49 protein-coding genes, 1 tRNA gene and 1 pseudogene are annotated in these 57,671 nt (G+C 40.4%); 18 read left to right on the forward strand and 33 right to left on the reverse strand.

What is annotated here, in order from left to right:
- Positions 1-374 precede the first annotated feature (374 nt).
- From LV92_RS11025 to LV92_RS11040, 4 genes are all read right to left on the reverse strand, one after another.
- The gene (locus LV92_RS11025; RefSeq protein WP_111623717.1) at positions 375-1,346 is read right to left on the reverse strand and encodes an NAD(P)-dependent alcohol dehydrogenase; all 972 of its coding nucleotides are present in this window, start codon (positions 1,344-1,346) and stop codon (positions 375-377) included.
- A 141-nt stretch (positions 1,347-1,487) separates the two neighbouring features.
- Entirely contained in the window at positions 1,488-1,931 is a 444-nt protein-coding gene (locus tag LV92_RS11030; RefSeq protein WP_111623718.1) for a GNAT family N-acetyltransferase, read from the reverse strand.
- A gap of 133 nt (positions 1,932-2,064) precedes the next feature.
- The gene (locus LV92_RS11035) at positions 2,065-2,973 is read right to left on the reverse strand and encodes a leucine-rich repeat domain-containing protein (protein ID WP_111623719.1); all 909 of its coding nucleotides are present in this window, start codon (positions 2,971-2,973) and stop codon (positions 2,065-2,067) included.
- A gap of 65 nt (positions 2,974-3,038) precedes the next feature.
- A complete protein-coding gene (locus LV92_RS11040) occupies positions 3,039-5,390 on the reverse strand; it encodes a helix-turn-helix domain-containing protein (RefSeq protein WP_111623720.1) in 2,352 nt (783 codons plus the stop codon).
- Positions 5,391-5,529: 139 nt separating this feature from the next.
- On the opposite strand from LV92_RS11040, the gene LV92_RS11045 reads away from it, so the two are divergent.
- Entirely contained in the window at positions 5,530-6,627 is a 1,098-nt protein-coding gene (locus tag LV92_RS11045) for an adenylate/guanylate cyclase domain-containing protein (protein ID WP_111623721.1), read from the forward strand.
- 52 nt (positions 6,628-6,679) lie between these two features.
- Here LV92_RS11045 and LV92_RS11050 read toward each other — a convergent pair whose 3' ends face one another.
- Positions 6,680-7,426 carry a hypothetical protein gene (locus LV92_RS11050; protein WP_111623722.1) on the reverse strand — a complete coding sequence of 249 codons (747 nt, stop codon included), beginning with the start codon at positions 7,424-7,426 and terminating at the stop codon, positions 6,680-6,682.
- 230 nt (positions 7,427-7,656) lie between these two features.
- Between LV92_RS11050 and LV92_RS11055 the strand changes: the two genes are divergently transcribed.
- The 8 genes from LV92_RS11055 (at position 7,657) to LV92_RS11090 (ending at position 18,166) form a co-directional block, all read left to right on the forward strand.
- A complete protein-coding gene (locus tag LV92_RS11055) occupies positions 7,657-9,450 on the forward strand; it encodes a helix-turn-helix domain-containing protein (RefSeq protein ID WP_111623723.1) in 1,794 nt (597 codons plus the stop codon).
- A 188-nt stretch (positions 9,451-9,638) separates the two neighbouring features.
- The gene (locus LV92_RS11060; RefSeq protein WP_111623724.1) at positions 9,639-10,358 is read left to right on the forward strand and encodes a porin family protein; all 720 of its coding nucleotides are present in this window, start codon (positions 9,639-9,641) and stop codon (positions 10,356-10,358) included.
- A 57-nt stretch (positions 10,359-10,415) separates the two neighbouring features.
- Complete coding sequence (locus LV92_RS11065) at positions 10,416-11,120, forward strand: DUF4386 domain-containing protein (RefSeq protein ID WP_111623725.1); 705 nt, start codon at positions 10,416-10,418, stop codon at positions 11,118-11,120.
- A gap of 84 nt (positions 11,121-11,204) precedes the next feature.
- Positions 11,205-12,464, forward strand: a complete 1,260-nt coding sequence (locus tag LV92_RS11070; protein WP_111623726.1) for a serine hydrolase domain-containing protein — start codon at positions 11,205-11,207, stop codon at positions 12,462-12,464.
- A gap of 58 nt (positions 12,465-12,522) precedes the next feature.
- A complete protein-coding gene (locus LV92_RS11075) occupies positions 12,523-13,950 on the forward strand; it encodes an amidohydrolase family protein (RefSeq protein ID WP_111623727.1) in 1,428 nt (475 codons plus the stop codon).
- Positions 13,951-14,072: 122 nt separating this feature from the next.
- Complete coding sequence (locus LV92_RS11080) at positions 14,073-14,957, forward strand: SDR family oxidoreductase (RefSeq protein ID WP_111623728.1); 885 nt, start codon at positions 14,073-14,075, stop codon at positions 14,955-14,957.
- 360 nt (positions 14,958-15,317) lie between these two features.
- The gene (locus LV92_RS11085; RefSeq protein ID WP_111623729.1) at positions 15,318-15,938 is read left to right on the forward strand and encodes a CatB-related O-acetyltransferase; all 621 of its coding nucleotides are present in this window, start codon (positions 15,318-15,320) and stop codon (positions 15,936-15,938) included.
- Between the two features lie 176 nt (positions 15,939-16,114).
- On the forward strand, positions 16,115-18,166 hold the full coding sequence (locus LV92_RS11090) for an alpha/beta hydrolase family protein (RefSeq protein ID WP_111623730.1): 2,052 nt from the start codon (positions 16,115-16,117) through the stop codon (positions 18,164-18,166).
- A gap of 170 nt (positions 18,167-18,336) precedes the next feature.
- Here LV92_RS11090 and LV92_RS11095 read toward each other — a convergent pair whose 3' ends face one another.
- From LV92_RS11095 to LV92_RS11110, 4 genes are read right to left on the reverse strand one after another with little or no spacing between them, the layout of a single operon-like run.
- Positions 18,337-19,644 (reverse strand): Gfo/Idh/MocA family protein, encoded by a 1,308-nt coding sequence (locus LV92_RS11095; protein ID WP_111623731.1) that lies wholly within the window; start codon positions 19,642-19,644, stop codon positions 18,337-18,339.
- Between the two features lie 60 nt (positions 19,645-19,704).
- A complete protein-coding gene (locus LV92_RS11100; RefSeq protein WP_111623732.1) occupies positions 19,705-20,769 on the reverse strand; it encodes a dihydrodipicolinate synthase family protein in 1,065 nt (354 codons plus the stop codon).
- Positions 20,770-20,799: 30 nt separating this feature from the next.
- Complete coding sequence (locus LV92_RS11105; protein WP_111623733.1) at positions 20,800-21,816, reverse strand: NAD-dependent epimerase/dehydratase family protein; 1,017 nt, start codon at positions 21,814-21,816, stop codon at positions 20,800-20,802.
- A gap of 3 nt (positions 21,817-21,819) precedes the next feature.
- Entirely contained in the window at positions 21,820-23,013 is a 1,194-nt protein-coding gene (locus LV92_RS11110; protein WP_111623734.1) for an Nramp family divalent metal transporter, read from the reverse strand.
- A 575-nt stretch (positions 23,014-23,588) separates the two neighbouring features.
- Here LV92_RS11110 and LV92_RS11115 point away from each other — a divergent pair.
- Complete coding sequence (locus LV92_RS11115; RefSeq protein ID WP_111623735.1) at positions 23,589-24,878, forward strand: mandelate racemase/muconate lactonizing enzyme family protein; 1,290 nt, start codon at positions 23,589-23,591, stop codon at positions 24,876-24,878.
- Between the two features lie 502 nt (positions 24,879-25,380).
- Here the strand turns inward: LV92_RS11115 and LV92_RS11120 are convergent.
- The 4 genes from LV92_RS11120 to LV92_RS11135 are packed head-to-tail and all read right to left on the reverse strand — an operon-like array spanning position 25,381 to position 30,486.
- Positions 25,381-26,787 (reverse strand): TolC family protein, encoded by a 1,407-nt coding sequence (locus LV92_RS11120; protein WP_317046765.1) that lies wholly within the window; start codon positions 26,785-26,787, stop codon positions 25,381-25,383.
- On the reverse strand, positions 26,784-28,133 hold the full coding sequence (locus tag LV92_RS11125) for an HlyD family secretion protein (protein WP_111623736.1): 1,350 nt from the start codon (positions 28,131-28,133) through the stop codon (positions 26,784-26,786). Before LV92_RS11125 ends, LV92_RS11120 begins: the two co-directional genes overlap by 4 nt.
- A gap of 6 nt (positions 28,134-28,139) precedes the next feature.
- A complete protein-coding gene (locus LV92_RS11130; protein ID WP_111623737.1) occupies positions 28,140-29,807 on the reverse strand; it encodes a peptidase domain-containing ABC transporter in 1,668 nt (555 codons plus the stop codon).
- Entirely contained in the window at positions 29,800-30,486 is a 687-nt protein-coding gene (locus tag LV92_RS11135) for a TetR/AcrR family transcriptional regulator (protein WP_111623738.1), read from the reverse strand. Before LV92_RS11135 ends, LV92_RS11130 begins: the two co-directional genes overlap by 8 nt.
- Positions 30,487-30,754: 268 nt before the next feature.
- On the opposite strand from LV92_RS11135, the gene LV92_RS11140 reads away from it, so the two are divergent.
- Entirely contained in the window at positions 30,755-30,985 is a 231-nt protein-coding gene (locus LV92_RS11140; protein WP_111623739.1) for an LbetaH domain-containing protein, read from the forward strand.
- Positions 30,986-31,020: 35 nt separating this feature from the next.
- On the opposite strand, the gene LV92_RS11145 is transcribed toward LV92_RS11140, so the two are convergent.
- Both LV92_RS11145 and LV92_RS11150 read right to left on the reverse strand, forming a co-directional pair.
- Positions 31,021-32,610 (reverse strand): FMN-binding glutamate synthase family protein, encoded by a 1,590-nt coding sequence (locus LV92_RS11145; protein ID WP_111623740.1) that lies wholly within the window; start codon positions 32,608-32,610, stop codon positions 31,021-31,023.
- Positions 32,611-32,878: 268 nt separating this feature from the next.
- Positions 32,879-32,960, reverse strand: a tRNA-Leu gene (locus tag LV92_RS11150).
- Positions 32,961-33,071: 111 nt separating this feature from the next.
- On the opposite strand from LV92_RS11150, the gene LV92_RS11155 reads away from it, so the two are divergent.
- From LV92_RS11155 to LV92_RS11165, 3 genes are all read left to right on the forward strand, one after another.
- Positions 33,072-34,460: a dipeptidase gene (locus LV92_RS11155; RefSeq protein WP_111623741.1), complete on the forward strand. Its 1,389-nt coding sequence runs from the start codon at positions 33,072-33,074 to the stop codon at positions 34,458-34,460.
- Between the two features lie 430 nt (positions 34,461-34,890).
- Positions 34,891-35,256, forward strand: coding sequence for a BlaI/MecI/CopY family transcriptional regulator (locus LV92_RS11160; protein WP_111624111.1), 366 nt, complete (start codon positions 34,891-34,893; stop codon positions 35,254-35,256).
- Between the two features lie 2 nt (positions 35,257-35,258).
- Positions 35,259-37,460, forward strand: a complete 2,202-nt coding sequence (locus LV92_RS11165; protein WP_111623742.1) for a M56 family metallopeptidase — start codon at positions 35,259-35,261, stop codon at positions 37,458-37,460.
- Positions 37,461-38,202: 742 nt separating this feature from the next.
- Here LV92_RS11165 and LV92_RS11175 read toward each other — a convergent pair.
- Positions 38,203-38,622, reverse strand: coding sequence for a CBS domain-containing protein (locus LV92_RS11175; RefSeq protein ID WP_111623744.1), 420 nt, complete (start codon positions 38,620-38,622; stop codon positions 38,203-38,205).
- A 342-nt stretch (positions 38,623-38,964) separates the two neighbouring features.
- Here LV92_RS11175 and LV92_RS11180 point away from each other — a divergent pair, with 342 nt between their 5' ends.
- A complete protein-coding gene (locus tag LV92_RS11180) occupies positions 38,965-39,147 on the forward strand; it encodes a hypothetical protein (RefSeq protein WP_111623745.1) in 183 nt (60 codons plus the stop codon).
- 317 nt (positions 39,148-39,464) lie between these two features.
- On the opposite strand, the gene LV92_RS11190 is transcribed toward LV92_RS11180, so the two are convergent.
- The gene (locus LV92_RS11190) at positions 39,465-40,439 is read right to left on the reverse strand and encodes a hypothetical protein (RefSeq protein WP_111623747.1); all 975 of its coding nucleotides are present in this window, start codon (positions 40,437-40,439) and stop codon (positions 39,465-39,467) included.
- Between the two features lie 250 nt (positions 40,440-40,689).
- Between LV92_RS11190 and LV92_RS11195 the strand changes: the two genes are divergently transcribed.
- The 3 genes from LV92_RS11195 to LV92_RS11205 all read left to right on the forward strand — a co-directional run bounded on the left by LV92_RS11195 (position 40,690) and on the right by LV92_RS11205 (position 44,516).
- Positions 40,690-42,663 (forward strand): tetratricopeptide repeat-containing sensor histidine kinase, encoded by a 1,974-nt coding sequence (locus LV92_RS11195; RefSeq protein ID WP_111623748.1) that lies wholly within the window; start codon positions 40,690-40,692, stop codon positions 42,661-42,663.
- Entirely contained in the window at positions 42,664-43,281 is a 618-nt protein-coding gene (locus tag LV92_RS11200; RefSeq protein WP_111623749.1) for a response regulator, read from the forward strand. It abuts the gene before it with no gap.
- Between the two features lie 134 nt (positions 43,282-43,415).
- Positions 43,416-44,516 carry a DUF4407 domain-containing protein gene (locus LV92_RS11205; protein ID WP_111623750.1) on the forward strand — a complete coding sequence of 367 codons (1,101 nt, stop codon included), beginning with the start codon at positions 43,416-43,418 and terminating at the stop codon, positions 44,514-44,516.
- A gap of 121 nt (positions 44,517-44,637) precedes the next feature.
- Here the strand turns inward: LV92_RS11205 and LV92_RS11210 are convergent.
- The 16 genes and pseudogenes from LV92_RS11210 to LV92_RS11290 all read right to left on the reverse strand — a co-directional run bounded on the left by LV92_RS11210 (position 44,638) and on the right by LV92_RS11290 (position 57,650).
- A pseudogene (locus LV92_RS11210) lies at positions 44,638-45,638 on the reverse strand (metal-dependent hydrolase).
- 86 nt (positions 45,639-45,724) lie between these two features.
- Entirely contained in the window at positions 45,725-47,497 is a 1,773-nt protein-coding gene (locus tag LV92_RS11215; RefSeq protein WP_111623751.1) for a MutS-related protein, read from the reverse strand.
- 34 nt (positions 47,498-47,531) lie between these two features.
- On the reverse strand, positions 47,532-47,891 hold the full coding sequence (locus LV92_RS11220; RefSeq protein ID WP_111623752.1) for an MmcQ/YjbR family DNA-binding protein: 360 nt from the start codon (positions 47,889-47,891) through the stop codon (positions 47,532-47,534).
- A gap of 18 nt (positions 47,892-47,909) precedes the next feature.
- On the reverse strand, positions 47,910-48,437 hold the full coding sequence (locus tag LV92_RS11225; protein ID WP_111623753.1) for a GNAT family N-acetyltransferase: 528 nt from the start codon (positions 48,435-48,437) through the stop codon (positions 47,910-47,912).
- Between the two features lie 9 nt (positions 48,438-48,446).
- Positions 48,447-48,842, reverse strand: coding sequence for a Dabb family protein (locus LV92_RS11230; RefSeq protein WP_111624112.1), 396 nt, complete (start codon positions 48,840-48,842; stop codon positions 48,447-48,449).
- 112 nt (positions 48,843-48,954) lie between these two features.
- Complete coding sequence (locus LV92_RS11235; protein ID WP_111623754.1) at positions 48,955-49,575, reverse strand: DUF4230 domain-containing protein; 621 nt, start codon at positions 49,573-49,575, stop codon at positions 48,955-48,957.
- The gene (locus LV92_RS11240; protein WP_111623755.1) at positions 49,568-49,927 is read right to left on the reverse strand and encodes a DUF4260 domain-containing protein; all 360 of its coding nucleotides are present in this window, start codon (positions 49,925-49,927) and stop codon (positions 49,568-49,570) included. Before LV92_RS11240 ends, LV92_RS11235 begins: the two co-directional genes overlap by 8 nt.
- Before the next feature lie 8 nt (positions 49,928-49,935).
- On the reverse strand, positions 49,936-50,688 hold the full coding sequence (locus LV92_RS11245; protein WP_111623756.1) for a cyclase family protein: 753 nt from the start codon (positions 50,686-50,688) through the stop codon (positions 49,936-49,938).
- A gap of 22 nt (positions 50,689-50,710) precedes the next feature.
- Positions 50,711-51,016 (reverse strand): GIY-YIG nuclease family protein, encoded by a 306-nt coding sequence (locus LV92_RS11250; RefSeq protein WP_111623757.1) that lies wholly within the window; start codon positions 51,014-51,016, stop codon positions 50,711-50,713.
- 27 nt (positions 51,017-51,043) lie between these two features.
- Positions 51,044-52,177, reverse strand: a complete 1,134-nt coding sequence (gene hemW / locus LV92_RS11255) for a radical SAM family heme chaperone HemW (RefSeq protein ID WP_111623758.1) — start codon at positions 52,175-52,177, stop codon at positions 51,044-51,046.
- Positions 52,178-52,226: 49 nt separating this feature from the next.
- Positions 52,227-52,643 carry a four helix bundle protein gene (locus LV92_RS11260; protein WP_317046766.1) on the reverse strand — a complete coding sequence of 139 codons (417 nt, stop codon included), beginning with the start codon at positions 52,641-52,643 and terminating at the stop codon, positions 52,227-52,229.
- Entirely contained in the window at positions 52,621-53,178 is a 558-nt protein-coding gene (gene ruvC / locus LV92_RS11265; RefSeq protein WP_111623759.1) for a crossover junction endodeoxyribonuclease RuvC, read from the reverse strand. Before ruvC ends, LV92_RS11260 begins: the two co-directional genes overlap by 23 nt.
- Before the next feature lie 32 nt (positions 53,179-53,210).
- Positions 53,211-53,687, reverse strand: a complete 477-nt coding sequence (locus LV92_RS11270; protein WP_111623760.1) for a hypothetical protein — start codon at positions 53,685-53,687, stop codon at positions 53,211-53,213.
- 158 nt (positions 53,688-53,845) lie between these two features.
- Positions 53,846-56,392: a M56 family metallopeptidase gene (locus LV92_RS21990; protein WP_245946354.1), complete on the reverse strand. Its 2,547-nt coding sequence runs from the start codon at positions 56,390-56,392 to the stop codon at positions 53,846-53,848.
- On the reverse strand, positions 56,389-56,751 hold the full coding sequence (locus LV92_RS11285; protein WP_031442279.1) for a BlaI/MecI/CopY family transcriptional regulator: 363 nt from the start codon (positions 56,749-56,751) through the stop codon (positions 56,389-56,391). The genes LV92_RS21990 and LV92_RS11285 overlap by 4 nt, the downstream gene beginning before the upstream one ends.
- 572 nt (positions 56,752-57,323) lie before the next feature.
- A complete protein-coding gene (locus tag LV92_RS11290) occupies positions 57,324-57,650 on the reverse strand; it encodes a GIY-YIG nuclease family protein (RefSeq protein ID WP_245946356.1) in 327 nt (108 codons plus the stop codon).
- Between the last annotated feature and the right edge of the window lie 21 nt (positions 57,651-57,671).

The following is a 57,671-nucleotide window of genomic DNA, read 5'->3' on the forward strand; positions in this document are numbered from 1 at the left end:
AATACCAGGTCTATAAAATTGAATTTCTTTTTCATTCCTTATTTTTATTGTTTTCCATAGTCATCACCATTCCACAGGAGGGGTAATTATATTTGATTGGGTTATATTCCTAGGTTTAAATTTCAACTGTGCATTTAAGCTACAATTCCATTTCTAAAGTTAGCATGGAAGGCCGAGGTTTCAAAATATCAACGTTCAACGCTAATAAACCATGGATAAAATGTAGATTTCCCTAAAAAATGCACCAAAAACAAGGTGGTCGATTTTTATAAGCTAAAGAAAAACTATTAGTGAAAGCCTCAAATTTGGTCCTCAAATTCTGGACACCTTTATTTATTTAAAGATCAAAAAACACAGTTACCAAACTAGAGTCACTACAAGTTTATAACCACATTGCCTCTTTTGCGGCCAGTGTCCACATAGCTATGGGCCTTATCAACTTCATGAAGGGTATAGCGTTTATCTATGACCAATTTTAATTTCCCAGCATTCAAAAGATTTGTGAGCTCATGCAACATGTTCCTAAGCTTTGGAACAGCTACAAGTCCGGTCGCCGCAAACTTTGCTTTTTTGCTGCCAAATTTAGAGGTCCACAGCATTTGAAATAATAGTGGCATACTTAATACTGGTGAGAGGTAGGTGCCATTTTTCGTAAGTATTTCTTTGCATGCAGGGAATGAGCTCTTACCCACTGTATCAAAAATAACATCATAACTGTTAGCTGTTTTAGTAAAATCTACCTTTGTATAATCTATGGCATGATCCGCTCCAAGCGATCTTACCATGGCAAAATTGGAAGAACTGCAAACCGCGGTTACATCCGCGCCAAGATAATTGGCCAATTGCACCGCTGCAGAACCTAAACTACCCGAAGCGCCATTTATAAGCACTCTTTGTCCACTTTTCACATTGGCCATTTCCTTTAAATAATTCCAAGAGGTCAAAGGCCCGTCACACACACCTGCAAGTTCTTCATGAGCTACATTTTTAGGCCTAACCGCCACTAAACCTTCTTCTGAAACACATAAATATTCCGCATTAGAGCCTGCACCAAATATCGACTCCCCAAAGACTTCATCCCCTACTTGGAAACGTTGCACACTGCCGCCAACAGCCTCAACTATTCCAGAAAAACCCGTACCGGCTATAGGATACTTGGGCTTTGTTAAACCAATAAAAAGTCTACCGTACCATGGATTCCCGCTTCGCATCATGGTGTCTGCCCTAGTTACACTGGCAGCTTTTACCTTTATCAAAATCTCTTTCTCTTTGGGTAAGGGTTTTGGAACATCCTGAAGTTGTAAAACCTTGGGTGAACCATACTTTGTAATTATGATCGCTTTCATTTTTTTATTTTTTATTTTGACAAATGTATCCCATACCTCTAGGCCAGTCGTTCGGATTTTAGAATCGGAACAAAATGGGTTAGTATGTTTTTATAGTAGGCATTGTAATTCTTATCACCTATGTGATAACAGACGATGTCCTTACTTTTTTAATTCCATATGTAAAATGGGGTAGGGTTTTCCTGAAGCATCCAATTCCGAACGACCTATTATTTCGAAGCCACAATGCTTATAAAATTCAACAGCCTGTTCGTTCTGCTCATTTACATCGACAGCATTTACTTTAAATTCATTTATGGAAAATGTCAATAAACTCTTGCCAATTCCCATTCCCTGGTATGCGGGGTGTATAAATAGCATTTCCAGATGCATACCTGCCACGCCCATAAAACCGATTATTTCCATAACCTTGTTCCTTATACACCTTAATTCGACAACATTTAAATACTCGTTCAATATTAGCGGTTTAAAATATTGAATGTCCTCTTCCCGTAAAAATTGGTGTGTGGCTCTGACAGAGGCCTCCCAAACCTCGACCACTTCAGGGAATTGGTCCTTGGAGATCTTATCTATTTTATATGTCATTTGTATTACTCTTGGAGAGACCCTAAAAATAATATTTCTTGGCTATGTGTTGGATAAAGTTTAAAGCGAAGATTGAATTGTTGCTTGTTTATTATGGACTTAAGGAACCTTTTTTAAGCTCATGGCCTATTGGCTATTCACAGGTAATATTTAATTCTTGATATTCGGATATTGAAACATTAGGTATGTTCTGTCCACTTTCAATTTTAATACAATTTAAATTAGGATTTCTATCTACCTTTAAATCAATTAATTCCTGATTACCGCCCACATTCAGATCCGTAAGCGAATTGCTTGAAATATAAAGGTGTGTTAAACTGGCATTATGTTCAAGATCAATATTCTGAATTTTATTGTCAGAAATCAATAAGGTTTCCAATTTTACATTTTTGCTAAAATCTACAGAAGTTAGCTCATTCGTCGTTAGCAATATATTTTTCAGATTTATAGATCTTTTGACATCAAAGGAATGTAATATATTGTTACTTATTTTCAATATTTCAAGAGTTTCATTTTCAATGCTAAATTCTTCCAATTCGTTAAAGGATAGATTTAATTCTTTTAAGTGAGCCGCTTTGGAAAGTCCGTTAATGGCACTAAGTTGGTTAGACTGCACATCCAACAAAATTAAATTGGGGTTGTTACTGATATCAATGTTGGAGATATAGTTGCCAGCAAGAACTAAAGTGTCCAACAAAGTATTGTGAGTTAAGTCGATACCCGTTATTTCCTGCTGCGTTGCAGATAGCTTCCTTAGCCCCACGAAGCCTTCAATTCCGGTCAAATCACTTATTACACCCTCACTTGAAAAATTTAAATCCAGAACACTTACTTCCGAAGCATCTTTTCTCAACATCCTTTGATTTAGGACTCCGTCCGAATCTATACCCTCCTCTATTAAAACAGCTTCAAAACTAGAATCTGGTATATACAGGTATTGATTTTCATAAGAGTCCTTATCGTTATTGGCACATGATGTTAATAAGATTGTAATCAGAATTGCTAAGAGAATTGCCTTCCCAATGATAAATGTACTATTCATTATTAAGTCTAAAATGGTTTATTTGAGACAAAGATGTATAAAATGTCAGGACTGGTTGTTCTAAATTACAAATCGGAACCTTTTAAGCCACTATTTTTTTTCCAATAAGCACTGGGGGTTGTACCCATTGTTTTTTTAAAATAGGTATTAAAGACGGTCTTGGAGTTAAAGCCGCTATCATATGCCAACGCCAAGATAGTGAGATGTCTTTGGGATTGGTCGGCCACCTTGGCCTTAAAGGTCTCCAGACGGTAGGTGTTCACATAGTCGGCAAAATTTTTCCCATATCCCTCATTTAGCAGCTGTGATAAATGATTGGAAGGAATTTCCATCATTTCAGCCAAAATGGGAAGTGTAAGGTTGGGGTCCAAGTAGGGCTCCTCTTCCAACATCAAGCGATCCAAGTTTTTCCTGTATTCCTGTAGCTCCTTTTTATTGAACAACGATTTTTGATACTTCCGTTTCTTGGTCGAAAATTTACTGTCTTCACCCAAAACTTCCTTCCTAAGTTCCTTAAATCGAGGCATTCCGTACAATGGCCTGAGTATTGGATCCACAAAAATATAAATCATCATTGGCAATCTGTGGGCAATACCTTGTTCTATTAGGCTAATGGTTTCCGGTATCTTTCCCAACAACGCATTACACATAATAAGCAAGTTTAAGGCCCTCCCCATAAGATCGGTTGCCAGAGCAGCTTCCAACTTAGCAATTCCTCTTTCGGCTTGATCCTTATTACCTAATAATGCATGTGCCATCGTTGTTCCTCCGAGTCTCATGACATCTTCTGTTTCATTCTGCGGTAATTTCTCAAAAAAGGCCAATCCTTCCTTGCCTTTCCCCATCAATAACAGTGATTGTCCCCAATATAAGGTAGAGGTTTTAAAATCTGATTTGAGCTCAACCGCCTTTTCAAAACTAGTAATGGCGTTGCCATATTTTTCTTCGCAGTAATCAATAAATCCTTTGAGATGATAATTTACCGAGGAAAAAGGATCAAGCTGAAGGGCGGTTTCAATATAGGTCCGTGCCGCACCAAATTTTCCTTCAGCTACCAAAGTGGATGCCATACTGGGGTAATAATCCACAATTGGTCCAGCTTCATACACCCTATTCAAATGCCGATAGGTTCCTGGAAGATCCCATTTTTGAATCAAGGAGGCATAGGAAAGGTGCAATTGACATTCGGGCAAATTTTCGTCCAATTCAATGGCCTTGTCCAAAAAAGGCTGTCCCTTTGCAAAGGCATCTTGTAATGGCACCAAACCTATTGTACCCAAAAGGGTGTAGGCCAGATGCATCCCCAAATGGGCCAATGCAAAATGTGGCCAATCCTTTATAATTTCTTCCAAAATTGAAATCCCCGTTTCAATATCGGACTTGCCCATCTTTAAAATATGATACCTACTTTTTAAATAACGTTGGTAGATATCCACTGGTACTTCTGGGTCTTGGACCAATTGGCCTTCAATTTCAAAATGACCAATATGTTCCCGTAACCTTTCGGCAATGAGCAGGCTAATTTCATCTTGAACGGCAAAAACATCTTCCAAGGACCTATCAAAAGTCTCCGACCAAAAATGAAAATCATCCTTAACATCGATGAGCTGTGCAGTTATGCGCATTTTATTTTTGGACAAACGTACGCTGCCTTCCAAGATAGTAGACACATTAAGTTCCTTACCTATCTGGGCTATGGGTAGATTAACATTTTTAAAATGAAAGGAAGAGGTTCTAGAAGTTACTTTTAATCCCTTGATTTTAGCAAGGGCGTTTATGATTTCCTCTGTCATGCCGTCACTAAAATACTCATTGTCCGTACTGGAACTCATATTTACAAAGGGGAGAACAGCAATAGACTTGGGCTCATTTACTGGAACGTTCACAAGACCGGAACGACTGGGCACCTGAATACCTTCATTTTTTACCGCAAATACTTCAACCGGTTTAGCAATATTCTTAAGACTAAAATGGCCCAAGGACAAGGTGGGAATATGTGGATGGTTTATAAGCTCATCATTTAGTTTCCCTGATAGCAAAATTGAACCTGCAATTCCCAGGCTCTCTATACGGGAAGCCAAATTTACCCCGTCCCCATATACTTCCGTACCATCAAAAACAATATCCCCTAGATGTAACCCAATGCGAAGGGGCACGGCATTTTTCTTTTGCAAGGCTTTTTGTATGGCAATGGCGCATTCCACTGCCTCCAACCCACTGGAAAAAATGCTCAGGGTTCCGTCGCCATAATATTGCAGGATATCCCCATTATAGAGTTTATGATTTTTTTCGAACTCCTGTCTATGTCGGGCCCGCATTTCCGCTGCGGCATTTTCATCCCTTTGCATCAGCGCGGTGTAGCCAACAATATCGGTAAACATTATGACTGCAATACGGCGGTTTTTATTGCTTGGCATTAGTTTTTGGTCTAAGATTTTATTTCTTATAAAGACAACTCATTTCAAAAGTACAATAATTTGCAATAACCCATTTTAAGGGACAATTTCAAAAAAGACATTAACTTTACGATGGTTTTCCAAGAGTTTATTTTTCTGTATGTCCTTAAAATTATCTCCCAAAGTTAAAAGAAACCTTTCCCGAATAATCCCGTTCGGAATTATTTGGCTGGTATCTGGTTGGGTATTTTGGATCGTGGAGCAAGCCGCAGCGGGCAACTCCGACCAGGACCAATCCTCCAGGATTGCCATGAATTTTGAGGTATTCCTCTTTTCCAGCGCTGCCCTCATGATTGTTGGACTGCTTATTGGGACCATAGAACTCCTTTATCTTAACCAAGTTTTTTCAAAAAAAAGTTTTACCAAGAAGATCGTATACAAAACCATATTTTACATTGTGTTGCTGTTAATCATAACCTGCATCACCTATCCTATAGCCAAGAGCTTGGAACTGGACATTTCAATCTTTGACCAACGCGTCTGGGATATGTTCGGGGATTACCTTACCAGCATTACACACCTAAGTACCGATATACAGTTAGCGACATCACTTTTGGCCTCCTTATTCTACTCCGAAATCAGTGAAAATATAGGGCACGGTGTCCTAATGAATTTCTTTACAGGAAAATATCATACCCCTACCGAGGAATTGAGGATTTTCATGTTCTCAGATATGAAATCTTCCACCGCAATAGCGGAGCAATTGGGCCATATTAAATATTTTGAATTGTTAAAAGAGTATTACTCGGATTTTTCCGAAGCTATTATTCAACATTCAGGGGAAATATACCAATATGTTGGGGACGAAATTATTATCTCCTGGAAATATGAGGCCGGTGTTGTAAACAACAATTGTATCAAATGTTTTTTTGCCATGAAAAAGGACCTTCACAAAAGGGCGGAATGGTATTCCTCCCACTACGGCATTACACCTACCTTTAAAGCGGGATTTCACTTCGGGAAGGTAACTACAGGGGAAATAGGTGAGCTGAAAAAGGAAATTATATTTACCGGAGACGTCCTCAATACCACCGCTAGAATTCAGGGGCTCTGCAACCCATTAAATGTAGACATCCTAATTTCCGGGGATTTGTGCCAAAGCCTAACCCTTGAACCGGAATTCAAAATACAATCCTTGGGCAAAAACGAACTGAAAGGAAAAGAGCAAAACATGGAATTGTTCACTATTAAGGATTAGATCAGCTTTACATTTACAGGATGTAGGCTTGCTAACCTTGCTGACAAACCATCTAATCCAATGGCAAAAAAGTTAAGCTGATAAAAAGCAAATTGGTACCCATATGAACAAATAAGGGATATTTAAACCCAAAGCTTAGTCGTGTATATCCGGCAATGGTGGCACTAAACAACTGGGGCAAGGTTATAATGGGAAGTAACAGTACATTGGTACAGGTCAGTTCAAAATTAAAAATATGCAACCAGGCAAACAGCACACAGGAAAGGTAATAAATCCACCTAATATTATTCTCCCAAATAGCGGCTAACTTTTGGGCGATTTTTTTCCTATACATTAAGGCATATGCAATTACACCAATAAACAGGGAGAGTAATACCCGGGTATAAAAAGTTTCATCTACTAGGCTCAGGTTGGTTTTGTATATGGCTTTTGTAAGCAAGTAATATGATAGCGACGTAAAAGTAAGAGCCGCATACAGCGGTTTAAACTTAAGACTCAATCTAAAGCATATTTCTTCATAGAGGGGTAGTATTAAACCTCCCACCAAGAGGTAGGTTAAAGGAGCAAACCGCTCCGACATATTGGCATCCGTGATATTTTTTGGCTCATAAAAAACAGCCAGTACATTTGCTACCAATAGCGAAAAGACCAGTTTAATAAGGAACAATCCCAGGGTGTCGTATATTTTATTCCTGACTGTTAGATCTTTTAAGGGAAGATACTGGGGCTGAGAGACAAACTGCATTAAGTTCTTAATCAATCCCAAATAAAATTTTGGTTTTACAAAAGGGTAATTCATGATATATTCTTTTAGTGTTCCATACTATTTTCTGGAGCAAGTTAGTCAGGAGGACACCCTTAAAGGTTCCGATTATCATTAAAAGGTTCTGATTTTCAAGCGGGCCTTGATTTTAAAAATTAGTTCCTGAATATGACCCTTGCCGAGCTACTAAAACTGGATACTTTTAGATTAAAATTTGTATTTTAGTTGCGATTTTTTTCTATTTAACGAACAACCCCTGCCCACGAGTGCATACCTCTTTCAATCCAAAGTCTATTGCAGTACTCCCTTTTGTAAACATTGGAAGGGAAGAAAACGAGTACTTTTCGGACGGAATTACGGAGGAAATTATCAATGCGCTGACCAAAGTCCGGGACCTAAAGGTAACTGCTAGAACATCTTCCTTTTACTACAAACAAAAGAATCTGGACGCCCGTCTTATAGGAAATGAGCTTGGAGTGGAAACATTACTGGAAGGAAGCGCAAGGATTGTAAATGATCGGGTAAGGATAACTGCCCAATTGATACGTACCGACACCGGATTTCATATCTGGTCCGAGAATTTTGATCGCGACCTTTCCGATATATTTGAACTACAGGATGAGATTAGCCTACTAATCGCCGACAAGATTAGGGAGAACTTTGGGCACTTGGAGGTTCAGGAACATTTAATTGAAGCCCCTACCAAAAATATTGAGGCCTACAAGCACCTTCTAAAGGGCCGTGAATTGCGCATGCGCTGGAACGCCCAGGATGTCAAGGATGCCATCCCCTATTTTGACCAAAGCATTACTCTAGACCCAAGTTATGCCGATGCCCATTTTGAAAAAGGTTGGTGCTTGGGAATGCTTGCCAGTTGGGGTTACTTGAAAAAGGATGAAGGACTTCTGGAGGCCAATAGGCACATTGATATTGGGCTGCAATTGAATCCCAACTCCGCCATGGGGCATTATGTTAAGGGCACCATCAGTTTTTGGGGCTATTGGAACTATAAGGATGCCTTTGAACATTTACAATTGTCCCTTGAAATTAATCCTAATTCCTCGGAAGTACGTGATGCCATGGCAGACGGGTTTTCTGCCTTGGGAAAAATAGACGAAGCCTTGGCCAATAACGAAATGGCCTTGCGCATTAATCCCTTATCTGCCAACCTATATTTCACCAAGGGCAATATGATTTATTTTAAAAAGAACTACCATGAAGCGGTTGTTCTTTTTGACAAGGCTTTATCAATAAATCCATTTTTTCCCTTGGCACTGGAAATGAAGGCTGCAGCCCTGATTTTAGATCGGCAGGTAGCTCTGCTGGCATCGTTTGTAGAAAATACTCCGCAGTTGGAACGACCTAATACATATAGGGCCATTTACGACCTCATGCACAACGAAGATGTTTTTATTATATCAAAAAATGAAGTCGAAAAAGAGTTTCAGGAAGCCTCTGTGGTAAGTCTTCGTGCTTGGGACCTATATTACGAGGTTTATAGTGGCAATCATGAAATTGCCCTCGATATACTTGATGATCGAATCAAAGAGCGTTCTGGACAATTGTTCAATTTTAGAAACGATCCATTTTTAGAACCATTGCGTACCTATAGGAAATATAAGGAAATTGAAGACTCGGTATTTCTAACCCTCGATTTTCCAGAAGATATTTTGGAACCCAAAAGTCCCGTAGCTTCATCCCCTTTGGACAATAGTCAAATTGAACATTACTCCGAAGCCATAGAACTATTAATGAATGAAAAAAAGCTATACATTGACCCTGAACTTAGCTTAAAACAACTAGCCACCCATGTAGGTCTGCACGCCAACAAACTTTCATGGCTGTTGAACAATCATTTCGGTAAAAATTTTAATGACTTCATTAATGGATTCCGGATATTGAAATTTCAAAAAATGGCCATAGATCCTGCCAATAAAAACCTGACACTACTTGGCCTGGCCTACGACAGTGGTTTCAACTCCAAGACTGTCTTCAACACTTTTTTTAAGAAAGAAACGGGGATGACACCCAAGCAGTGGGTGAAACAAAATACAACCTAACACAAAAACGGTATTTTATAGGTTGCCCAAAAAAGGTTGATATAGCCAATAAGGGGATCCCTATTTATCTTGGCCCATCAATAAGTTCCAAATCCCACCCAAATAGTTCGGAAACATAAGTACGGGCGTTTGGCACCCACTACGTTTTCATCTTTGCCCCACAATTAATCCTAAAACCTATCACAAAGATGAAAAAGCAATTATTATTATTTATTACAATGGCCACCTTTACCGGAAAGACCATGGCCCAAGAGACTTTTATGGATGTAGTGATCAACTACACCCCAACAAGTCTTAATTATGGGGACAACAACAAAGCCCTTAAAGATTTTAAAAAGGGGTATTGGGGACTTCAGGCTGGAGCCTCCTTCCAAGCCGGAATCAATGAGTACCTATCCTTGGTCCCCGAACTATATTTTGTTATGAAAGGAGGACGTTTGGAAAATAACAACCCCCTTACCGGCCAGGAAACCAAGATCAGGTTCAACACCCTGGACCTACCTGTAATGGCGCGACTGCATTTTTGCAACCTATATGTAAATGCCGGACCAGTAGTAAGCTATAACCTGGGAGGTCGGTTAAAAACCGAGAGCGATGGCAACTTGCCAGGAGAAAAGTCCAAAATGGCATTCGGTTCGGAACAAGGCACCTATAGTCGCTGGGATGCCGGCCTACAATTTGGAATGGGCTATGAGTTCAAATTTAAAAAATCGAGACTCTTACTAGACCTGCGCTATCATTATGGCATGGTGGACATTGGCAACGGGGCCGACATGTATAACCGCTATTTTAATATGAATATCCTGCTTTCCAAAAAATGGAAAACAAATCCGTTGGGAAAGAAAAAGAGACAGGATCTTGCGTTTTGGGATGCATATGACGAGGAATTGGATAATCCGTTGAATTAAAATGTACCCTATTTATTGGTTACCAACCCGTAACAAAAACTTTTAATTCTTCCCACTATGCTAAACAATAAAAGGATTGCCTTAATTGCGGGGGCACTTTACCTTACAGTTATCGTCTGCGGCATTTTCGCCGAAAAATATGTTCGCTTCACATTGGTAAATTTAACCGATGGCGCCGAAACCGTAAGAAATATCAAGGACAATGTAATGCTCTTCCGAATGGGTTTTGTTGCAGATCTAATAATGCAATTAGCGTATTTTCTGCTGCCCATAGTATTGTACCAATTATTCAAAAAAACAAGTCGTGCCATGGCCGGTCTTATGGTCTTGAGCGTAACGGTGGCCGTAGCCATTATGTGCACCAACATGCTTAACCATTATGCCCCCTTGCTATTATTGAATCCAAATGGGTATAGTGCATCATACGATCCGGAACACATTAATAGTTGGGTCCTGTTCTATTTGGAGATGCACAATAAAGGATACCATATTGCCCAGCTGTTTTTTGGACTTTGGCTGCTACCCCTAGGCTATATGGTAATTAAATCGGATAGCTTTCCTAAAATCATAGGATTATTCTTGATCCTAGGCTGTTTTGGCTATCTATTGGATTTCATGGTCTATTTTCTGCTTCCCGAAAAAAGCAATGCTTTATCCGAATATATAACCGCTCCGGCCGACCTTGGAGAGTTTTCCCTGTGCATTTATCTCTTGATCCAAGGCATAATGGGAACCAAATTAAATAGTAAAAATAAGTCCTGAATAATAATCCGGAACGAACGGCAAAACCCAGTATCGCAACTTTGCGGAGTAAACAAAATATCAATCCAAAAAAATCATATTAAAATGACAACTTTATCCAGAATCCTAGTCCTATCAATTTTGAGTTTAATCCTTTCTTTAACATCCTGCTCCACTAATGATGAGGAAGCAACCATTCCTGAACCTTCCACAATTAAAAACGCGGCCGATTTAAATGCTTATCTGCAGGAACTAGTACAGACTTCCACTATGCCCGGAATGGCCATTAGCATAGTAAAGGACGATAATATTGTTTACCAGGAGTCCTTTGGTTATGCAAATATTCAGAATCAGGTGGCCTACACCAATGAAACCATCAATTCTATTGCTTCCATAAGCAAAACCTTCGTTGGCGCTGCGGTGGCCAAAGCCATCGAACAAGGGTATTTCACCATGGAAACCGATATAAACGATATCTTGCCCATCCATGTTATTAATCCTAAACAACCGGAAGGGGTCATCAAGATAAAACACTTGGTTACCCATACCTCTGGCCTTTTGGACAACCCTGAGGTCTATTTGGCACACAACTACCATATATTACCTGGGGAGGATATTACCACTGCCGGTGCTGGTCTCCTAATGAACGAGCTTGGAATAGAACAAAGGCAAAGCTATTCCTTGGAAGAATTTCTGGCTAACTATTTTTTGGAAGATGGTGATCTTTACAGTTTGGATAATTTTGCCGATACTCCTCCAGGAAGTACCTGGAACTACTCCAATTTGGCTACTGGCCTAAGCGGCTATATCGTTGAAACGGCAACGGAACAATCGTTTGATGATTACGTTAGGCAAAATATTTTGCAACCCCTGCAAATGAATGCTTCAACTTATGATATTTCTGAAATTAATACTGACGAAATGGCTACGCGATATATTAATGAAGACACCCCGCTACCAGTTTACGCCAATGATTCCTATCCAGAGGGAAGCATGTATACCACCAATGAAGACATGGGCAAGTATCTATTGGACATGGTTAAGGGCACAAAGGGAGAATCCACGACCTTATTTTCCAAAGACACCTACGAACTCCTCTTTGACCCGCAATTGGCAGCTGGTACAGTACCTCAGGATTTTGCAGAAAACCACGGGTTATTCTGGTATTTCCAGGATGGAAAGGTGTTACATGGAGGCAACAGTTTTGGGATTTCCACACATTTGGAAATAGGTCAAAATGGTAATTACGGGTTTATCCTGATGACCAATATGGACGCTTCTTTAAGTAGTAACACCAAAAATTACAGTGCCGTTAAAGAAAAAGTGACCAAGGCGATCAGCGAGTTGTTGGAAACCACTGATTAGGTCTGTTTTTACATTGCATCAAGTCTGTAGGTTAGTAATTAATTTAAACAATAATATAATGAACATTAACAAATTGATAAAAGCAGGTGGTTACGGTCTGGTTGGTTTATTACTGATTATTTCCATTGCCATTATCCTCATCCTATGTTGGGATAGCAAGCAAACCTCTTATTTAAGAGTGCAGGGAAGGGTGGACACCTATATTATAAAAAACGTAAACATTGTACCCATGACCAGCGACACCATCTTAAGCAATCACGATATACTAATTAAGCAGGGGATTATTTCCAAAATAGCTCCTGATATTTTTGCAAAGAACATTAAACAAATAGATGGTACAGATAAATTTATGGTACCGGGACTTGCAGACATGCATGTTCATGTATGGGACGACTATGAATTAGGACTATACCTCTCAAAAGGAGTAACTACCCTTAGAAATATGTGGGGCATGCCCTTCCATTTGAGAATGAAAAAGCGAATTCAAGAAAACGCAATTCATGCCCCTATTTTTCTTACTGCCAGTCCAAAACTTACGGGACCTAAAGATGAAGGCATTGACAAAAAACAGGTAAAGGATGCCCGGGAAGGCAAGTATTTGATTGGCAAATACCAAAAACAGGGATATGATTACATAAAAACCTACTCAGGCTTACCTAGCGATATTTTTGATACCATAAAGGATGAGGCTTTGCTGCAAAACATTTCCCTTGTATCCCATCCAAGTTTTGAAGTCCCGTATGAATATCACTTTTCCAAACCTATAAAGACCATAGAACATACGGAGGACATAGTTCAACAAGTCCTAAAGTTCACAGATGACAGTCTAATGCTACAAAAAACCATTGTAAAATACGTGCAAACTAAAATAGGCCACACCCCAACCTTAACGGTCTTCCACAAAATTTCCGAGATTATTGAAAAAGATTCCGATTTATTGTCCGAAAATAAAACAGGCTACATAAACCCCGCATTTCTTGCCATTGGTTCCCAAGAAGATTTCAACCGATGGACAAGCACTAAAGTATATGACTCTTTGGTTGGGGAGCGCATCTTGAAGCAGCATCAACAACATTTGAAAATCGTAAAAAAAATGAACGATGCAGGGGTTTTATTGTTGGCAGGCACCGATTCTGGCATATCATATGCCGTTCCGGGATTTGGTATTCACGAAGAACTAAAATTTTATACTGAAGCCGGTCTAAGCCATTTTGAAGCTCTTAAAACCGCAACTGTGAACCCTTCACTGGTACACCAAAAACTTTTCCGAACAGGAACAGTGGAGGCCGGTAAATTAGCAAATTTGGTTATGGCCAAGGAAAACCCACTAACAAATATAAGAACACTTGAAAACCCTGAAATGGTTATTATAAAAGGACAATTATTGGATAAAAATCAACTAGAGGAATTCTCTGAAAAAGCCTACCATCGAAGCAATTATTGGGCAACGATTATTAGATTGGCAGAAGGGATTATATTCAAGTAGCATTTTGTAAATAATTCCAAATCATTAATCCGAACCACCTATTGGAGTTACCCATCTAATTTTAGTCAATAAAATCTAGCGAAGCTAATAGTCTTGGACCATCAACATTAACATCTAAAAAAATGCAACATAACGAAATAAAAAAAACAATCCTGGTGGCAGGTGCCACTGGATATTTGGGAAATTATATTGCCAAAGAATTGATTTCCCGAAATATGGACACAAAAATTATAGTAAGAAAACCGGGGAAGATAATTGACATAGCTTCCAAATTAACAGGGATTATCCAAGCGGAAGTTACACGCCCTGAAACCATAAGGGGGCATTTCCACGGGGTGGATACGGTGATTTCCACAGTAGGAATTACTCGACAAAAAGACGGACTCACCTATATGGACGTTGATTATGGAGCCAATATGAACCTGTTGGATGAAGCCAAAAGGGCAGGCGTAAAAAAATTTATTTACGTCTCCGTTATTAATGGACAATTACACAGAAACCTAAAACTGGTGGAAGCCAAGGAAGCCTTTGTAGATCAGCTTAAGGTATCTGGGCTGGACTATACCATTATACGCCCCAATGGTTTTTTTTCCGATATGCGCGATTTTCTTAAGATGGCAGAAAAAGGAAGCGTCTATATTTTTGGTAAAGGAAAAAAGAAAATCAATCCTATCCATGGTGCCGATTTGGCCCAGGTTTGTGTTGATGCAATTAATTCCAACAAAAAGGAGATCGCGGTGGGCGGCCCCGATATCCTTACCCATTACGAAGTAGCAGAAATGGCTCTTTTAGCCTCTGGAAAACCCATCAACATTATACATTTGCCCCATTGGTTGCGAAAATCCATAATATGGATTATGAGGACTTTTACCTCCTCCAAGACCTATGGCCCGATCGAATTTTTCCTTACCCTTATGGCAGAAGATGCGATTGCTCCTAGGTATGGCAGCCACCGATTATCCCACTTCTTCCAGAACGAAATGGATACCTTAAAAAAAAGAACATAAGTGTGATTATAATTTTTTTGATGGGCTCCAAGCCATTGTTACGAACATTCTAGACCTATTATTTTAGTTAGATACTAGACAAAAACTATTGGGTATCACTTCCATTCTTGGGAATTTAATTCTATGTCAAGGTTAATTACCATTTCGATTTATGCCCTTAGGCTTAGTATAGGAATCCTCCTCAACATCGGAGAGCCCAAGACCAATCCCTCCCACATTTATAATTTATGGCGCTGGCTTCTATCAGCCTAATCTGAGTTAAATTATTTTAAAAATATGAAAAACTATCAACCCTTTGCGCTACATTTAGCGCTGCTTTAGGCATATTTTTTTTTAGTTATTTACCAAATATATCGTCCTATGAACGCACCTGATAAAAACAATCCTTTCCCCTTAGAAAATTACGATCGACTTTGTTTTTTAAAGAACATTGTAAAGAACCCCAATATACTTGTAGGTGACTACACCTATTACGATGATTTTGAAGATGTAGCGAATTTTGAAAAAAATGTGAAATATCATTTCGACTTTGTGGGAGACAAGCTCATTATTGGAAAATTCTGTATGATCGCCTCCAATGTGACATTTATTATGAATGGGGCCAATCATTTAAGCAGTTCCGTTTCCTCCTATCCCTTCGCGATTTTTGGCAAAGATTGGAGCCACGCCATGGACGGCAAAAGCTATCCTACCAAAGGCAATACGGTAATAGGAAATGATGTTTGGATCGGCTATAATGCCACCTTAATGCCAGGAATAACCATTGGCGATGGTGCTATAATTGCCAGCAATTCAACAGTTACAAAAGATGTAACGCCATATAGTATTGTTGGGGGCAATCCAGCCGAATTGATCCGCAAGCGCTTTTCTGAAGCAGATATTGCCAAATTACTGGAGCTGAAATGGTGGGATTGGCCCATTGAAAAGATTACGGCCAATGTCCAAAATCTGACTGGCGATAAATTAAACGAATTGCTTTAAAATTGCCATATCCAAGGATTTACCTATTTTTTGTTTATGATTCACTACCTTTTAGACACCCGATTCAAACATGTTTGATATTATATTTTCAATTAATGTAAACAAAGTAAATATATGAACTGCAAAAACCGTGAATCTAGAGCTGATGCAAATTAAAATAGTAAAAACACAATTCCATGAATAGGCAATCCATCTTAATACTACTTTCTGTATTTTGCTCCATGTTGACATTCCCTCAATCTTTTGAGCATAAAGTGGAGGCTGAGTTTGACCAACCAAATAACATCCGTCAATATCTGTGCAAGGTGGCCAGCGATATTACCCATAATTCCTTAAATGATATTAAAAATTTGGAGGACTGGGAAGCAGTTCGGGAGGAACGGCATCAACAATTTTTGGAGATGTTGGGGCTACAAGGAAAGCCTTTTGAAGGAAAGAGGCCTCCTCTAAATGTGACCAAAACAGGAAGTATTCAAAAAAAGGGATACCGGATCGAAAAGCTGTACTACGAATCTTTGCCCGGTCTATATGTGCCCGCCAACCTCTACATTCCGAATGGAATCAAAAAACCGCTGCCCGCCATATTGTATGTTAGTGGCCATGCTCATTCCCAAAAATACAACTATCAGGCACATGCCAAGAATTTCGCCGAAAACGGTTTTGTATGCCTAATTATCGAAACCATTCAACGAGGAGAGGTAGAAGGCGAACACTTAGGCCAGGAATCGAACGGATGGTTCCATTGGTATAGCCGCGGCTACAATCCTGCTGGCGTGGAAGTATGGAACGGCATTAGGGGCTTGGATCTATTGTCCGAAATGCCAGAAGTAGATAAAAATAATCTAGGTGTAACCGGCATTTCGGGAGGAGGTTCCCAAAGCTGGTATCTGCCAGCTGCCGATTCAAGAATCAAGGCGGCGGCGGCCGTAGCCGGCGCAAGTTCGTTGGAAGGCCAAATAGCCCAAAAAACTATCGATGACCATTGCGACTGTATGATGCCGATCAACACCTATGGCATCGACTTCTCCGACATAGGCGCATTGATCGCGCCACGACCATTTATGATTGCACAACCAAATCGTGACCTGTACTATTCCATCGTGGCTGTCCATACATTGTTCGACAAAACAAAACCCATTTACTCTTATTACGGAAAGCCAGAGAATTTGATTATGAAAGATGCTTCCGGAGGACATAGTTATGGATCGAAGGAAGAATTGCGCCCTGAAATTCTAGCGTTCTTTTTAAAGGAATTAAAGAGTAAAAATATCTCACCGGATAAATTGGGAGAAATCGACACTTCGTTGGAACTCTCAGAAGAAGCATTGAAAGCCTATGTAAATGGAGTACCAAAAGACGATAGAACAAAAACCATCCAGGATTCGTTCGTGGAGCTGGCCTCACCGCTAGAAATTAATACGGTAGAACAACTGGATTCCTATAAAAACGAGGTAAAGGCTTTTTTGAGGGAAAAAACGTTTGGTGCCTTTCCTGAAAAACCAGCATCCTTGGACATGCGATTGGATTTTATATCATCGAGCACATCAGGCAACGAAAGAAAAGATTACAATTTTGTTTCCGAGGAAGGATGGCGGTTGAAGCTCTCCCTACAAACGGGGCAACCGACGGATAATAACCAACCCCTTCTTTTGGTCTTAAAGAACCCTAATGAAGAACGTTATGAATCGGCCGCTTTAGCTAGTGGTCTGAAGGGGAAAGTGATCGTTGCCTATTTTGAGGCACGGGGAATTGGTGATACCGGTTGGTCTCCATCAGAACAGTGGCATATTCGCCGAGCTTCAGCTTGGACAGGAAGAACCATTGCCTCCATGCGTGTTTATGACGTGTTACGCTGTTTGCAAGCCTTGCGCAGCATCCCAGGCGTAGATACCGACAACATTAGTATTCTCGCCCAGGGCGAAATGGCAGCCATTGCCTCATATACGGCCCTATTGGACGGTAATGTAAAATCTCTTCTGATTAAAGATCCCCCAGCAACCCAGAACGTTCCTAGCGACCCAACCGGCAAGGGCGAAGCCATAGAAATGCTCAATTGTTTGAGGGTGACCGATCTACCGCAAGTGGCTGGTTTGCAATTTCCCAATGAATTGGTTGTTATCGGCAATCAGCCCACAACTTACGATTGGACTAAAGAGCTTTACAATAATTTGGATAGGCCTGGTGCCTACAAATCCATTCAAAAAGTATCCCAATGGCTTGATGATTAATTTTAATGAGTTCTTTACCCTGGCAATTCAAAAAAATGAATCCGAAATAAAACTAACCCCCTAATGATCCTACTATTGGGGTTAAGCCATATGCCACTTTGGCCTTACGTATTTCTAATTGGTACCTAAAAACGGTTTTTGAAAAACTGGTCTGTAATTCTTGATTGCTCCTACAATACCCTGATGCCCGGTTTTGGTATGGAATAATTACCATCTTCCAAGGGTGCATTGGGCATCCTCATATCCCATGACATTGGATCAGGGACGATACTCAGGTCGGAGGCCTTGGCCTTATCCAATTCGATGATCTGGCCGGACTCTATTGCCATACGACCCATTATGGTGGTCATGCTGCTTTCAGCACCGAACTCAACGTTGTTCACATAGGGTTTGGAACCCAATATTGCCCCGATAAAAACATCCTGTTCGATTTGTGAAGATGAAGGGTCGTCCCTATCACGGTACCGCCAAAGCGCATTTCCCTGATTGTCGAGAAGCTGATAACGCTCATCGGCCCTTGCTTTGGCACCTTGAACATTGAACCCCATTCGGTTGGCGCAGTTGTCCATTTGTCGGCATTGTACGTGTAATTTCGAGCCATCGGCATATTCGTACTCCACATAATGATGATCGAATATTTCCCCATGATCTGGGCCTTTCAGCATTGCCCTTCCGCCCATTCCACTTGCTTTTATGGGGTAAGCCTGTTTTATCCAGTTGATGACATCGATCTGGTGTATGGCCTGCCCTGCCAATTGACCTCCCCAAAGCCAATTGAAATAATGCCAGTTACTGATCTGGTATTCCAGTTCTGTCTGACCTTCTTTTCGTGGGTGTACGGTGGCTTTGCCCACATTATAATACACATCGGCAGACAGTACGTCGCCGATTTCCCCCGAATGTATTTTTGTTACCAATTCGTTCATGGCTATTTCGTACCGGAATTGCAGGCCTACAACAACGTTCAGCTTTTTCTCGGTCGCTTTTTCTCCGGTTTCGATTATATTGCGATAGCCAGGGCCATCTACGGCCAAAGGCTTTTCCAAAAACACATGCTTTCCGGCGTCGATGGCATGTTCAAAATGTTGGGGACGAAATCCTGGAGGGGTGGCCAAGATGACCGCATCGCACTCCGCTATTACCTTTTCAAAAGCATCCAACCCTAAAAATTGGCGTTCTTTAGGTACAGCCACCTGATCCGAAAATTTGATGGATACCTGTTGTAGGCTATTATCTAGTTCGTGTTGAAAAACATCGCCCATAGCAACCAACTGTACGGATTTCGAAGCGGTCAAGGCTTGAAAAATAGCTCCGGTTCCGCGACCGCCACAACCTACCAATCCTAGTTTAATTTTCTCCTGCCCCAGTACATTGGCACTTGAAAATATCGGTAAATGACTAAAGACCATGCCGGCTGCTAGGGTCTTGGCCGAGGTCTTTACAAAGCTTCTTCTATCGGTTTTATTTTGTTTTTTCATAATCGTTATTTTTATTTTGTTCCTAGCATTATTATAATGGAAAAATTAAAATTGGAACAACTAATCCACCATCCAATTCTCAATATTACTCCTTATAAAATCATCATCGTTCAGTTCGGGGTAATCTCGGTAAACCCGGTCGATTTCCTCTTTTTGTCCTTTGGAAAGTCCTTCATTTTCATCCAGGCACCATATTCCCTTTAAAATTCCTTGTCGGTATAATACCTCGTGAATGCCAGCTATACATCCATGAAAATTGTTGGCAGCATCAAAGAAAGCAGCATTCGAATCGGTTACAGCAAGGTTCAAGGTCAATAGTTCCTTAGGCAGGGTACTTCCGCTCTTTTTTGCCTTTTTTATCTTGTCGAGCAGTTCCACGGCCTTGTTCGTCCAAACTGCCCAATGGCCCAGTAATCCACCGACTATATCCTTGGTTACTGGTTTGTTATTGACGCTGAACTTATAGGTGCTCAATAGGTCATTGACAATATTATCATCGTTGCCCGTATAAAGTGCGATTTCATCGCATCGGGACGATTCACATACCGCCCTGACCACTTCCAAGGTCTGATAGCGGTTGAATGGGGCCATTTTTATGGCGTGAACATTCTTTATTTCAGCAAAGGCCTTCCAAAAATCAAAACTCAATACCTTCCCTCCTACCGCTGGTTGCAGGTAAAAGCCGAATACGGGAATAACCTCGGCAATCTTCCGGGTACGCTCCAATAAAGCCTCTTCGGGCCAATCGCCCAATCCGTTTGTACTGACCAGCACAATGTCATACCCCAATTTAGCACATAATTTGGCTTCATTGATAGCTTGTTCCGTATTGCCGCTAACCCCGGCCACTTTTATGAAGGGTCGAGTTAGATTCGCCATGTCTATTTCTTCGATTGCCAGTTCTAGCACTGTTCGGTACAATCCGATTTCAGGATCTCGTATTTGAAATTGGGTGGTATGTACGCCAATAGCAATGCCACCGGCACCGGAGGCCATATAATATCGGGTCAACAGCCTTTGTCTGGCTTCATCCAACTTACGGTCTGCGGTTAGGGCCAACGGGTGTGCCGGAATCACTGTGCCTTCATCTAATAATTCTTTTATTTTTGGATCTAAATCTTTCATTTTTCTGAGTTCCTTTTAGGGTAATAAAATTTAGAAATCCCCCCTTCGTTCTTGAAAATGGGTGGGCTTGCTGATTTCCTTTCCTCCGGATTTTACCCATTCTACTGTCATCATGATCATCTCGTTCAGGGAAACAAATGGCTTCCCGAAAAGATCGAATGATCGCGAAGCATTGTTCAACAAGGCCGTTTCGGCAGGCTTGTTCTCAAAAATCGGCTTTTTTTCGAAATGTTTGCCGAATTGTTCGGCAAGCCATTGCACCGATATCGTTTCAGGACCTGTAATATTTAATTTATTCGCTGGGGATTGGCAATGCAGCAGGCTTCTAATGGCATATTCGTTGGCATCGCCCTGCCAGATCACATTTACGTGGCCCATACTCAAATCGATGGGCTTTTCGGATATCACTTTTTTGGCTACCTCCAAAAGCACGCCGTATCTTAGATCCAGCGCATAGTTCAAACGGTACAATAACATTTTCGTGCCGTTCTTTACCGAAAAGTGCTCGAACACCCGCTCCCTGCCCAAACAAGACTGTGCATACTCCCCTATGGGCGAAGGTCTTACATTTTCCTTTGCACCACCGCTTTCGATGGGCATAAAGGGATAAATATTTCCGGTTGAAAACACTACTATATTGGAGTGCTTGTATTTTTCGGCAACTCTTCCTGGAAGATAGGCGTTCATCGCCCAAGTAAAATGCTCGTTGCCCGCCGTTCCAAATTTATTGCCGGCCATATAGATGACATTTTCGGTATCGGGCAGGCCGTTTAACGCGGCATCGTTCAGCAAATCGACCTTATGACATTCAATTCCGAAATTGGAAAGTTCGTTGTACATGGTCTCGTTCGAAAACCGGGATGCCCCCATTATCCTTTTAGAAATTCCTGCCTTATCAATGGCCTTTTTGAGCAATTTGGACAGGCTAGGGCCCATTTTTCCACCAAGGCCCAAAATCATGATATCGCCATGGATCTTGGCAACATCTGCTATCAGTCTTTCGGAAGGTTTCGATAATTTAAGCTCAAGTTCTTCAACAGTTTGCATATGCTATTTAATAAAAATGTTATATCCATTGGCCATGGCCAAAAATAATAATATCAACCAACCTAAGATCATCAGGACCTTTAAACCAATGCCCAATTCCATTTCTTTTCTTGCCGATTTTCCAAAGGCGATCAAAAGCAACAACAGTCCGATCAAGGGTGATACGATAACCGTAAGGCCCTGTGCCACAACAATCAGTTCTACCGGCAAATTGCCAAAAACTATCGCTACCATCGCTCCGATTACTATGACCAACATGACCATCACACGTACTTTTATAGATTCGAGTTTCATCCCGAACCCCAGCGCATCGGATATCAAAACACCGCCTAAGGTGGCATTTCCCAACAGGGAAGAAAAAGAGGCCGCAAAAAGCCCCAACATAAAGACCTTGGTGGCATAGGGCCCGAAAATCGGCTCCAATGCCATGCCCATTTCAGTGGCGCTATTGACCGCTATCCCCTTGGGAAATAAAACGGATGCACCGACCAAGAGTACGGTCGAGGTAATCACTCCCAAGATAACGATCCCAGTAATTCCTTCGCGTTCGTGCGATCTTGATTTGGCCTTCGTCCATCCTTTTTCCTGCACCAGATAGGATTGGTAAAAGGCACCGGCAATAGAAAAACTTGATGCTACCAATGCTAAAGTCAGCATTTCGGAACCGTTCGGAATTCCAAAAGTGAATTGTTCCGCCAATCTTGAAAGATCCGGATTCGAAATGACCAGGGTAAGCATAAAGGATACTAGCATTAAGATGACCATACCGATCATTACTTTTTCGAGAATCTTAAAGAACGTCTTAAAAAATAGCAAGAAAATGGCGATGGCCGATATTCCTATTATCCATGGGGTTGATGACATGGCCAAGGTCTCACTAAAGACCATTCCCGCACCTATGGAGTTTCCGGCTTGAAACGATGCCGCTACCAAAAAGAGTCCGACTCCGATCACAATGGCAACCCATCTTCCGTATGTGATGTGAATCTGTCGCAGTAACGAGATTTCGGATGCAAGGCCTATTCGTGTAGAAACAACAGTAAATGCACCCATGAACAAAACGCACAACGGCATTATCCACAGCAGTTGATATTCATAGTTCGCCCCGATTTTCGATGCCACTGCCAAACTACCTGGACCCAATACCAAGGCCGCAGTAATAAAACCAGGACCAATAAGCGCGAAGATTTTTTTCATTTTTTAAGTTGGTATGGATTGATATTGCAGTAATGTACTAAAAATATGACTTTGATTTCCAGTAAACAACCAGTCAGAGCACGACAGATTTCATTTTTTTTGTGGTATCTGTCTCCATCCATGGGAGGAAGGGCTTTGAGTGACTCGTTGATGAGAGTTACTAGGAAAAATATTTTTATGTTGCAAAAAGACTTCTCACTTACTCGTACCAAAAGAGAGGGTAAGGTTTATAGTCAGACTACAATTCGGCAATGACTGAAAAGGTATTGTATGATCAAGAAAATTTGTCCTACACCTCATCCTGTTACTCCGCTATATCCGACTTAAAAAAAAACATATGTATATTTAAGGATTCCCAACTATCTTCAAAGTGCAAACGGTATACCCCGTGAAATTCGGAAGCCTGGAACACCTTGAAGGATATAACCAAATAATGAACGGAAGTACAATCCATGACCAAAAACCAACTATAGACTTATAAAACCTAGGGCGTTTGTAAACAAGACCACTGCGGCTAACGCTTTAGGTGACCTAGGACTATTTTTGAACCTTCAACATTTGGAAAAGAGAGAGAAATGCAGACAAAAATCAAGATTAAGGACACAAGCTTAAATTTTGAAAGGGAATTACTCTACCCCTATCGCTTTGGGGGGAGCGCCGTCACCCAACTTTGGCAGACGGCCGCATGGCTACAAAGTGAATCGGGGGTTTCGAGAATAGGTCTTGGCACCCAGAGTCCCCTTTGGTCAGATCGAAGTGTGGCCGGCGCCCATTCCGAAAACGGGGCTAATGCGCTGATGTTCGCCATGAGCGAAAAGGCCTTGCAACTTATGAAAGGCATATCGTTTACGGATCCCATGGAATTGCTCGATACCCTTTTGACGGAAGTCCACGCTTACGGTAAAAAAATAACTGGCAAATCCGACCTCAGAAAAACCTTTACATTAAACTCCCTAGTCTGCGTGGACAACGCAGCCTGGCTGCTATATGCCCATGAGAACAATTTTAAGACATTCGACGACATGATTCCTACGGAATACCGGCCCGGACTATCGTATAGAAATGAAAAGGTGGCGAGCATCCCTGCCTTTCCTGTGGGTACGGCGATCGAAAAAATAAAGGCAGCAGCCGATGAAGGCTATTTTATCCTAAAGTTGAAAACGGGTTCCAAGGGCACCCAAAAAGAGATGTTGGCCCAAGATTTGGAATTCTTATCCAACGTACACAAAGCTATAGGGCATTATGAAACGCCCCATACCAAAGACGGTAAAATCCTCTATTACATCGACGCCAACGGACGGTATGGGTCCAAGGAAACCCTTTTACGCTTTTTAGACCATTCAAAAAAAATTGGGGCCTTCGACCAGATTGCCCTTATAGAGGAACCGCTGGGGGAAAAAGATGAATCGTATGTTGGTGATGTAGGGGTAACGATAGCAGCCGATGAAAGTGCGCATACCGTTCAGGATGCTATTGATCGCGTGGAGCAGGGGTATGGCGCCATTGTTGTAAAGGCCATAGCCAAGACCTTAAGTATGACCTTGAAAATCGTACAGGCCTGCCATGAAAGAAAAGTTCCTTGTATTAGTGCTGACCTTACGGTGAATCCCATCTTGGTGGATTGGAACAAATCGATTGCTGCCCGTTTGGCACCACTACCTATGATGAATTTCGGGCTATTGGAAACCAACGGCCATCAGTTCTATAAAAACTGGAGTATACTCGAAACCTATCACCCGCGGGCAGGTGCGGAATGGACTCAGACCAAAAATGGGGTCTACACAACTGGTAAGTCATTTTACGAAGAAAGTGCTGGTATATTTCTTACTTCAGACCATTACGAATCTTTATTTATTAAAGGATAAGCAAACTAGTTGCCTGGCCATTAAATTAATATCTTCTTAAAACCAAAAAACAACCAGAAGGACACCAATAAAAAAGAATTGATCTATTTCCAATTTCTATGTTCCCCACTTGCAAATACGCAGGCAATACTAACCCTAGAGAAACTTTCTACAAAACAATAGCCGGCACCAGCGACGGACAATCGAATTTTTCCTGACCCTTATCGCAGATAATGCCATTGCCCCTAGGTATGGCAGTCGTAGGTAGTCCCTCTTCTTTCAACACAAAATAGAAACCATAAAAAAAGAACAATGGGTAATTATCAATTTTTTGCGGGAACGCTTTTCAGGAAATGACCTTTATTTTTATGGTAGGCCTATCAACGCTTTTCCAGGAATAGCAAGCTCCTATACTTCCCGATTTTTGGATTTAATCCGCAGCTATTGGGTGAATTTCGGTAGTAGAATAATTCTGCATTTAAAGTTCTAAGAACCCTATTTTTGGTCCCTTCACAAAATACCCCTACATTTTTTCTGGATTAACGGCCAAACTATTGAACAACTTGGCTTTTGCCGAATAATACTTATTCCTAACCTCATTCTGTTTGAGCTCGGCATCTATGAGTTTGCTTTCCCTAGTATTTATTAAAAACAAGGAACTTTCACCAAAACTAAATTTACGTTCCTCAGCAGTGAGCAGTATATTATAATTTCCCACGATGTCATTTATAAGCACATTTTGCTTTTCAAAAGACTCCAGTTCCCTAAAAATGGCAACAATTTTGTTTCTAATCTGTATTTGTGCATTGTCCAATTCAAACTTGGCATCCTCCAACTTGATCTTCGCCAGTTTTAAATCCCCACGTTCCTTCCTTAAAAATAAAGGCAAATTTATAGACAAACCGCCTTTATAGTCCTGAGGTTCAAAGGCATTCAAAGTAACAGGTTCAGTTGTTAAAAAGTTGTATTCCAGATCTATTTTGGGCAATAACTTATTTGCTTTAAGTCGCTTTTCTACGGTGAGCCCGTCAATTTTGTAACCCAGAGATTTTAACTTGGGATGATTTTCCAAATTAAAACTGTCCAAAGGTTTCCCTAGTATTTCCAAGGTGGCATCTATATCTTCCCCTAAATTGACATCTGGTATTACATTTGGCTTTAATTCCACCGGAAGGTTGTCTCCCAACCAAAGAAAATTGGACAATTCCAAGGAGCTTTTTACGAAACGTATTTTGGCCTGTTCCAGATTCAAGGCACGGTCCTGAACCGCAATTTTTGCCTCTACGGTATCAATGGCGGCTATTTCACCTGCCAATGCGGTGGTTAGGACACCCTCAAAACGCATTTGTGCGCTTGAAAAGAAGTTGTTCAAAATTTGACTGTCCTGATAGGCCTGCAACCATTGGAAGTAGGCAAGTGATGCTTCGAACAGTATTTGGTTGACCTGCAGATCCCTATCGGCCTTGGTCTGTTCCCTTAACAACTTGGCCTGTTTCAAGGTGGCCATGCGTTCATTGATCCAAAAACCTTGGCCAACGGACATGGACACGCCGGCACTATATAAACCATCATCCGGGACATTTTGCGATGGATTTAAATAATCCCCATCATTCTGTTCAAAATTACCCTTCAATTCCAGGCCATACCAAGTAGGTATCTTAAAGGCAGCATTAAGTTGATCATAATACTCCGTTCCCTTGAATTCCTTTCGATCGTAATCCACCTCTATTTTAGGGTCGAAACCCCCTCGTGAGCGCATTAGGTTAGCCTGCCCAATATCAATCTTCAGCTCGGCCTGTTTGGCAATAGGATGGTATTTTTTAACATAGCCCAGATATTCCTTAAAATTTAGGATAAGCTTATCCTGTTCTTGGGCACTTACCCCCAAGAAAAGTATTAAAAATAGACAGCACAAATACTTTTGCATCATTTTTCGACTTTAGCGGTAGATTTTGTGGGTTGGTAATAATTGGGCGGAAAGCCATTGACCTGTCTCCAAAGTTCAAACCAAATGGGTACATCTTCCAGTAAGGCAAAAGTATTTGCGCCCGAACCTACCCTAATTTGGTTTGGCCAGGGTTCTTCCTCCGGATCCGGGGCCAACAAAACCCGATATTTTCCATTTTCACTTATAAAGGTTTCAACAGCTATTACCTTTCCCCCGTAGGTGCCATAAGAAATATTGGGCCAACCACTGAAAACTATGGCAGGCCAACCATCGAATTGAATTCTTACCTTCTCCCCAATATGTATTAAAGGCAAATCCAATGGTTCCAAAAATGTTTCTACAGCCATATCATAATCCGCCGGCATAATTCCAACAAGACGGTCTCCCTCCTTAAAAGTTTCCCCTATCCCACCTTGCAAGGCCTTATTGATAAACCCGCTTTGAGGCGCTCGTATGTAGTACATTTCGTTGCGCATCTCGTAATTGGTAAATTCATTTTCAAGTTTGGTCACTTGCGCCTCGGAATCGTATTGACTTGATTGGGCGGTAAACATATCGCTCTGCGCCTTAGAGATCTTATCCATATACTCCGCCTGTATACGATTAATCTCCATTTCGGCATTCAATACATCATTTTTAGCAACCAATAATTTGTTTTGCTGCGATATTAATTTGGCCTGGGTTTCTTGTAATTTTAAGCGTTTTTCCTCTACATCTGTAACGGCCTTTAAACCTTCTTTCTGTAATTGCTCTGTGCGGCCATATTGCCTTTCGGCTATACTGATATTGGTTTTCGCAGCTTCTAGATCTATACTATCGCTTTGTACTTTTAAATGGGATTGCATCAATTTATTCTTGGCCTGTTCCAATTTCAGTTTCCTTTCATTGCCCAAGGCGGAAATTTGATTGTTCAACGCATTGACCTTGCCTTCGTAAGACCCTACGGCCATAGATTTGGCATTTATTTGCTGCCTTGTTCGCTCTACCAATTGAGGGTCGAAATATTCATTCTTGATTTCGGAAATGAACATAATTGTATCCCCTTTTTCAACAAAATCGCCCTCCTGTACATACCACTTTTCTATTCTTCCTGGAATTGGGGATTGTATTGTCTGTGGTCTTTGATCCGGTTTCAAAGTGGTGAGAAAACCCATCCCACGAATATTTTGCGTCCAAGGCAGAAAGAGAACGATAATTCCAAAAATAGCAGAGCCCAATAGAAACCGGTTAAAATGTTTATAATGCCTTTCGTGAAAGACCCTTTCGGTTGACTTATAACCCGTTAGGTGTACTGTTTTGTTCAGCGGATTGTTAGAAATATTCAGCATAGTTTCTTAAATTTTGGAAACGATCTTGCCGTCTTCCAAGGTTATTATGTTTTGGAAACGGTTCAACCATTTAGGATCCTGACTTACTACTATTAGCGACCAGGGATTTTTATCGTCCGTTAAGAATTTTATAATCTTAACAGCCTCAACTTCATCAAATTGAATTAAGGGATCTTTCAATAATAACAGTTTTGGCTTCCTCACTATACTGCGTGCCAGGACTATTTTTTTGGATACCGTAAATGGCATTTGTTGCCCCTCAGGATACACCATAGTGTTGATACCCTTTGGCTGCTCTTTTACATACTGCAGCAATCCAGTATTTTCCATGGCCCATTGCACGTCCTTTTCGCTAATACTCTTATCTCCAAAAGTTATATTATCCATAATAGTACCCTCAAATGGTTTTTCCTCAGTTAGGGATTGCCCTAAAAAGGAACGATAATGATTGGGGTTTATACCCTTCAGAGATACATTGTTGACATAAATATTCCCATCATCTGGCTGTATCAGGCCTGCAATAAGGCGCAATAGGGTCGACTTACCAGAACCGTTGGCCCCAAGAACCAATAAACGGGTTTTGGGATCTATTTTTAAGGATATGTCGTCCAATATATTCTTGCCTATTTTTGATGCACCAAAGGACACCCTGTCCAGCTCCACATAAAATTCGTCCTCTTCATTTAATGGTTTTTCTCCTTGCTGCTCTTCTAAATCCTTATCCACTACCTGTCCCAATTTTTCCAGAGATGTAAAAAGGTCGTAGAAGGTTTCCAAACTGCGGGTCAATTTCTCTACCGAACTGATAACCAAAAGGATGATGATCTCCGCAGCTACGAACTGCCCAATGTTCATTTCCTGGTTTAGCACCAAAAGGCCCCCGATGAGCAATAGGCCAGCTGTTACCAATACCTTGAACCCGATCATTTGTATAAACTGTATGACCAGAATTCGAAAATGACTCTCACGTGCCTCCAGGTAATCCAGCACCAGGGCATCGTTCTTGTCCAATGCGAGACTGGTCCTGCCGGAAAGTTTAAAACTAACCAAAGAGCGGGCAACTTCCTGTATCCAGTGTGCTACCTTGTACTTTCGCTTCGATTCCTCAAGGCTGGTATCCATCCCTTTTTGGGCGGTAAATTTGAAGACAACATATATAAGCAACAATAACAAAATTCCATAGACGATAAAAAACGGATGATAAAAAGACAAGAGGATCAACCCAAAGACAATCTGCAGTACAGCTGCGGGAAAATCCAATAAAATCTTTGCCAATCCCTTTTGAACATTGAGCGTATCAAAAAATCTATTGGCCAGTTCCGGCGGATAGTAATTTTGTAGTTCGCTCATCTTAATTTTAGGAAAACGGTACGTAAATTCGAACGACGCCCTTGTAAATATCTTCTGTTGAACATTCTCAATGATACGGATCTGCATTAATTGCAATAGGCCGCCAAAGGCCACCCCACCCGTTACCAGCACCACCAAAACCACCCATGAGGTACTTATCTCGGCACTTTGAATGAGATTGATAATAGCCTGAATACCCAAAGGCAAGGAAAGGTTGACGAGTCCTGCAAAAATGGCATAATAAAAGGTCTGCAAAACATCCCTTTTATCGAGTTTTAGCAGACCCAATAGCCGCTGCCAAGCGGTCAATACATTTTTAGCCATTTTGTTTTGCCTTTAAAGTGTGAAATACTAAATCAGTGAAATATTTGGTAGTATCCCCTTTCTCATGACAGTCGGTGAGTGATGGAAAATGATCCTTTAAAAAATACTGGTGCAGTGAACCTTCCAAAATAGTACTTGCTAAACTAGAAGGATACTTGTATTCAGAATCTACCGCATGTATCATTTCATTAAAGCGCTCTATCATTCTCTTGTAGATAACAAAATAGCCCTCCTTATTTTCTGTATCTATTTCTTTGGTCAAATACGATTTTGAATATTCGTTGATTACTATATTGCTCAACAAGACTTCATTAATGTGGGAGAAAGCGGAATCCTTTACCGTGGGACGGGTAACAATTTCTATCGCCTTTTTTAATTTTTCAGAAGTGTCGCCAATACTATTGGTCGCAAAGACCAACTGATACTCCAACCAACCCCAATACCAAGAGGTAAGGTACAAGAGCAACTTGTGCTTGTTCTCAAAGTAACGGTATATTGAACTTTCATTGGAACCAATTTGGAGACCCAACTTTTTAAAGGTAAACCCCTCAAATCCAATATCGTTTATCATTAAGATACTTTGTTCAATAATCCGCTTCCCCAAATCCGAAGACGCTGGATCCTTAACAAAGATCTTATCATTTATTTTAATTGTGACTGACCCAAATAGACGTTCCATACTTAAATTTTTACACTCGCAAATATAATAGTATTACTATCAATATATGATAGTTTAACAGCTATTTAACATCAGTAAAACTGTTTTATTGGCCCGAAGAATACTTTGGACGGATCAGTAATATTAACAAAACCAACCCTTTAAGTCATTATGTTCCCTATATATTCTGTGTAAGTATTGGTGCCAAGCCATGGACGTTAAAAGTTATTCTTCAAAAGGCAATACGGTAAGAGACAATGATGTTTGGAACGGCTAAAATGCCCCCATAATGCAAAAAAAATACAATTGGGGATGGTGCCCAATTGCAGGTAATTCAAAGTTTACCAAAGAGGCTAACGCTTATAGCGTAGTGGGCGGCAATCCAGCCCAGTTGATACACAAGCGCTTTTCCGAAGCGAATATTGCCCAATTATTCAAACTGCAAGGTGGGATTGGCCCATTGAAAAAATTAAGCCTAATCTCCAAAATTGCAAATTCTGTAAGGCTAAATAGTTTTTAGCTGTTGGTATAATGTTAGGGAACTAATAATAGATACTACTTCATTATCCTCGTCAACTGAAAATATCTTTTATAGGTATCTGGGATATCCGCAATATCCAATAGACAACCTTCCTCCATATAAGGATAAATTTCATCATAGGTCTTTACAATGTACATGCCCACCCTCTTACTAATATGTTCGCGTCTCAAATCTTTAGGGCCGTCAAGGCCTGCTGCTGCAATCAATTCCAAAAAACTATGAATAGTGGCTTCGTGATAATTTTTTGCCCTTGGCGCCTTGTCATCCACCACCAGCCCCCTAACAAGCGATCTATTCTGAGTGGCAACCCCAGTAGGGCAAGTATTCATATTACATTGCAGGGCTTGAATGCAACCTATGGACAACATCATTGCACGGGCACTGTTGCAACCATCGGCTCCCAGTGCTAGAGCCCTTGCCATATGAAATCCGGTTATTATCTTTCCTGCAACAATTACCTTTATATCATTTTTCAATCCGAAACCCACCAAGGTATCATATACAAAAATCAGTCCTTCCCTTAGGGGCATGCCCATGGTATTCGAAAATTCGACAGGAGCGGCACCAGTACCACCTTCCCCTCCATCCACGGTAATAAAATCTGGCGTTATACCAGTATAGATCATGGCCTCACAAAAATCCATAAATTCCTGTTTCCTACCAATGCACAATTTAAACCCAATGGGTTTTCCATCGGACAGGTCGCGCAATTTCTTAATGAAATACATGAATTGTATGGGGTCTGCAAAAGCGGAATGCGAGGGAGGGGAATGAACGGCAATACCCGGTTTTATATGTCTTATTTTTGCAATTTCCTCTGTATTCTTTATGGCCGGCAAAATTCCACCATGACCGGGCTTCGCCCCTTGTGATAGTTTTATTTCGATCATTTTAACCGATGGCCGTAGGGCATTTTCACGAAACGTTTTTTCATTAAAAGTACCATCATCGTTTCTACAGCCGAAATACCCGGTACCAATCTGCCAGATCAGGTCGCCCCCATATTTCAGATGATGATCACTGATACCACCCTCGCCCGTATTATGGGCAAAATTCCCCATTTTAGCACCCTTGTTCAAGGCCATAATGGCATTGTCGCTCAAAGAACCGAAACTCATGGCCGAAATATTCAAAAGACTAGAAGAATAGGGTTGTTTACAATCCTTGCCACCGATCAACAACCTAGGGAACTCCCCAATATCCTTTGGATTATTCTTTGCATACATGGAATGTTCCATCCATTCATATCCAGAGTGGTACAGATCCATCTGCGTACCAAAAGGCTCGGTATCTGTCTCCCCTTTTGCCCTTCTGTAGATTACCGACCTTAAAATACGGTTCAAGGGCCTTCCCTCGGTATCGGTCTCCACAAAATATTGCATGATCTCTGGGCGTATGGATTCCAATACATACCTAAACCGACCGATCAACGGAAAGTTGCGCCTTATGGTATGGCGTTTTTGAAAGATGTCAAAGATGCCCATCAAAATTAATGGTCCAACCAATATGAAACTCCATAAAATAGGAGTCCAGAAAAAAGCGATGCAAATAATAGCAATGACAACTATGGTTGAGATAAGAATAAAACGTTCACGGACTTTCATAGGAAGGCATATTAGGTTAACAACAAAAATAAGAAACAGATTTGTATTGTTGAAGTCTAATATACAGGGTTAATTAATAAGAAAATTAAAATCAGTCCAGTGTTTTTTTTCCGATGTAAAAATGAACAGAACACGAACTTTGGGATGGTTTAATAGAACTATTTCAAATGCAAACACAACTTTTGGGATTGATCCATCCTTCTCGCCTCTTCAGCGATAAAATTTGGGCATAAAAAAACCTCCGTAAACGGAGGTTTTTTTCTTGTTGTACAGGCGGAGAGACTCGAACTCTCACACCTCACGGCACTAGATCCTAAGTCTAGCGTGTCTACCAATTCCACCACGCCTGCATTGACTCCGATTATTATCGGGATGCAAATATAAAGTAATTTTTCAATTTTAAAATACTTAGGCATTAAAAAGTTCTTTTTTGTAAATTTAGCCTTCAATTAAATCAATTTATGCACGACATTACGGAGTACCTAGCTAAAAACAAAGAACGTTTTATTAACGAATTGATACAACTCTTAAAGATACCCTCGGTAAGTGCCGACCCTGCTTATTCACAGGACGTTATCAATGCTTCTGAAGCCGTAAAGGCTTCACTTTTGGAAGCTGGCTGCGACACGGTAGAGATCTGTGAAACCAATGGATACCCCATAGTTTACGGGGAAAAAATAATAAATCCAGAATTGCCTACCATATTGGTTTATGGTCATTATGACGTTCAACCAGCAGATCCCATAGACCTTTGGAACTCCCCTCCATTTGAACCGGTTATAAAATCCACCGACGTTCACCCCGAAGGGGCCATTTTTGCAAGAGGCGCCTGCGATGACAAGGGACAAATGTATATGCACGTAAAGGCCTTGGAATTTATGGTAAAAACCTACCAATTGCCCTGCAACGTAAAATTTATGATTGAAGGGGAAGAGGAAGTCGGAAGCGAGAATTTGGGCACTTTTGTAGCCGAAAACAAAGAAAAACTTACAAACGACATCATCTTAATTTCAGATACCGGCATGATTGCCAATAATGTGCCTTCCATAACCACAGGTTTACGGGGACTTAGCTATGTGGAAGTAGAGGTTACAGGGCCTAACAGGGATTTGCACTCAGGCCTATACGGCGGAGCTGTGGCCAATCCCATCAATGTATTGACCAAAATGATTGCTGCACTTCACGATGAAAACAACCATATCACCATCCCTGGATTCTATGACAAGGTGGAAGAGCTTTCCAAGGAAGAACGTGCAGAAATGGCCAAGGCACCTTTTAGCTTGGAGAACTACAAAAAAGCCTTGGATATAAACGCGGTTTACGGTGAAAAGGGTTATACCACCAACGAACGCAATTCCATTAGACCTACCTTGGACGTTAACGGAATTTGGGGCGGATATATAGGTGCGGGAGCAAAAACCGTAATTGCCAGTAAAGCCTATGCTAAAATTTCCATGCGCTTGGTGCCACATCAGGATTGGAAAGAGATAACCGAGTTGTTCAAAACCCATTTCGAAAGTCTGGCCCCAGACGGTGTAACCGTTAAGGTTACCCCCCATCACGGTGGACAAGGCTATGTAACGCCCATAGACAATAATGGCTATAAAGCCGCATCCAAAGCCTACGAAACTACCTTTGGCAAGACCCCAATACCTCAGCGTAGCGGAGGCAGTATCCCCATTGTTTCCCTTTTCGAGAAAGAGTTGAAAAGTAAGACCATACTTATGGGATTCGGCTTGGATAGTGATGCCATACATTCGCCCAACGAGCATTTTGGCGTTTGGAATTATCTAAAGGGCATAGAGACCATTCCGTATTTTTATTACTATTTCACGGAACTCTCCAAATAAATAACAACCTTCCATTAAAGCAGGGTCGGGTCCCTAATTCTCCCGACACTGCCCTGGGAGAAGGTTTTCCATTTATTCCCACATACACTATTCTTTTTCTTTTGGGCGTTCCCCTAGAGGGTCGCTCTTTCCGCTATATCTTTTTTGGCTCATATCAAGCAGTCCTGCAAGGTTTTGGAAACCTTGTAGGACTTGAGCCCCTAACTAACCGTGATACCTACAAGGTTTTAGAAACCTTGCAGGAGTCAGGCCAAAAAAGGATGCCGCTGCAATAGCTAACGCTAAATCAATTAACAATAAACAATTGGCAATAAACAATCTTTAACCCTCAACGCTTTAACACTTCACTAGACCCCAAATATTAACACCTCTACACTTGTAGAATCAAAAAATTTGTTCTATGTTTGTAGAGCAAATAATATTTTTACAAATGAAATTATCTAAAACAGAAGAAGAATTAATGAACCACCTCTGGAAGCTGAACAAAGCTTTCATGAAGGATCTGTTGGAAGTGTACCCTGAACCCAAACCCGCCACCACTACCGTGGCTACCTTGTTAAAGCGAATGACGGACAAAGGCTTTGTTGGGTATAACTTGTTTGGAAACGCTAGACAATACTACCCTTTGGTAAAGAAAAAAGACTATTTCTCCAAACATTTGAACGGACTCATTAAAACCTTTTTTAACGATAGTACCTCACAATTTGCCTCTTTTTTTGCCCAAGAAACCGATCTTAGCAAGGAAGAATTGGAAGAATTAAGAAATTTGATCGATACAGAAATTAAAAACAAATAGCCATGTTGATCTATCTTTTAAAATTTAGTGCGTGTTTGGCCATACTCCTGCTATTTTACAAGTTAGCGCTGGAGAAGGTCCATATTCATAATTTTAAAAGATATTATCTGCTTTCTGCATTTCTCATTTCCCTAAGTATTCCCTTAATCACCTTTACCCAATATGTTACCGTAACCATAGAGCCGTCCCTGATTGAAACGTACATTGACCAAACCAGTAGTAATCCCATAGAAAACAAAACCAACAACGAGCCATTATTACCCATTATTCTATGGTGCATTTACGTTTTAGGGGTGTTCATTTTCGCACTAAAGTTTTTTGGGAACCTCAGGGCGTTGATCAAAAATATTAAGCATAATCCCAAACTGAAATCGGGACGTATCCATCACGTGTTGCTTCAAGAACTTATTGCTCCGCATACCTTTTTTAGCTATATTTTTTTCAACAGAACCAATTACGAATCCCAGAAAATTCCGCAAGAAGTTTTTTGGCATGAGGAAACCCATGCCAACCAAAAACACAGCTTGGATATCTTACTGTTGGAGCTGCTTCAAATTGTCTTCTGGTTTCACCCATTGATTTACTGGGCAAAGCATTTGGCAAAACTGAACCACGAATTTTTAGCGGACCAGGCCGTTTTAAACAGGGGGGCTAGTGTTCCCAACTATCAAAACTTGGTATTGGCATTCTCATCAAATGCCGTAACATCCCCTTTGGCAAACGCCATTCATTATTCATCAATCAAAAAACGAATCGTCATCATGAAAACACAAACATCAAAAAGAGTCATTTGGCTTAAAAGTTTATTGCTAATTCCATTAATGGCACTCCTACTCTACAGTTTTAGCACCAAAGAAGTGCTTGAAGTTCAAAAAATCGAAACCATTACTATTGAGCAGGACTACCATCAAGAAACAATAATAGAGGATATTGAACAGGAAAAAATTAATGATTCAAGAAATCAAAATATTCCAACACAAGAAATTTCTATAGCCATTAATAAAAAAGGACAGTTGTTGGTCAATGTTGATTTGGTTAATATCGAAGACCTAAAATCGCACCTACTTAAATACAACCAAGGCCTAACAAAAGAACAAAGGGAGAAAAGCGTTAGGGCCGTTATTAGTGTAGAGAAAGAAACCCCGGCCAACATCATTAAACAAGTAGATGCCATTTTAATGGACTATGGTGTAGCCACCATTGACATTAAAGGACCAACAAAATCCCCAACCCAAGTCGGGGCCACCAAAACCGAAATAAAGGAATTCAACACCCTCGCCAAAAAATACAATGCACAACCCCAAGAAACAAGGGTTATTCCGTTAAAAGACCTAAAGAAATTAGAAACTTTTTACGGTCGTATGAGCAATGAGCAGAAACAGCAGGCACAGCCCTTTCCAGAATGCCCACCAGTTCCACCAGCCCCTGATCCTGCTCCAGCTCCAAAGTTGGTTCCAACCATAAAAAAAGGTGAGCCAAGTCCTATTCCACCAGTTCCAACTCCGCCAAAGACAGAAACAAAAGTTGACCATACAGAAGCGTTAGGAAACAATAATCATATCTCAAGAAAAGTGCTGTCGAAAGCGAAAATGGTACCTGTTGTTAGCTCCGATTTTCCACCACCTCCTCCAACTATTGCAACCCACGTCAATACAGAAAACTATTCGAAGGAAGTGAAATATGCGATTAACACCTATTTAAAAAAAGCGAAAAGCTATAGGGCTGCAGTCTCCCGTTACCACAACGCGCACATGGGAAGTATTAATGAACTAAAAAAAAACTATGTTGAAGTAATGCAATTATACGATACATATAAAAAATTGGCATATAAGGAAAATCATTATGTGCACCCGGTCCCTTTATATTCTGATCCTAAAGGAGAGTTTGGAAATCCAGATTCCACACCAAATAAGGAAGAAGATAATATTCCAGCACCAACTTTAAAAAGTAGCACCGATCAAAAATTAAAAGCTATAAAAGAGCCTTCTGTATATTATGGACATTTGTACACTGCACCTCAACCACCAGCTCAAAAAAATCCAGATCCAGTGGAATATATAAAGGAATTGGCCGAAAAAGGTGCGACCTTTTATATTGGCCCCCATCAATATAAGACGGATGAAGCAATCGAATTGGTTCGAAAGAGCAAAAATGCAAGCATTGATGTGAGCGATTACCCAGTCGTGAGACTGGGTGGTTGTTGATCCATCACATTCCTAACATGAAAGAAATTTCCGAAATGGTAAGTAAAAATTTAAGCAGTCCTGCAAGGTTTTAAAAACCTTGTAGGACTAAAACCTCAACCTAGCCGGGAATTCCAAACAAAAAATCATGCACTCACATTATACCTACAAGGTTAAAAAAAGACCTTGCAGGATTTGGGACAGGCTGATAAAAAGCAAAAATAATGCCCTGGAAAAGCCAACGCAAAACCGATTAACGATGATATCGGGTTTTTGCAATACAATGGCTCCCCACCCTGGATAGGGAGGGGTGTATTCTTTGCTGACAGCGAGTCGGGGAAGAAGACGGGGTGGGTGGAAAGCCTATACCAATTGGGATTGCACTAATAGCCGCATCACAATAGCCCAGGGATGCACGCTACCCCTTGCGCCATCTCGACGAAAAAGCCGGGATGCCACCTTCCCCTACATATCATAAGTTAGTACTGCAAGGTTTTCAAAACCTTGTAGGACTTATGCCCGAACCTAACCAAGACAACCAGATAAATCATCATGTGCTTTCTCAATACCCTACAAGGTTAAAAAAACCTTGCAGGATTAGAAGCAAACCTAACTGGGAATTCCAAACAAAAAATCATGCACTCACACTATACCTACAAGGTTTTCAAAACCTTGAAGGATTAGGAACTGAACACAAAAAAGCCAAGAGGCCCAAAAATCCAAAAAAAAGAATTCAGGCCTCTCGGCTACCAACTATATTCTATTAATATTGTTCCAATAGGTAATTCAACAGATCCGTGGTAGTAACAATCCCTACCAAGTCTCCATTTTCAACTACTGGTAAAGCGTGGAATTCCTTTTTAGCTAATATTTCCGTTACCTCCTTTATACTCAAGGATGGAGAAATATGTACGGGGTTCTTTACCATCACCTGTTCTATGCTCAACATATTGTAAACTGCGGTGTCCACTTGGGAATCATCCTCGCCATAATTATCAACAAAACTGATCCTCAATAAATCCGTTAAACTCAGAATTCCAATAATCTTTTTATTGTTCACTACTGGAATATGGCGAATCTTATGCTTTTCAAACAATTTTTCGGCATCCAATAAACTGTTGGTGTGATTTATTGTAACTAAATCCGTTGTCATAATTTTTGATACTGGCTCTCTTCTTTTCATATTTTAATAAATTTTGAAATTGTTTAATGTTTGGTCCATTTAAAAGGGAGTACCTCTGCCTTTATGATAAGTACTCGCTATAAAACTAATAGGCTAGTTTTACCCTTTTAAACCAACACACTAAAGGTCGCCAACATTCCTAACTAAAAACATGATATAAGTCAGCCTAAAAAAGATTCCGAAATTTTCAGCATTTAAAAAGCTGGCAGGATTAGATGCAATCATGACCTTACCCTATACCTACAAGGTTAAAAAAACCTTGCAGGATTAGAACCAAACTTAACCTGAAAAAACCAGAGAAACATTCATGCCCTATCACCATACCTACAAGGTTTTCAAACCTTGCAGGATCAGGGACAAGCGGATAAAAAGTCAAAAAAGGACGCCGCTGCCATAAATAACGCAAAATCGATTAGCAATCACGCCCTGTTTTTGCACTACTTAAATGGGGTAGATTCTTTCTCCAACATCAGGACTTCTATTCTAACCGATTTACCGCCAAAAGTGGCTCCCCACCCTGGATAGGGAGGGGAGGATTCTTTACCGACAGCGAGTCGGGGAAGAAGACGAGGCGGGTGGAAAGCCCCACCAATAGGGATTGCCCTAACAGCTGTATCATAATAGCCCAGGGATGCACGCTACCCCGTCCGCCATCACGACAAAAAGGTCGGGATGCCACCTTCCCCTACATGGGGAAGGAGCTTCCATGTCCTATCCATCAAATGGCAGTCCTGCAAGGTTTCCAAAACCTTGTAGGACTAAAACCGTAACCCAACTGAGATACCTACAAGGTTTTGGAAACCTTGAAGGAACCAGCCCAAAAAAGATGCCACTCCTGCCCCCTATTCATTAATAATGGATTTCGCCTTGGATTTCATTCTTGCCATAAGTGATTTTTTGGGTTCACTCGCCGGTGCGGTGGTATTTTGTTCCAAGGCATCATTGCCATCTTCCACAACCAAGGATGTACCAGCTTTAACCGAAGTACTATTGCCCTTATTGGCATCTACCGAAGACACGGGCATTTTAGTTTTTGTGGACGAAATAATCTCGCCCTGAAGCCAAGTTTTCACAAAAGCCGTAACTGCCGTATTTACCTCTTTACCTGCCCTATAACAAGCTTTCCATTGTGGCGATTTACTCTCGTAATCCGGATTTACAAACTTTTTAATTTTATAATTATCGGGAGCACTAAGTTTTGCGTTAAAATCCACTTTTGAAACTAAGCTAAGGTATTCCTCTAATTTTCTTTTTACCAGAACAGCGGGATCTGCCGGATAACTTTTTTCCCACTTCGTTTTATTAGGGGTTGGATCCTCATACAAGGCCACGGTGGCTTTTTGCTCCTCCAACATAGGTTCGAACATAGCAATAGACTGGGCATTTTCTTTTGGTGCCCTCCTGAGGTCGGTTAAGGCCGCCTCCAAATCCTTAATCCCATCCCTCATTCCTTGCAGTATAGCATCATCCATTCTAGGAGGCTCTGAACTAGGTTTACTGTCGGTCCTTTTCTTCTGGTACGCAGCCATAAACTCTTCACTATTGCAGTACATCTTAATATATTCACATAGTTCTTTGGCAGCCCCCACCTTGTCCCCTTCCACAATAGTAGCGAGTAACTTTAATCTGGGAAGACTCATAAAGTTTGGCTCAACCTCATAATTTGCGCCAAAACCTCCTGTAAAATTGGCCATTATATAGTTTTGGGCGTTGGCGTGGTCCATGCCCAATTTGGCAATTATATCCTCTCCTATTTTATAGGCCGATATTCCAAGCAGCCCTAGCATGGCCACTAGCATTACATGTTTTGTTTTCATTCCAATAATATTTATAGTTCAACTTCCTTAAATACGCGTTATTGCTTTGAAAGGAACGGACAATCATCATCATAGCCTCCATACCTCTATCATTTTGCGGCCATTTCCATATAAATACTGTAAAATTCCATTTAAAAGACCACTCCTACAATCCCCTAAAAACAGGATTTTCATAGTTTTAAAAATCATGGAAAAAAGGGATATATTGTATCAGCGCTATGCTTACCTTTAAAGGAGCAAATTGTACGCTATGTATGCATTCAACTCTCCGCATAAATCAGTTGTTTGGTCGTTGCCGTATTTGGCCCTAATGCAATTTGCCTTTGCTCAAAATTCCAAACTGGACAGTATAGGCCGACAAATAAAAACAACTCCCATTGACACGGTCCTTGTAAATCTATATTACCAATATGGAGAGGAGCTGGCAAACAAATACCCTGACTCTGCCCTCTGGTATTACAACCAGGCCAAAAAGCTTTCTATGGACCTTAAATATGACAGAGGCAGGGCGGCCTATGCCAGTCAGGCCATAGAAATTCTAAATGCCCAAGGCAAATTCAAGGAAGCATTGGCCTTAAGTAAAGAAGCTCTTGCCATATACGAAACAATCGGAGGCAAGAGAGATATTGCTGTAGCTTTGATCAATGTAGGTAGTGAATGGCACTATCTATCAGATTTTCAATTGGCAACGGACAATTACCTTATGGCCCTAAAGATTGCCGAGGAATTGGAAGACATAAGATTGCAGCGGATTATCAACAACAATCTGGCCTCCATTTTTATCAATCTTAAAGAATTTGAGAAAGGCAAGTCCTATGCCTCTAAATCACTGGAAATAGCTTATGAACTCAAAAATGACTATGCCATTTCATCTTCCATGTTCAACATCGCCACGGCGGAACTGTATTTGAAGGATTACGGAAATGCCCTGAAGCACTATTCACAAATAGTCCAAATTGGGGAAAAAACCGATGATTACATTCTAATTTTGGATGGCTTGTTAGGTACCGCAGACGTATACAATGCAGAGCACAACTATGGTAAAGCTCTAAGTTATTATAACAAAGTAATATACTTAGCCAAAGAAAAAGATGCTCCTGAATATGAAATGTACGCCCATATGGGCCTCTCGGACCTATACAAAAACACGGGACAGGATGATGAATCGGTGGCTTCCATTCTCTTGGGCATAAGTTTGGCAGAAAAGCTGGGTACAAAATACGAACTAAAGGATCTTTACCTTAAAGCCTCGGACATGGCCGAAAAGGCCAGGGCATATAAGGATGCACTGGAATATCGTAAAAAGTATGAGATTCTTAACGATTCTGTGGTCGGGGAAAAAAGTAAACTGAACATAAGTCTGTTGGAAGCCAAATTCGAATCCGAAAAGAAGGAGGCCATGATATCCAATTTGGAAAATAATAAAAAGATCCAAGAAATGTCCATTACCCAGAAAAACAGCTTGAACTATCTTCTGTTCGGGGTAATCATGGTGATTCTGCTCACAAGCTATATTTCCTATAGAAATTATCGTCATAAACAGAAACTACAGACCAATAGGATCAACGAACTTGAAACAGAAAAACAACTTGCGGCAACCGCGGCGGTATTAAAAGGAGAGGAACAGGAAAGAACAAGGTTGGCCAAGGACCTACATGACGGCCTGGGGGGAATGCTTTCCGGAATCAAATACTCCTTCGAATCTATTAAAGGCAATATGATCATGACGGCTGATAATCAACAAGTATTTGAACGCAGTATGGATATGCTGGACAGTTCCATAAAAGAGATGCGAAGGGTGGCCCATAATATGATGCCGGAATCCCTATTAAAGTTTGGCCTGGACACCGCCCTTAAAGATTTTTGCAACCACATAAATAAGACAGGGGCAGTAGAGATCAATTATCTGTCCTTTGGATTGGCAAATTCGTCCATTAACCAGACTGTGGCCATAACCATCTATAGAATTGTTCAGGAACTCATCAATAACACCTTAAAACACTCACGGGCCGAAACCGTTATTGTACAAATTACCAAAACGGAGCACCAACTTACCATTACCGTAGAAGATGATGGGGAAGGATTCGATACCCTAATATTAAAAAAATCTCAAGGCATGGGCTGGACCAACATTCAGCATAGGGTTGAATTTCTAAAAGGAAATTTAAACGTGGACTCGGAATATAGCAAAGGCACATCGGTACATATAGAATTTAATGTTTAAATGGCAACAAGAATATTTATAGTTGATGATCATTATATGATCATCGAGGGCATAAGGTCACTACTCCAAAATGGCAAGGGATTGGAGTGGATAGGACATGCCATGAGCGCAACGTCCTGTATGGCATTCCTTCAAACACACCAACCACATATTATTTTATTGGATATAAACCTCCCGGACATAAGTGGAATAGAGCTGTGCAAGGAAATAAAAACCAAATATCCCAAAATTGGGATTATAGGCTTAAGCTCCTATAACCAACAGAGCTATATCAACAAAATTATGGATAACGGAGCTTCCGGATATGTGCTAAAAAATGCCACCAAAGAAGAATTATTGGATGCCATTGAAACCGTTATGGACGGCGAAAAATATTTAAGTGAGGAAGCGGCATTGATCGTGAAAAAAAATGTGGGCTCAAAAATACCCATCATCACAAGACGGGAAAAAGAGGTGTTATCACTTATTTCAGAAGGACTTACCAATAACCAGATCGCTACCAAACTTTTTATAAGTATCACCACCGTGGACACCCACCGGAAAAACCTATTGGCTAAATTCGAAGCCAAAAATACCGCCACCTTGATACGTATGGCTACACATCTGGAATTTATCTGAGCAGGCACATCCACTATGCATCAATATTGAAAAGCTTTGAGATTATTCCCCATATTTATGATAATTTTCTGTAACAAATCATAGGTTTCAACGTTCTAACAGTCTATAGGAACATCAATCATAATCAGAACACTATGTTACAGCAATTCTTTATGCTCTGCTCCGGGGCTGATACCGATATTCTGAAAACTTGCTCCAAGGGAGAACAAAACAAATACGCCGGAATAGGCGCCACAGTTTTCTTTACCGCCGTCATGGCATTTATAGCCAGTGCATATGCCTTATTTACAGTCTTCGACAATATCTATACTTCCATTTTCTTCGGCCTTATTTGGGGGCTACTCATATTTAATCTGGATCGATTTATAGTCTCCACCATAAAAAAGAGCGATAGCTTTATGAGCGAATTATTACAGGCAACACCACGAATAATATTGGCCATAATTATCGCCATTGTTATTTCCAAACCTTTGGAAATGAAAATTTTTGAAAAAGAGATCAACCAAGTGCTTTTGGAGGAGAAAAACAGCATGACCCTTGCCAATAAGGAGCAAATTGCCACACTATACAACCCCAAAACGGAACAACTGAAGGCGGATATATTGGGCCTTAAAAATGAAATTATTGCCAAAGAGACCGAAACCAATGCGCTTTACGACACCTACATCTCCGAGGCAGAAGGCACTGCAGGCACAAAATTATTGGGCAAAGGACCAGTATACAAAGAAAAAAGGGACAAACACGATGCCGCCCTGGCCGAACTACAGTACCTAAAACAAAAAAACGTTGAAAAAATTTCAGCCTTGGAAGCCCAGATTGCGGCCTTGGATCTGGAATATGCAGATCAAGTTACCAATACACAACCCATTATTGATGGTTTCGACGGACTCATGGCTCGAATAAATGCCTTGGATAAATTGCCATGGTTGCCCTCATTTTTTATCTTTCTTTTGTTCCTGGCAATAGAAACATCGCCTATAATAGCAAAGCTACTATCTCCAAAAGGTGCCTACGATTACAAGCTGGAAGACCAGGAAAGTGCCGTTAGGACGTGGGTGACACAAAAGGTTGGGCAACGTGAAAAAGTGCTGGAAACAGACTCCCTTCTAAACCATAAAATCTACAGTGAAATTGCCGAGGAAGAGGAAATATACAAATACAAAAAACAAAAGGCCGAGGAATTATTAAGACTACAGGCCAATGCGTTTCATGAAGGCCAAGTGAAAAGTCTATAGTTTAAATAAGAACATTTTGATAGGTTTTTAGTTAATTAAAAAACCAATTATCCCGGCTGTCCAATTGAGCGCTGTCGAAACCCCATTACCAGTAATATCTGAGGCCTAGGGCAATCCCTAGCTAATTCCCCCACATCCGAACCCAAAGGGCCAAAAGGAGTTTTTTGGCATCCCTTTTTAATTTTGGGCTTTCTTCAACCAACAGCTCTCCATCCTTGGGAATCAACTTATAGTTAAAAGCGAATTGCGATTCATCCGGGTCCAAACTCATCAACCCGAATCGAAGGTCATTAAAAAATAACTGTCCGTTTACCTCATTTATGGTATACCACCCTTCAGCAATTTTTTTCAGACGTTGAACCTTATCGTTTTGGACCAAATCACCCAGTAATTCGTGGTTTTTTGGATAGCGACTAAACTGAATGGGCTTATTATCGAAAAAAGAGTAGTTCCCAATCAGGTAGGCGTCCCCGGCATCCACATTGGCAGACCAAAGAACAGTATTAAACGGAGAAGGCCTAGTGTCTATTTCTGTATAAGTTATTCCCTGTGCCTCCAAACTATGGGTGATCTTTTTATAGGCCACTCCTTTGAGCACTAAGCTAAGTCCCAAATACAAACTACTGATGCTCAACCCATACATATTAAAGCGCCACCGCAGCGCTAAATCGCGCTTTTGGCGCATAGCCAGAATAAGAAACAGCAAAAATGGCAGGGTGTATAGAGGATCAATAACGAAGATATTCTGAAAAGCTACTCTAAGATCAAAAGGCCAAAAAAGTTGGGTCCCCCATGTGGTAAAGGCATCCAAAATGGGATGGGTAAAAAGACCCCAGAACATTAATAACGACCATTCCTTCCATGTGGCAGGCCCCTTGCTTTCCAATTTAAAAATCAACCAACCGAAGATAGGGGCAAAAATTATGGAAAAGAAAATGGAGTGGTAAACCCTCTGTGCCATTCTATAGCGGTGACCGTATCCGTAACATAATTGGCCATTACATCCAAGTCGGGTATGGTTCCCGCAATAGCCCCATACATCATGGCCTTGTTGCCAACTTTCTTGCCCAAAACCGCTTCTCCCACTGCGGCACCCAATACTATCTGCGTTAACGAATCCATCCTTATTATTTATTCAGAAAAAGGCCAAGCCCTTATTACTCTGGAGGGGACTAAGAATTTATTATTCCCTACCCAGACCATAGTGATTATTCCACTATTTCCATCTTTTTCAACAAGAAGGAGGCATTCATATTTTTACAAACCCCGGTTTTAAAGGTGTAATCAAAATTAAGTTCATTATTAATGATTTCGGCATCAAAATAATAGTTCTTCACCTGGGGCAATTCCTCTGAAACTTCACATAAACTTAAATCATGGGTCGCAATAATCCCAGTAGATTTTGAGGCCACCAACTTTTCAACAAACTTCCGTGAGCCAATGGCCTTATCCATGCTGTTGGTCCCCTTGAGGATTTCATCCAAAACAATAAAATATTTGTCGTTCTGTATTTCATCCACGATAAACTTCAACCGCTTCAATTCGGAAAAGAAATAAGATTCATCATCCGTAAGGGAATCAGTAGTCCGCATGCTGGTTATTAATTTAATAGGGGAATATTCCGAAGATTGGGCGCATATAGGAAGTCCTACGTTGGCCATGACAATTTGCAGGGAAACCGTTCGTAAAAAGGTGCTTTTCCCGGCCATATTGGCTCCGGTGACAATAAAAAACTGCTCCATAAGAATCGTTATATCATTGGGAACCGCCTTTTGGGGATCCAATAAAGGATGTGATGCCTTCACCGATTTCAGGACAATCTCGTTTTCCACCAACGTCGGATAGCTATAGCTGGGGTGATTATAGGCAAAATTCCCCAGACTATTAAAGGCATCAAAAAAGGCTATAGCATTAAACCACTTCTCCACCTTTGGCCCGTGGTTACCTATCCACCGTTCTATCCTGTAAGCCTGTAACAAATCCCAAAGAAAAAATCCGTTTCCTAACAAGGCGAAAAACATATTGTTCCTTTGGTCCAGGGCACTGAGAATTTCGGAGAATTCCTTTAAAACTTTTGAGGCCAACTCTTTCTGGGAGACCACAGAATTCCTCTTTTCCTTTAAAAGATCGGAGCTAAATTCCTGTTCCTCAATTTTTAAGATCAATTTTTGATATTGCTGAAAGGTGCTTTGCACCCTATTGGCATCCGAAGCCAGTTTAGATGTGCTTTTTAGGTAAAAACCACTCAATAACAAACCAGCCAATAGTATAATAAAAATAGGGAAACCAGGTAATACCCCCAACAAGTATCCTCCAATTAAAACAAGGGAAACCAAAGAAAAAGTATAGGATACATAACGCATGGCCTTGGGAACGTATGCTTTGTACCCAGCAAGCCAGGAAACTATGGTTTTGGTTGTGGTATCCGTTTTTACCAGGATAGCTATTGCAGAAAATTCCTGTCTCCAATCGGGTAATTTCGATAATTCTTCCACAGCCTTCTGCTTGCCCGCAATATTCTCCAAATCGTTTGCCAAGAGCATTTCCACCAACATATCACTGCCTTGGACCAAGGCAGTACGATTGCTATACTGATAAAAGGAACCTTTTCCGAACAGGTCAATATCCTGGGCAAAATAATGAGTGGGATCCTTATATTCCGAACCATCGGGAAGGTGGTGGAAATTGCGTTCCAACACCTTCATTTCCGTTTCGTTAATTTTAATTAGGGCCAAAAGTTTGTCCCTCTTGTACTGTAAGTCGGTATGTTTGGAAACCAGATATAAAAAAAGGCCTATTGCAACTATAAGCGTTCCTAGGACCAATTTGGTATCCCCAAAAAAAAGATAGGTCAAACTGGCCGCGAGAACAAAAACGATCAATCTGATAGTACTGGATACAGCCAATTGTCTTTTTACCTTCCCCAGCTCTCCGGTGTGGAGTTCAACTCTGTTTTTATAAAATGTTTTTAGGTTATCCATTTAGGAATTTGAAATGTAATTTATGCAAATGTAGTTAATCCAAAGCCTTAAGTTGGGCCTGTATCTTTTTTGTTAGACCGGCAACTACCAGTTCATAGGAATGGTCTATCAATTCCCGGACCAAAGAGGGTGACAATCCCTCCAAATAGAGGGTATTCCAATGTACTTTGCTCATATGGTACCCAGCAGTGATTTTTCCATCGTATGTTTCCCGCAATTCAATGGCCCGTTCCGGATCGCATTTTAAATTGGCCTGGGACGGAATCCGCTCCAGAGGCACCAGGGCAAACATTTTCCCCATTACCTTGAACACCAAGGTGGCGGCATCAAAGGGAAATTCTTCCGTAACCCCTTTTTTAAGGATACAGTGCTCCCTAAATTCCTCTATATTCATAGTATCGGTTCTATGGAATCACCAACGGGCCAGCTCTTTTAAACTATCCCATGTTACCCTACATTTAAGCACCTCCTGATCACCGATGTCATTTCCTGCCACGGTTTCAAAATTAACTCCTCCCAAACGCTCATAAAAGGCCATAGCGCTGGTATTGTTCTTTAGCACCCATAAATACAATTTCCCTTTGGGTTTCTTCTTCAGTGCTTCCTGGGCCACCATGCCCATCAAATGTCTGCCAATTCCCTTTCCCTTGACCGTCGCCAACACATGCAAGTTGTCCAATAAGGTACCGTGTTCGGCATCATCCTCAAGAAAGGCACAAGCAAATCCGCAGATTTCCCCATCCTTTTCAGCTACCAAAACGACTTGATTAGGAGAGGGATTGCTTAGTCTATCTTTCCAAACCTCTTCTCTCTCCAGTTCAGCTTCCACATCCAAAAAATGATCACTAAAATCACCTCTGTAATGCTGTTGCCAGTTTTTTACGTGCAATTTGGCAATTTCTAAATAATCACTGGCCTTGGCCTGCCTATACGTCAACATAACAAAGGATTAAATTCCTAGGGAATCGTACACTATTACCTTGGTCCATAAACTACTGGATTCCGCTACAAATAGGTTATGGGCTTCTTCGGTCTGATATTTTACCTGTGCCTCGGCAGATTCAAAAGAAACTACCAAAGAATAGGTAAAGGAACCATCCACAACATCACGAGTGGCCTTTGGTGGCACGCCCACAAAGTTGGTCTTGGCGTATTTGGAATCCCTCATAAATTTCAAGATGGATGTCTCAAAAGCCTTCCTATCCTCAACATTATCAGGATTCTTCAACCAGAAAAAAACGGTGTGTACAAAATTGGAATCAAAGTTCTTCATATCTTCTTTGTTTTGACCATAACTTGCTACGGTCATTGTTAAAAATAATACAGTATAAAATAAAGTTTTCATTATATATTTTGTTTTGGAAATTCCACAAAAGTATGCTTTATCGAGATTACCCATCATCCCGCTAAAATAAAAAAAATGATTCCAATTTGGGATCATGGAAAAAAGGATATTACTACTCTAAGATCTGCTTTTTTCGATTGTTCATTTCCAACGAGGAATAATCCAGTTTCCACCCTATGGTCTCTACAATCTTTTCTATTAAAAGTACAGCCTCTAGAGCCTCCTTATTTGCGGTATCCATTAAACCACTTTGAGGAATTTTATCCTTAATATGCTGCTTTGCCTCCATATTCAAAGAAGTAAGGTCCGTTGGAGTAAAGGAATTGAAAAGTCCGTTTTGAATATCGTAAAACTGTAGTTCCGGAGAAATCGATAAAATTTCAGGCTGTGGAAAATTGGTAAGGATAATTCTTTTCTTATCGTTATCGGCATACATCTGCAACTTCTTTAGATCAAAACCAATATGCGCCTTGGCGTTAATGATGATCAAGGCCTTCTTTTTGCTACTAACCAAGCTTAGAAAACGCTCCTTGGTGTTTTCGTACCGATAAATTTCGGCAAAATCGCCTTCCACCGTTATTAATTTACATACGCTTTTTATCTTATCCAACAGTATGGCCGACTGATGTTCCGTCAGCTCTTTGCTCCTCTTTTTTCGGAAAAAAGAAAACACCCAGTACATTGCAATGGCCCCCAGAATAAGGCCCAAAAAAAGTTCGAATATATCACTCATCTTTGTTTCCTATTTCTCCTAAATGGGTGTATTTAAATCCACTGTTATATTTAAGTCCATATCCAAATATCCTATCCATGGAAGCATGTGAAAATAGGATAATCCCTATTAACTGACACAAAGGTAAGGAAAGATAAATCCCGAGAAAATAAATTACAATAGCCAAGCCTTTATGATGGAATAAATTATACGACATGGCACCTACCCTATTTCCCAATAGATAGCCTAGCATCCCAATATCTGGGGCCAAAATTAGCCCAACAAACCACCACCAGCTATAATCCAACAAACTAAAGAGATATAATCCCAGACAGAACATTAGTAATTCCTCAACTTTTAAAAGTAACCGCATAGCACTATTTATGATTCCTCTATTAAATATAGCACGGGCCTACTGGGACTGGCATCATTTTCGAAGGCAGCCAGTTGAAGGTTTAAAAAATACTTCCCATCCTTTATGGTATTCGCTACAAAAACAAACTCGGTTATAGTGGCCTCTAGTCGACGTTTTCCATCGAAATTCCAAAAGGTCTTATGGGCCAATAGTGCGCCATCATCCTTTTCCTTATCCACAGAAGGAAGATCTATCAGCAAATGCTCCACGCCCTTATCCACCAACAATTGTGCTGCCGATTCCAATAAATATGGGGGATTTGTATTGGCATATTGCCTGGTCATTTTGTCCCTTAGGTTTGGGATGGTCCTAATGACCACTGCTTCCCTATTTTTATTCCCCAAGGCATACTGCAATTGTTTTTTTGAGATTACAAAATCTCCTTTTATTTTTTCCGGAGCTATGGTAATGACCTCAGCCATAAAAAAGAATTTGGAAAGACTTTTATTTACGGAGTAGAACTCTTCCGTTATATGACCAACACACTCGGTATGGGTGCCATGGGCATGCGGATTAAAACTAATATCGTTAAAATTGGTCGAAGCCCCTTCTGTGACCTTGCCAATAAATTCCCCTTCGGTATGGGGCCCAATTTTTGGTGGGTCAACATACCATGCATTTACATTGGTACTCTTTCCGGTAATGGGAATGGAAATATCCAGGGGTTGGGATAGATCTATGGTGTAGTTTTTGGTATTGTGTTTTATAATGGTTTTCATGTACGCTGAATATGTTCAGTATCTAATAATGCATCACTAGTTGTTCAAATCGATGCCTTAAGTCTAACAATTCCGGATTCATTTCCTTGATCAAATTCCATTTCCAGTCTTTATGCCAATTTTTTATTTGCTTTTCTCTTTTAAAGGCATCTTCAATCTCCTTAAATTCTTCAAAATATATCAAATATTTAATATGATATTTCTTTGTAAAAACTGAAGCCATACCCAGTTCGTGAAGCCTTAATCGTTTAATAACATCTCTAGTCGCCCCGGCATACAATAAATTTCTTGTTGAATTACTAAGGATATAGAAATAACCTTTTGTCACAAAAAGAGCTTTGGTCCTGAAACAAGTTCAGGACAAGTTAACCAAAAATAAATCGGCGGCAATCCCATCGCTCAAAAATTTGCCTTTTTTAGAGACCAATAAATGATCCTTCTCTATATAAAGTAATCCGTCCTCTATTTTTTTATGAGCCTGTTGCGCCAAATAGGCATAAAACTTCTGGCCAAACTCGGTTTTTATTCGCTCCAGAGATACACCCCAAATGGTTCGTAACCCGGTCATAATATATTCGTTGTAGCGATCTGTTTTGGACAGCACCTCTACTTCTATAGGCAACTCATTTTGGGCAATGGCTTTAATATATTTGGCATTGTTGTTAATATTCCACCCCCTACGAATAACGTCATACGAATGGGCGGAGGGTCCGATTCCCAAGTATTTTTTTCCTTGCCAATAGGCCGTGTTGTTCCTGGAAAAATAACCAGGTTTTCCAAAATTGGAAATTTCGTAGTTAATAAAGCCTGCAGCTTCCAATTTTTCTACCAGAATATGAAAATGTACCTCTGCCAATTCATCATCAACCGTTGGAATAAGTCCTTTATCTATAAATGCTTTTAAGGCGGTTTTAGGTTCTACGGTAAGGGCATAACTGGAAATATGGGGTACTCCATAGTCCAAGGCCTTTTCTATGTTGGAAATCCACCTATCATTGTTCATTCCGGGAATGCCATAAATAAGATCGATGGAAATATTATCGAAATAATTCTTGGCCAGTACGATGCAGTCTTCCGCTTCCTTGGAATTATGCGCCCTGTTCATCATTTTTAAATCCTCTTCAAAAAAAGATTGGATTCCAATACTCAGCCTATTGATGGGCGATTTGGCCAATTCTTCTATCTTTTCTTTGGACAGATCATCCGGATTGGCCTCTAAAGTGATCTCGGGGGCACCTAACACAGTATAATTACTATAAACCGCCTCAATTATCTGGTCGATTTCTGCCGTGTTCAAAACCGATGGAGTTCCACCCCCAAGGTAAATGGTTTGTACCACCTCCTCCTTAAACTCATCCTTCCTAAGTTCCAATTCCTTGATTAGGGCCAGCACCATAGCCTCCTTCTTCCCCATATTGGTAGAAAAATGAAAATCGCAGTAGTGACAAGCCTGCTTGCAGAAAGGAATATGGATATAGATGCCGCTCATTTTTTCAGTGAACAATTAACAATTAGCAATAAACAATGTGAATTATGAATCATTTTGGGTTGTTTATCCTTGTTGTCTTCAGAATGGAAAACATAATTTTAGATAGTTCATCTGCCTCCGCTATTAATTTATCCGCCTCGATGGACGAAATATAATCTGAATCTTTTAAAAGGTGCAACCAATATTTAGTTTCTAGGCTCTCCTTATATGCAACAGAAATTTTAGCGGAAAAATCCGCCTTTGAAATTGCACCATTTGCTTCGGAAACATTAGCCCCAATTGATGTTCCAGCCCTTAACAATTGCTTGGATATTACAAACTCCTTTTCCTTTCTGATGATTTCCTTATATAACTTTACTACTTTTAATGCAAAAGCATAGGACTTCTCTGCTAAAGGATTACTATCAGAACCCATAAATAAAATATTGGTAATTGCTAATTGATTATTGTTTATTGATTTTGTCACCGTTTTGTTTCACAAAAGCATCCCAACCACTATAGCTTTTGCCTACTTCTATTCGGCCTTCGTTATAAAAATGACAGACTGCAGCGGCCAGGCCATCGGTACTGTCCAGATTTTTGGGGAGCGACTTTAACCCCAGTACACTTTGTAGCATTTTGGCCACCTGTTCCTTACTGGCGTTACCGTTTCCCGTAATGGCCATTTTAATCTTTTTTGGGAGGTATTCCGTGATGGGAATTTGGCGCGACAATCCTGCGGCCATGGCTACCCCTTGAGCCCTGCCTAACTTGAGCATGGATTGGACGTTTTTGCCAAAAAAGGGTGCTTCAATGGCAATTTCGTCCGGGTGGTAGGTATCTATAAGCTCTATGGTGCGCTCAAAAATAAGTTTTAGCTTGGTATAAGGATCATCGTATTTTTGAAGCAGGAGTTCGTTCATCTGAAGAAACTCCATTTTTTTATTCACCACCTTTATTAGGCCAAAACCCATAATGGTAGTTCCAGGATCTATACCCAATATTATTTTTTCATTTGCCAAGGAAGGAATTGTTTAGATGCTAGATTTATATTTCAGTTGGAATTCACAATAATAGGAATCCTAAATTTTGAGGATACCGGCACCCCGCGTTTTAATGCAGGCGATAATGGGGGCAAGCCTTTTAGACTTTGGGTGATAATACTTTGAAATTCTGGAATCTGATTTTCAATATCCTGGTTGCGCTGCACTTCCAAGACGGATATTTCCCCTTTGTAGTCCACCAGAAAATCCACGTATATAGAGGTATTGATATCGGATACAAATTGAAATTCAAAGTCCTCCAAAGTCTCAGTATAATGTTCCAATAGTGTATTTTGAAAACAGTCCAATTGCCCCGATTTATCCATCATTTCATCACAATCCTCAAATAAGGGATAACGATCAACCTCATTGAAATTTATATTGCGCATTTCCTCATTTACCAATTCTTGGGTTTTTTCTTCGTTGGAAGTAAACCAGTCGCAAGAGGTAAAAAGACAAAAACAAGCCAAAACCGCAACTTTCCTCATGTATGCCAGATTCTGGGCGGAAATTACAATTTTTTGATCAATTTAAGGGGTGCCGACGTCAATTTCCTCCTGAATAATCTTATCCTATGGGCTACAATTTTCATTAAATATCCTTTGCTGTAGTACAGTGGTCACCTCTTAGAAAGAAATAGTAATGTTTACTTATTGGTAATATGGTATTTCTGTTGATCCGTAACGGTAAGCATTGTAGTAGGCAGTCCTTTGTATTGAAAAATTAAAACATCTCCTTTTTGGACTTCAATCTCAATTATCCCATCAAAGTCTGTAACCATAGTCTCATTTTTTCCTTGAATGGATACATTTACCCCTGGCAACCCTTTGGTTCCATCGGTAACCATACATCGAAGATACTCCTTACCACCAACCTTTTTAACATTTGCCATTACGGACATCGTATTCGAAACATACGTTAATTCTGGGGATTGTGGCGACTCATTTTCTTCAGGCCCTTGAAGCTTAAACGTAATCGGAATAGAAAAAGGTACCCGTACTTTTTCACCACGGTGTTCCCCAGGGGTCATTTGCGGCAATAAAGAGATTATGCGTGCCGCCTCATCCTCCAATAATATATCTGGACCGCGTAACCTAACATTACCAATGCTTCCATCTTCTTGAATAATGAACAGCACATTTACCCGTCCCTGAATGCCAATTTCCTGGGCTTGTTCAGGATATCTAAAATTCTTTCCAATATGCCTCTGTAACATTTGATTAAAACAGGCTCTCATATCCTCTGCATCCTCACAACCTGGAAATACTGGAACTTTGTCTATTACTGCAAAAGGCACATCCAACGAGCCATCATTATTCCTACTTGTCCCAAATTCCTCTTTCCCTTCCAACTTAAATGTGATCGGGACGGAATAAGCCACTCGCACTTTTTCTCCATTGTGCTCCCCTGGGACCATTTTCGGGAGTAAGGAAATAATACGGGCCGCCTCGGCTTCCAAAATTTTATCAGGTGAGCGCATGCGAACATTCCCTATACTTCCGTCTTTCTGAATAACGAACATAATATTTACCCGTCCCTGAATACCTTTTTCCATGGCCTCTTCAGGATAATTAAAATTCTTACCAATATGTTTCTGCATTTGTTTTTGAAAACAATCCCTCATATTTTCCGTGTCTTCGCAACCAGGAAAAATCGGAACCCTTTCAACTTCTGCAAAGGGAACGTCAACATCATCCTGATTGGGGGGTGGAATGTTTAATCCGTTAGTTTGAATATTTATTGAAGGATCTATATAATTTTCATGTTTTTCATTATTTAATACTAGAAAATCATATAAACCATCTGTTATAATTAGATTGTCCATGGTGCTATTGCCACTTTCAGAAATCTCTTCCAACTTACCGTTTAAAGCCCTAAGTTCATTTCCAGTTAAAACATTTGTGTTTTTAACTTCAAATAAATAGTAATCCTCGGAGAAGCTATCCCGATTATCCAACAACATTACATAAAGTTTATAGGCTGCTATAGAGGCATTCAAATTTTCATCCAATAACTGAAAGGCCTTCTTGCTCCTTATGTAATTATCATAAGTAGCCGAGGTAGGATCGGCCATTTTGTAGGTCCAATCCGGCATTGTTCCTTTAGAATCTTCGGCCATTTTCTTATAATACAGTTTGGATAAAATTCTACTTTCAAAATAATCATTCTTGCTTAGAATGATATGGTCAGAATACACGTTTTTAGATTGGGTAAATGCGAAATGCACTGCTCTAATAGAACCTTTCTCTTGGACCTGACTTTTAATTTTTTCGTTGATTTCTTTTATTAACGACGCATCGTCCAATGTTTGTTCATGTTCAACACTAATTGTTTCCTTGGCTTCCAAGGAAGTATAGAGCAGCATTCCTACTACCAAAGGCAACAACAATAAATACTTGAGTTGCCAAACTCTTTTTGATTTTGATTTTTGTAACATGACGATTCGTTTTTTGATTAATGATGATTTAAAAAATTGATTGATGAAAGAAATATGTTGGGTCTGGAAGACCTGCGACAACAATAATTGATACTGCTCCGCCTTATGGGTCTTGGCCACTTTTGCATCGGCGATGAACTCGTGCAATTCGGAAACCCTATTTTGATATACGTAGACCAAGGGATTAAACCAGCCTATAATGCGCATCAGCTCAAAAAACAACAGATCCCAGGTATGCCTTTGTTCTATATGTACCAGTTCGTGCTGAATAATGCTTTCATGTTCCTTTTCCAACACTTGGTCGCCCAAAAAAATCGACCTAAAAAAGGAAAAGGCAATATTACTATTGCGCACTACCACCCTGGTGAAGTCTTTGAAGTAACGGATCTCGCCATGACGTTTTAGTTGGTGTATCTGGTACAGTTTATAGACAAACAATACGGCCGCAATGAACATTCCGGTGTAAAAAATTATTTTGGTCACAGAAAGATCAAAAGATGGAGAATTTTCAGTAGCCACAACCATCCCTTCGGACATATCCATGCCCCATAAATACTCGGGATATATAAAATATTCAGAAGACACCGTAGTCTTAAAAGCCTCAATCTTTATCCAGGGTAGCAAAAGGGAAAGCACAAATGTTCCGATCAGGTACACCCGGTTCCATTGAAAAAAGGTCTCCCGTTTTAGGAACAGATCGTAAATGATCAAAAACAATAGCTGAAAAGCCATGCATTCTAATATATACTGTATCATTCCTTCTCTTTTTTAATGTCTTTGAGTATGGATTCCAATTCTGATAGGCTCATATCATTCTTTTTCATAAAAAACGAGACCATACTTTTAAAAGAGCCTTGGAAATACCCGTCTACCAATTTGTTGATGGACTGATTGCCGTAATCAGATTTCTTGATCAATGGAAAATAAAGATAACCCCTGCCCTCCTGCTCGTGGTCCACAAAACCCTTACTTTCCAGAATACGGACAATGGTAGAAACCGTATTATATGCCGGTTTGGGTTCCGGCAATTCGTCAATAATTGCGGCTACATTACATTTTTGTAATTGCCATAATACCTGCATTACCTCCTCCTCCGCTTTGGTCAATTGTTTCATTTAACTAACTTTTTAGTTGAACACTAGAACAAATATAACTAAATATTTAGTTTAAACTAATTTTTTAGTTAAAAACTTGATTTGAAGCTCTTACGAGCGCCCAGCTCGTACTGAAATTTATTTAATCTGAATTCTAGGTAAACACGAGCAAAACGCCTGTCTGCCGACTGAAGTAGGTTCACACCAGCAATAGGCGACTAAATCAGTCATTTCGAACGACCACTAGGGAGGAGAAATCGCATTTGTGGCGCAACCTAAACCTCAATTTTGAACTTAACTTCTCAATTACAAGCAAAATTCGAAATGTACCTCACTAAAACCCGGCTTGTGCGACTTCTCGTCGTCCCCAAAATGGGACTCTGTCGAAGTGACTGGACCAGTCATTTCGACTGCTAAGGAGAAATCACACAAGTAGCTAAACGAAGTTTTGAAAGTTATCCGCGATGTAACTACCACTATGAACATGAAAGATAGGATACCAAAATTAAAACCAAAACCTGTACAACTTCTCAATCGTTGCGAAAAAGCAACTCATGTCGAAGTGACTTAACGTGTAACGCGACCTATAATCCCTAAACAATCTGATTATTTAAGGATTCCCACTTAGGATTAAAAGAAGAAACAAGACTATTTTTCTTTTCCCTTCGCCACTTTTTAATTTCCTTTTCCCTGGCAATGGCGTCTTTTGGGTTTTCAAAACCTTCGTAATACACCAAATAAATATAGTTATATTTGCCTGCAAAAGATTTCTTGGAATTTTGACTATCGAAATAGTGCTGGGATAACCTACGCTGTATATGATTGGTTACTCCTACATAAAGGGTTGTACGATGTTCGTTTGTGGTTATATATACAAAATGATTGTAGAACAATTGAAAGCTCGTATTGGTGTTACCCAAATTTAGTTCATTATTTATAAG

It is taken from the genome of Arenibacter echinorum (genome assembly GCF_003259375.1).
In the GTDB taxonomy this organism is placed as follows: Bacteria; Bacteroidota; Bacteroidia; order Flavobacteriales; family Flavobacteriaceae; genus Arenibacter; species Arenibacter echinorum.

Excerpts from the sequence above, each read along its gene's own strand:
- LV92_RS11045 (WP_111623721.1), top strand. The coding sequence starts at position 5,530 with ATGTCCTTAAAATTATCTCCCAAAGTTAAAAGAAACCTTTCCCGAATA.
- LV92_RS11050 (WP_111623722.1), bottom strand. The coding sequence starts at position 7,426 with ATGAATTACCCTTTTGTAAAACCAAAATTTTATTTGGGATTGATTAAG.
- LV92_RS11205 (WP_111623750.1), top strand. The coding sequence starts at position 43,416 with ATGTTACAGCAATTCTTTATGCTCTGCTCCGGGGCTGATACCGATATT.
- LV92_RS11140 (WP_111623739.1), top strand. The coding sequence starts at position 30,755 with ATGCAAAAAAAATACAATTGGGGATGGTGCCCAATTGCAGGTAATTCA.
- LV92_RS11115 (WP_111623735.1), top strand. The coding sequence starts at position 23,589 with ATGCAGACAAAAATCAAGATTAAGGACACAAGCTTAAATTTTGAAAGG.
- LV92_RS11125 (WP_111623736.1), bottom strand. The coding sequence starts at position 28,133 with ATGCTGAATATTTCTAACAATCCGCTGAACAAAACAGTACACCTAACG.
- LV92_RS11075 (WP_111623727.1), top strand. The coding sequence starts at position 12,523 with ATGAACATTAACAAATTGATAAAAGCAGGTGGTTACGGTCTGGTTGGT.
- LV92_RS11215 (WP_111623751.1), bottom strand. The coding sequence starts at position 47,497 with ATGGATAACCTAAAAACATTTTATAAAAACAGAGTTGAACTCCACACC.
- LV92_RS11030 (WP_111623718.1), bottom strand. The coding sequence starts at position 1,931 with ATGACATATAAAATAGATAAGATCTCCAAGGACCAATTCCCTGAAGTG.
- LV92_RS11145 (WP_111623740.1), bottom strand. The coding sequence starts at position 32,610 with ATGAAAGTCCGTGAACGTTTTATTCTTATCTCAACCATAGTTGTCATT.
- LV92_RS11235 (WP_111623754.1), bottom strand. The coding sequence starts at position 49,575 with ATGAGTGATATATTCGAACTTTTTTTGGGCCTTATTCTGGGGGCCATT.
- LV92_RS11110 (WP_111623734.1), bottom strand. The coding sequence starts at position 23,013 with ATGAAAAAAATCTTCGCGCTTATTGGTCCTGGTTTTATTACTGCGGCC.
- LV92_RS11200 (WP_111623749.1), top strand. The coding sequence starts at position 42,664 with ATGGCAACAAGAATATTTATAGTTGATGATCATTATATGATCATCGAG.
- LV92_RS11120 (WP_317046765.1), bottom strand. The coding sequence starts at position 26,787 with ATGATGCAAAAGTATTTGTGCTGTCTATTTTTAATACTTTTCTTGGGG.
- LV92_RS11240 (WP_111623755.1), bottom strand. The coding sequence starts at position 49,927 with ATGCGGTTACTTTTAAAAGTTGAGGAATTACTAATGTTCTGTCTGGGA.
- LV92_RS11065 (WP_111623725.1), top strand. The coding sequence starts at position 10,416 with ATGCTAAACAATAAAAGGATTGCCTTAATTGCGGGGGCACTTTACCTT.
- LV92_RS11195 (WP_111623748.1), top strand. The coding sequence starts at position 40,690 with ATGTATGCATTCAACTCTCCGCATAAATCAGTTGTTTGGTCGTTGCCG.
- LV92_RS11155 (WP_111623741.1), top strand. The coding sequence starts at position 33,072 with ATGCACGACATTACGGAGTACCTAGCTAAAAACAAAGAACGTTTTATT.
- LV92_RS11100 (WP_111623732.1), bottom strand. The coding sequence starts at position 20,769 with ATGAAAGATTTAGATCCAAAAATAAAAGAATTATTAGATGAAGGCACA.
- LV92_RS11160 (WP_111624111.1), top strand. The coding sequence starts at position 34,891 with ATGAAATTATCTAAAACAGAAGAAGAATTAATGAACCACCTCTGGAAG.
- LV92_RS11105 (WP_111623733.1), bottom strand. The coding sequence starts at position 21,816 with ATGCAAACTGTTGAAGAACTTGAGCTTAAATTATCGAAACCTTCCGAA.
- LV92_RS11060 (WP_111623724.1), top strand. The coding sequence starts at position 9,639 with ATGAAAAAGCAATTATTATTATTTATTACAATGGCCACCTTTACCGGA.
- LV92_RS11040 (WP_111623720.1), bottom strand. The coding sequence starts at position 5,390 with ATGCCAAGCAATAAAAACCGCCGTATTGCAGTCATAATGTTTACCGAT.
- LV92_RS11130 (WP_111623737.1), bottom strand. The coding sequence starts at position 29,807 with ATGGCTAAAAATGTATTGACCGCTTGGCAGCGGCTATTGGGTCTGCTA.
- LV92_RS11085 (WP_111623729.1), top strand. The coding sequence starts at position 15,318 with ATGAACGCACCTGATAAAAACAATCCTTTCCCCTTAGAAAATTACGAT.
- LV92_RS11165 (WP_111623742.1), top strand. The coding sequence starts at position 35,259 with ATGTTGATCTATCTTTTAAAATTTAGTGCGTGTTTGGCCATACTCCTG.
- LV92_RS11190 (WP_111623747.1), bottom strand. The coding sequence starts at position 40,439 with ATGAAAACAAAACATGTAATGCTAGTGGCCATGCTAGGGCTGCTTGGA.
- LV92_RS11080 (WP_111623728.1), top strand. The coding sequence starts at position 14,073 with ATGCAACATAACGAAATAAAAAAAACAATCCTGGTGGCAGGTGCCACT.
- LV92_RS11025 (WP_111623717.1), bottom strand. The coding sequence starts at position 1,346 with ATGAAAGCGATCATAATTACAAAGTATGGTTCACCCAAGGTTTTACAA.
- LV92_RS11220 (WP_111623752.1), bottom strand. The coding sequence starts at position 47,891 with ATGAATATAGAGGAATTTAGGGAGCACTGTATCCTTAAAAAAGGGGTT.
- LV92_RS11090 (WP_111623730.1), top strand. The coding sequence starts at position 16,115 with ATGAATAGGCAATCCATCTTAATACTACTTTCTGTATTTTGCTCCATG.
- LV92_RS11270 (WP_111623760.1), bottom strand. The coding sequence starts at position 53,687 with ATGAGGAAAGTTGCGGTTTTGGCTTGTTTTTGTCTTTTTACCTCTTGC.
- LV92_RS21990 (WP_245946354.1), bottom strand. The coding sequence starts at position 56,392 with ATGATACAGTATATATTAGAATGCATGGCTTTTCAGCTATTGTTTTTG.
- LV92_RS11225 (WP_111623753.1), bottom strand. The coding sequence starts at position 48,437 with ATGTTGACGTATAGGCAGGCCAAGGCCAGTGATTATTTAGAAATTGCC.
- LV92_RS11175 (WP_111623744.1), bottom strand. The coding sequence starts at position 38,622 with ATGAAAAGAAGAGAGCCAGTATCAAAAATTATGACAACGGATTTAGTT.
- LV92_RS11095 (WP_111623731.1), bottom strand. The coding sequence starts at position 19,644 with ATGAAAAAACAAAATAAAACCGATAGAAGAAGCTTTGTAAAGACCTCG.
- LV92_RS11230 (WP_111624112.1), bottom strand. The coding sequence starts at position 48,842 with ATGAAAACTTTATTTTATACTGTATTATTTTTAACAATGACCGTAGCA.
- hemW (WP_111623758.1), bottom strand. The coding sequence starts at position 52,177 with ATGAGCGGCATCTATATCCATATTCCTTTCTGCAAGCAGGCTTGTCAC.
- LV92_RS11285 (WP_031442279.1), bottom strand. The coding sequence starts at position 56,751 with ATGAAACAATTGACCAAAGCGGAGGAGGAGGTAATGCAGGTATTATGG.
- LV92_RS11245 (WP_111623756.1), bottom strand. The coding sequence starts at position 50,688 with ATGAAAACCATTATAAAACACAATACCAAAAACTACACCATAGATCTA.
- LV92_RS11035 (WP_111623719.1), bottom strand. The coding sequence starts at position 2,973 with ATGAATAGTACATTTATCATTGGGAAGGCAATTCTCTTAGCAATTCTG.
- LV92_RS11070 (WP_111623726.1), top strand. The coding sequence starts at position 11,205 with ATGACAACTTTATCCAGAATCCTAGTCCTATCAATTTTGAGTTTAATC.
- LV92_RS11135 (WP_111623738.1), bottom strand. The coding sequence starts at position 30,486 with ATGGAACGTCTATTTGGGTCAGTCACAATTAAAATAAATGATAAGATC.